The organism is Streptomyces sp. C10-9-1 (assembly GCF_024497955.1).
GTDB lineage: Bacteria > Actinomycetota > Actinomycetes > Streptomycetales > Streptomycetaceae > Streptomyces > Streptomyces sanyensis.
Window position 1 is genome coordinate 56780 of sequence record NZ_JANHKP010000021.1, and the last position, 57671, is coordinate 114450.

Annotated in this window: 47 protein-coding genes (2 of these 47 running past the window's edge); 17 read left to right on the plus strand and 30 right to left on the minus strand. The window is 74.0% G+C overall.

Annotation, left to right across the window (positions count from 1 at the left end):
- From NPS70_RS25765 to hemL, 3 genes are all read right to left on the minus strand, one after another.
- Nucleotides 1-298, minus strand: the 5' end (the start) of a protein-coding gene (locus NPS70_RS25765) for a hypothetical protein (protein WP_256526816.1). 941 nt of this gene lie to the left of the window's left edge; only the first 298 of its 1239 coding nucleotides appear in the window; the start codon lies at nt 296-298; the stop codon falls past the left edge of the window.
- Between the two features lie 219 nt (nt 299-517).
- Complete coding sequence (locus NPS70_RS25770; protein WP_256526817.1) at nt 518-1198, minus strand: histidine phosphatase family protein; 681 nt, start codon at nt 1196-1198, stop codon at nt 518-520.
- Nucleotides 1195-2511, minus strand: coding sequence for a glutamate-1-semialdehyde 2,1-aminomutase (gene hemL, locus NPS70_RS25775; RefSeq protein ID WP_256526818.1), 1317 nt, complete (start codon nt 2509-2511; stop codon nt 1195-1197). Before hemL ends, NPS70_RS25770 begins: the two co-directional genes overlap by 4 nt.
- 116 nt (nt 2512-2627) lie before the next feature.
- Here hemL and NPS70_RS25780 point away from each other — a divergent pair, with 116 nt between their 5' ends.
- Both NPS70_RS25780 and NPS70_RS25785 read left to right on the plus strand, forming a co-directional pair.
- Entirely contained in the window at nt 2628-3182 is a 555-nt protein-coding gene (locus tag NPS70_RS25780) for a hypothetical protein (RefSeq protein WP_256526819.1), read from the plus strand.
- A gap of 213 nt (nt 3183-3395) precedes the next feature.
- Nucleotides 3396-3818, plus strand: coding sequence for a hypothetical protein (locus tag NPS70_RS25785; RefSeq protein WP_256526820.1), 423 nt, complete (start codon nt 3396-3398; stop codon nt 3816-3818).
- A 21-nt stretch (nt 3819-3839) separates the two neighbouring features.
- Here NPS70_RS25785 and NPS70_RS25790 read toward each other — a convergent pair whose 3' ends face one another.
- On the minus strand, nt 3840-4679 hold the full coding sequence (locus tag NPS70_RS25790; protein ID WP_305886372.1) for a glycosyltransferase family 2 protein: 840 nt from the start codon (nt 4677-4679) through the stop codon (nt 3840-3842).
- A gap of 250 nt (nt 4680-4929) precedes the next feature.
- Between NPS70_RS25790 and NPS70_RS25795 the strand changes: the two genes are divergently transcribed.
- Entirely contained in the window at nt 4930-5682 is a 753-nt protein-coding gene (locus NPS70_RS25795; RefSeq protein WP_256526822.1) for a Mut7-C ubiquitin/RNAse domain-containing protein, read from the plus strand.
- 37 nt (nt 5683-5719) lie between these two features.
- On the opposite strand, the gene NPS70_RS25800 is transcribed toward NPS70_RS25795, so the two are convergent.
- On the minus strand, nt 5720-6346 hold the full coding sequence (locus NPS70_RS25800) for a hypothetical protein (protein ID WP_256526823.1): 627 nt from the start codon (nt 6344-6346) through the stop codon (nt 5720-5722).
- Nucleotides 6347-6526: 180 nt separating this feature from the next.
- Between NPS70_RS25800 and NPS70_RS25805 the strand changes: the two genes are divergently transcribed.
- Both NPS70_RS25805 and NPS70_RS25810 read left to right on the plus strand, forming a co-directional pair.
- Nucleotides 6527-7294, plus strand: a complete 768-nt coding sequence (locus tag NPS70_RS25805) for an SDR family oxidoreductase (protein WP_256526824.1) — start codon at nt 6527-6529, stop codon at nt 7292-7294.
- Between the two features lie 137 nt (nt 7295-7431).
- Nucleotides 7432-7866: a GNAT family N-acetyltransferase gene (locus NPS70_RS25810; protein WP_308315048.1), complete on the plus strand. Its 435-nt coding sequence runs from the start codon at nt 7432-7434 to the stop codon at nt 7864-7866.
- Here NPS70_RS25810 and NPS70_RS25815 read toward each other — a convergent pair.
- Nucleotides 7856-9046: an RtcB family protein gene (locus NPS70_RS25815; RefSeq protein ID WP_256526825.1), complete on the minus strand. Its 1191-nt coding sequence runs from the start codon at nt 9044-9046 to the stop codon at nt 7856-7858. The two genes, NPS70_RS25810 and NPS70_RS25815, sit on opposite strands and share 11 nt — an antisense overlap.
- A 183-nt stretch (nt 9047-9229) precedes the next feature.
- Between NPS70_RS25815 and NPS70_RS25820 the strand changes: the two genes are divergently transcribed.
- From NPS70_RS25820 to NPS70_RS25835, 4 genes are all read left to right on the plus strand, one after another.
- Nucleotides 9230-10150 (plus strand): DUF3558 domain-containing protein, encoded by a 921-nt coding sequence (locus tag NPS70_RS25820; RefSeq protein WP_256526826.1) that lies wholly within the window; start codon nt 9230-9232, stop codon nt 10148-10150.
- Nucleotides 10151-10250: 100 nt separating this feature from the next.
- The gene (locus NPS70_RS25825) at nt 10251-11033 is read left to right on the plus strand and encodes a DUF3558 domain-containing protein (protein WP_256526827.1); all 783 of its coding nucleotides are present in this window, start codon (nt 10251-10253) and stop codon (nt 11031-11033) included.
- Nucleotides 11034-11163: 130 nt separating this feature from the next.
- Entirely contained in the window at nt 11164-11973 is an 810-nt protein-coding gene (nshR, locus tag NPS70_RS25830; protein ID WP_256526828.1) for an NshR/TsnR family 23S rRNA methyltransferase, read from the plus strand.
- Nucleotides 11974-12081: 108 nt separating this feature from the next.
- Nucleotides 12082-13689: a DUF2637 domain-containing protein gene (locus NPS70_RS25835; protein ID WP_256526829.1), complete on the plus strand. Its 1608-nt coding sequence runs from the start codon at nt 12082-12084 to the stop codon at nt 13687-13689.
- A gap of 114 nt (nt 13690-13803) precedes the next feature.
- Here NPS70_RS25835 and lysS read toward each other — a convergent pair whose 3' ends face one another.
- Nucleotides 13804-15531, minus strand: coding sequence for a lysine--tRNA ligase (gene lysS / locus NPS70_RS25840; protein WP_256526830.1), 1728 nt, complete (start codon nt 15529-15531; stop codon nt 13804-13806).
- 222 nt (nt 15532-15753) lie between these two features.
- Here lysS and argS point away from each other — a divergent pair, with 222 nt between their 5' ends.
- Complete coding sequence (gene argS, locus NPS70_RS25845; RefSeq protein ID WP_256526831.1) at nt 15754-17532, plus strand: arginine--tRNA ligase; 1779 nt, start codon at nt 15754-15756, stop codon at nt 17530-17532.
- Nucleotides 17533-17713: 181 nt separating this feature from the next.
- On the opposite strand, the gene NPS70_RS25850 is transcribed toward argS, so the two are convergent.
- Nucleotides 17714-17983, minus strand: a complete 270-nt coding sequence (locus NPS70_RS25850) for a DUF1876 domain-containing protein (RefSeq protein ID WP_256526832.1) — start codon at nt 17981-17983, stop codon at nt 17714-17716.
- 331 nt (nt 17984-18314) lie between these two features.
- On the opposite strand from NPS70_RS25850, the gene NPS70_RS25855 reads away from it, so the two are divergent.
- Both NPS70_RS25855 and NPS70_RS25860 read left to right on the plus strand, forming a co-directional pair.
- Nucleotides 18315-19187 (plus strand): glycoside hydrolase family 19 protein, encoded by an 873-nt coding sequence (locus NPS70_RS25855; protein ID WP_256526869.1) that lies wholly within the window; start codon nt 18315-18317, stop codon nt 19185-19187.
- A gap of 328 nt (nt 19188-19515) precedes the next feature.
- On the plus strand, nt 19516-22329 hold the full coding sequence (locus tag NPS70_RS25860) for a hypothetical protein (protein WP_256526833.1): 2814 nt from the start codon (nt 19516-19518) through the stop codon (nt 22327-22329).
- Nucleotides 22330-22428: 99 nt separating this feature from the next.
- Here the strand turns inward: NPS70_RS25860 and NPS70_RS25865 are convergent, their stop codons facing one another.
- Nucleotides 22429-23100, minus strand: coding sequence for a response regulator transcription factor (locus tag NPS70_RS25865; RefSeq protein ID WP_256526834.1), 672 nt, complete (start codon nt 23098-23100; stop codon nt 22429-22431).
- A complete protein-coding gene (locus NPS70_RS25870; RefSeq protein WP_256526835.1) occupies nt 23090-24358 on the minus strand; it encodes a histidine kinase in 1269 nt (422 codons plus the stop codon). Before NPS70_RS25870 ends, NPS70_RS25865 begins: the two co-directional genes overlap by 11 nt.
- A 234-nt stretch (nt 24359-24592) precedes the next feature.
- Between NPS70_RS25870 and NPS70_RS25875 the strand changes: the two genes are divergently transcribed.
- Nucleotides 24593-25813: a DUF418 domain-containing protein gene (locus tag NPS70_RS25875; protein ID WP_256526836.1), complete on the plus strand. Its 1221-nt coding sequence runs from the start codon at nt 24593-24595 to the stop codon at nt 25811-25813.
- 80 nt (nt 25814-25893) lie between these two features.
- On the opposite strand, the gene NPS70_RS25880 is transcribed toward NPS70_RS25875, so the two are convergent.
- From NPS70_RS25880 to NPS70_RS25930, 11 genes are all read right to left on the minus strand, one after another.
- Nucleotides 25894-28350, minus strand: coding sequence for a penicillin acylase family protein (locus NPS70_RS25880; protein ID WP_256526837.1), 2457 nt, complete (start codon nt 28348-28350; stop codon nt 25894-25896).
- Nucleotides 28351-28452: 102 nt separating this feature from the next.
- On the minus strand, nt 28453-30267 hold the full coding sequence (locus NPS70_RS25885) for an ABC transporter ATP-binding protein (protein WP_305886360.1): 1815 nt from the start codon (nt 30265-30267) through the stop codon (nt 28453-28455).
- A complete protein-coding gene (locus NPS70_RS25890) occupies nt 30264-32033 on the minus strand; it encodes a thiamine pyrophosphate-binding protein (RefSeq protein WP_256526838.1) in 1770 nt (589 codons plus the stop codon). Before NPS70_RS25890 ends, NPS70_RS25885 begins: the two co-directional genes overlap by 4 nt.
- Nucleotides 32030-32968 carry a hypothetical protein gene (locus NPS70_RS25895; protein WP_256526839.1) on the minus strand — a complete coding sequence of 313 codons (939 nt, stop codon included), beginning with the start codon at nt 32966-32968 and terminating at the stop codon, nt 32030-32032. The genes NPS70_RS25890 and NPS70_RS25895 overlap by 4 nt, the downstream gene beginning before the upstream one ends.
- The gene (gene idi / locus NPS70_RS25900) at nt 32969-33547 is read right to left on the minus strand and encodes an isopentenyl-diphosphate Delta-isomerase (RefSeq protein ID WP_256526840.1); all 579 of its coding nucleotides are present in this window, start codon (nt 33545-33547) and stop codon (nt 32969-32971) included.
- 93 nt (nt 33548-33640) lie between these two features.
- Nucleotides 33641-34441: an enoyl-ACP reductase FabI gene (fabI, locus tag NPS70_RS25905; RefSeq protein WP_256526871.1), complete on the minus strand. Its 801-nt coding sequence runs from the start codon at nt 34439-34441 to the stop codon at nt 33641-33643.
- 19 nt (nt 34442-34460) lie between these two features.
- Nucleotides 34461-35204, minus strand: coding sequence for an SDR family NAD(P)-dependent oxidoreductase (locus NPS70_RS25910; RefSeq protein WP_256526841.1), 744 nt, complete (start codon nt 35202-35204; stop codon nt 34461-34463).
- A complete protein-coding gene (locus NPS70_RS25915; RefSeq protein WP_256526842.1) occupies nt 35198-36427 on the minus strand; it encodes a beta-ketoacyl synthase in 1230 nt (409 codons plus the stop codon). Before NPS70_RS25915 ends, NPS70_RS25910 begins: the two co-directional genes overlap by 7 nt.
- A 50-nt stretch (nt 36428-36477) precedes the next feature.
- The gene (locus NPS70_RS25920) at nt 36478-39222 is read right to left on the minus strand and encodes an aldehyde dehydrogenase family protein (protein ID WP_308315050.1); all 2745 of its coding nucleotides are present in this window, start codon (nt 39220-39222) and stop codon (nt 36478-36480) included.
- A 449-nt stretch (nt 39223-39671) separates the two neighbouring features.
- A complete protein-coding gene (lanKC, locus tag NPS70_RS25925) occupies nt 39672-42230 on the minus strand; it encodes a class III lanthionine synthetase LanKC (RefSeq protein ID WP_256526844.1) in 2559 nt (852 codons plus the stop codon).
- Nucleotides 42223-42939 carry a GNAT family N-acetyltransferase gene (locus NPS70_RS25930; protein ID WP_256526845.1) on the minus strand — a complete coding sequence of 239 codons (717 nt, stop codon included), beginning with the start codon at nt 42937-42939 and terminating at the stop codon, nt 42223-42225. The genes lanKC and NPS70_RS25930 overlap by 8 nt, the downstream gene beginning before the upstream one ends.
- A 255-nt stretch (nt 42940-43194) precedes the next feature.
- Between NPS70_RS25930 and NPS70_RS25935 the strand changes: the two genes are divergently transcribed.
- Nucleotides 43195-45132: an FAD/NAD(P)-binding protein gene (locus tag NPS70_RS25935; protein ID WP_256526846.1), complete on the plus strand. Its 1938-nt coding sequence runs from the start codon at nt 43195-43197 to the stop codon at nt 45130-45132.
- Nucleotides 45133-45193: 61 nt separating this feature from the next.
- On the opposite strand, the gene NPS70_RS25940 is transcribed toward NPS70_RS25935, so the two are convergent.
- Complete coding sequence (locus NPS70_RS25940; RefSeq protein WP_256526847.1) at nt 45194-45379, minus strand: DUF5708 family protein; 186 nt, start codon at nt 45377-45379, stop codon at nt 45194-45196.
- 250 nt (nt 45380-45629) lie between these two features.
- On the opposite strand from NPS70_RS25940, the gene NPS70_RS25945 reads away from it, so the two are divergent.
- Nucleotides 45630-46154 (plus strand): MaoC family dehydratase, encoded by a 525-nt coding sequence (locus NPS70_RS25945; protein ID WP_256526848.1) that lies wholly within the window; start codon nt 45630-45632, stop codon nt 46152-46154.
- Nucleotides 46155-46213: 59 nt separating this feature from the next.
- On the opposite strand, the gene NPS70_RS25950 is transcribed toward NPS70_RS25945, so the two are convergent.
- From NPS70_RS25950 to NPS70_RS25985, 8 genes are all read right to left on the minus strand, one after another.
- Entirely contained in the window at nt 46214-47299 is a 1086-nt protein-coding gene (locus tag NPS70_RS25950; protein WP_256526849.1) for a ParB/RepB/Spo0J family partition protein, read from the minus strand.
- Nucleotides 47300-47579: 280 nt separating this feature from the next.
- Entirely contained in the window at nt 47580-48581 is a 1002-nt protein-coding gene (gene hemB, locus NPS70_RS25955) for a porphobilinogen synthase (protein ID WP_256526850.1), read from the minus strand.
- 88 nt (nt 48582-48669) lie between these two features.
- On the minus strand, nt 48670-49524 hold the full coding sequence (locus NPS70_RS25960; RefSeq protein WP_256526851.1) for a class I SAM-dependent methyltransferase: 855 nt from the start codon (nt 49522-49524) through the stop codon (nt 48670-48672).
- A 243-nt stretch (nt 49525-49767) separates the two neighbouring features.
- Nucleotides 49768-51429, minus strand: coding sequence for a uroporphyrinogen-III synthase (locus NPS70_RS25965; protein ID WP_256526852.1), 1662 nt, complete (start codon nt 51427-51429; stop codon nt 49768-49770).
- Nucleotides 51426-52385, minus strand: a complete 960-nt coding sequence (gene hemC / locus NPS70_RS25970; protein ID WP_256526854.1) for a hydroxymethylbilane synthase — start codon at nt 52383-52385, stop codon at nt 51426-51428. Before hemC ends, NPS70_RS25965 begins: the two co-directional genes overlap by 4 nt.
- Nucleotides 52382-54055 carry a glutamyl-tRNA reductase gene (locus tag NPS70_RS25975; protein ID WP_256526855.1) on the minus strand — a complete coding sequence of 558 codons (1674 nt, stop codon included), beginning with the start codon at nt 54053-54055 and terminating at the stop codon, nt 52382-52384. Before NPS70_RS25975 ends, hemC begins: the two co-directional genes overlap by 4 nt.
- Nucleotides 54052-54777 (minus strand): redox-sensing transcriptional repressor Rex, encoded by a 726-nt coding sequence (locus NPS70_RS25980; protein ID WP_256526856.1) that lies wholly within the window; start codon nt 54775-54777, stop codon nt 54052-54054. The genes NPS70_RS25975 and NPS70_RS25980 overlap by 4 nt, the downstream gene beginning before the upstream one ends.
- Nucleotides 54778-55135: 358 nt before the next feature.
- Entirely contained in the window at nt 55136-55411 is a 276-nt protein-coding gene (locus NPS70_RS25985) for a glutaredoxin family protein (RefSeq protein ID WP_256526857.1), read from the minus strand.
- A gap of 124 nt (nt 55412-55535) precedes the next feature.
- On the opposite strand from NPS70_RS25985, the gene NPS70_RS25990 reads away from it, so the two are divergent.
- Together NPS70_RS25990 and NPS70_RS25995 are read left to right on the plus strand one after the other, a co-directional pair.
- Nucleotides 55536-56477, plus strand: coding sequence for an HAD family phosphatase (locus NPS70_RS25990; RefSeq protein ID WP_256526858.1), 942 nt, complete (start codon nt 55536-55538; stop codon nt 56475-56477).
- A gap of 399 nt (nt 56478-56876) precedes the next feature.
- Nucleotides 56877-57671, plus strand: partial view of an ECF subfamily RNA polymerase sigma factor, BldN family gene (locus NPS70_RS25995; protein WP_256526859.1) — the 5' portion only. The gene runs 48 nt beyond the window's last position; only the first 795 of its 843 coding nucleotides appear in the window; it begins with the start codon at nt 56877-56879; the stop codon falls past the right edge of the window.

Genomic DNA, 57671 nt, shown 5'->3' on the forward strand with positions numbered 1-57671 from the left:
TCCCGACCTCGCCCGCCCCGTCCCAGGAGAAGACCACGAACTGCGGGGGCGTCTGCCCCGGTTCGAGGGGCACCGGGCGCCCGGGCTGGTGCGGCTGCCTGCCCGTGTCGGCCGTGGAGCCGTCGCCGATGAGCCGGGCCGCGGGCTTCGAGGGCGAGGCCCCGCCGCCTTCCGGTCCCCGTCCGCCCTTCCCGCCGCTGCCGCCCGCCGCCCCGCCGGCACCGCAGCCGGCCAGCGCGGCGGCGGCTGCGGCTCCGATCCCCGCTCCGAGCAGTCCCCTTCGAGTGATGTCCCGCATGACGCCCCCTCACCGCACCCCTCCCGGTCCAGGAGGGGCAGATCCGAACCAGCACAGGGGAAGATGCGCGCCGGAACAGTAAGGTTCCTGCCAGAGTGACCGTTTTTCCCGGCGATCTTCCGACCGCCGGGAAGCCGGGGGCGCACGCCGGGAGTGCCCCGGGGCGCGGGGCGCTCCCCGGGAAGCCCGGAGCGTCCGGGGAGGGCGGGGCGGCCCGCGTCAGGCGCCGAAGGCCTTCGCCTTGCCCTTCACCGGCTTCGCCCCGGCGAGCAGGTGCGGGGGCACCAGGTCCCGGGCGGGCTCGGTGTAGCCGACCGAGACGATCCGGTCGCCCTCGTAGGTGAAGGTGGTCAGCGAGGCGAGCGTGCACTGGCGGCGCCGCGGGTCGTGCCACAGCCTGCGCTTCTCCACGAAGCTGCGCACCACCCAGATCGGGAGCTGGTGGCTCACGCACACCGCCTCGTGCCCGCGGGCCGCGTCGCGGGCCGCGTCCAGCGCGCCCATCATGCGCACCACCTGGTCGACGTAGGGCTCACCCCAGGACGGGCGGAACGGGTTGGTCAGGTGCTTCCAGTTCCCCGGCCTGCGCAGTGCCCCGTCGCCGACGCCGAAGGTCTTGCCCTCGAAGACGTTCCCCGCCTCGATCAGGCGGCCGTCGGTCCCCAGCGCCAGCCCGTGGGCCTCGGCGATGGGCTGCGCCGTCTCCCGGGCCCGCTCCAGCGGCGAGGAGACGACATGGGTGACGTCCCGGTCCGCGAGGTGCCCGGCGACCCGGTCGGCCATCCGCCGGCCGAGTTCGGAGAGGTGGTACCCGGGGCGGCGGCCGTAGAGCACGCCGTCGGGGTTGTGCACCTCGCCGTGGCGCATCAGGTGGACGACGGTGATCTCCTTCGCGCTCATGCGGTGGCCTCCGCGGCGGCGCGGGCGGCGGCGGGCAGGGCCGCGGCGATCCGCTCCACGGCCCGCTCGTCGTGCGCGGTGGAGACGAACCAGGACTCGAAGGCCGAGGGCGGCAGGTAGACGCCGTCGGCGAGCATCGAGTGGAAGAAGGCGTTGAAGCGGAACGCCTCCTGCTTCCGGGCGTCCTCGTAGTTCCGCACCTCGCCGGTGGTGAAGAAGACCGAGAACATGTTGCTCGCCGTCTGGACCCGGTGGGCGACGCCCTCCTTGGCGAGGGCGCCCGCCACCAGCTCCCGGATCTCCCGGGACACCGCGTCGACGGCCGCGTAGGCGGCGTCGTCCAGCAGCCGCAGCTGCGCCAGGCCCGCGGCGGTGGCCACCGGGTTCCCGGAGAGCGTGCCGGCCTGGTAGACGGGCCCGGCCGGGGCCAGGTGGGCCATCACGTCGGCCCGCCCGCCGAAGGCCGCGGCGGGGAAGCCGCCGCCCATCACCTTGCCGAAGGTCATCAGGTCCGGGACCACCCCGTCGACGCCGAACCAGCCCGCCCGCGAGGTGCGGAAGCCGGTCATCACCTCGTCCGAGACGAACAGGGCGCCGTCGGCGGCGCAGAGGTCCTTCAGCCCCTGGTTGAAGCCGGGCAGCGGCGGCACGACGCCCATGTTGCCGGGGGACGCCTCGGTGATCACGCAGGCGATCTCCCCGGGGTGCGCGGCGAACGCGGCCCGCACGGCGTCGAGGTCGTTGTAGGGGAGCACGATCGTGTCGCCCGCCTGCGCTCCGGTGACACCGGGCGTGTCGGGCAGCGCGAAGGTCGCCAGACCGGATCCGGCGGCGGCGAGCAGGGCGTCGACGTGCCCGTGGTAGCAGCCGGCGAACTTCACCACCTTGGCGCGGCCGGTGAAGCCGCGGGCGAGGCGGATCGCGGACATGGTCGCCTCGGTGCCGCTGGAGACCAGGCGCACCTGCTCCACCGGGGCCACCCGGGCCACGATCTCCTCGGCGAGGGCCACCTCGCCCTCGCCCGGCGTGCCGAAGGAGGTGCCGCGGGCCACTGCCGCCTGCACCGCCTCGACCACCTCGGGGTGTGCGTGCCCGAGGATCATCGGCCCCCAGGAGCACACCAGGTCGACGTACTCGCGGCCGTCGGCGTCGGTCAGGTACGGGCCGCTGCCGGAGACCATGAACCGGGGGGTACCGCCCACGGCGCGGAAGGCGCGGACGGGAGAGTTCACGCCGCCGGGCGTCACGATGGCCGCGCGGTCGAAAAGCGTCTGCGAAACTGGGGCGTCATAGGGAAAGCTCACGGAAACCATGGTCTCAGAGCCTTCGGCGATCTTGCGGACAGGTGTTTCACCGCACGTTCGTGGGGGAGGTCACTGTCACGATGATCTGGTTGCGCGGCGGGGGCTGCGAGTGGTCGGGTGGAGATATGCATCGCGGTGGCGGACTGGGCGAGGGGACCGACGACCTGGGTCCCGAGCCCGCCCGGCGTGGTAAGCACCGCCGAGGTGAAGCGGAAGAGCCCGTGGGAGGCAGGAGCGGCCGGTTGGGGGTGACGTACAAGTACTTCGGTGCGCCCGACGGGGCCACGGCCGCGCGCGTGCCCATCTCGATGCGCCCGGAGGAGCTCGGCGGCGACGAGCTCGGCATGGGCGGGATGTTCACCAAGATCAAGCCCGAGACCATAGCCGCGATGGTCCTCACCGGTATCCAGGGGATGCCGCTGCACCGGGTCCCCCCTCTGGAGCTGGTGGTGCTGCACCCCGACTACGCGGTCGTGAAGCTGCCGATGACGGCGGTGGACCCGCTGCGGGACATCGGCGAGGAGTCCGTGGGCGCGGCGGCGTTCATCTGGTCGACCGTCCCGGACCGGGGCGGCCCGAGGGACGCCTTCGACGTCTACCAACTGCTCCACGAATGGCAGGATTTCAGCCATCGTCTGCACGAGGCAGGGCACCAGCCGTACTGCCTCGTCTGGCCCTGACCCGGGGGCGACCGGCCTCGGGCCGGGCCCTCGTTCGTTCCGTCGGCCACGGACGGGAAGCCGGCTCCGGACGGCGCCGGCGCCCCCTCCCCCGCCGGCCGGGCGGCGCCCCCGGCCGGCGGGATCACCCGGTCGGACGTCCCCGCTCGCGGCCGCCGTGCCGGGTCCCGAATCCTGGGGGGCGGCGGAAGGCGCCCCGAAGGGACGGCGGGCATGGGACGGCACACTTCACCGGACGCGCACGGCGCACCGGAGAGCCACGCCCGGATGGTGGGCGGACTGCTCTTCGCGGGCGTGCTCATGCTGGGCACCGGCGTGCTCGCCGTGCTCCAGGGGGTCGCGGCGCTCGGCGGCGAGGTGTACACCCGCGTCGACGACGGCTACCTCTACGGCTTCTCGCCGGCCGGCTGGGGCTGGGTGCACATCGCCCTCGGGGCGCTGATCGCCCTGACGGGGTGGGGCGTCCTCGGGGACGCGGCCTGGGCACGGCTGCCCGGCCTGCTGTTCGCCTCGCTGGGCCTGGTCGCCCAGTTCGCCTACCTCCCCTACCAGCCGGTGTGGTCGGTGGTGCTGATGGCGGCGTACGCCCTCGTCCTGTGGGCGCTGGCCGTGCGGCGGGACGTGGCGCGCCGCTGAGGCCCGGCGCCGCCGGGCCCGTCAGACGACCGGCGGCCGCCCCAGGCGGGCCATCAGCCAGACGGTGCTCCAGCGCATCGGGCGGCGCGTGCCGCAGGGCGTGCGCACCCCCTCCGCGAAGCCCGCGAACCAGGCGCGCAGGCCGGGCGCCGAGCGGGTGCGGGCCAGGGTGAGCGCCGTCCAGGACCCGAGGTAGAGCGGGACCAGCAGCGCGGGCAGGTTCCGCTTGGCCAGCCAGACCCGGTTGCGTGCGGTCATCCGGTAGTAGACGCCGTGCCGGGTGGGCTCGGTGCGGGGATGCTGGAGCACCAGTTCGGGGGCGTAGAGGATGCGCCAGCCGTCGTCGAGTGCCCGCCAGGCGAGGTCGGTCTCCTCGTGGGTGAAGAAGAAGTCGTCCGGCCAGCCGCCGATCCGCTCCAGCATCCGCATCGACAGGGCGTGGCCGCCGCCGAGGAAGGTCGTCACCGGGCCGCCGCGCAGGGGGTCGGTGTTGCCGATGCGGGGCACGTGGCGCCGCTGGGTGAAGCCCGTCTCGTCGGCGATGCGGAAGCTGACGATGCCCAGGCCGGGGTCCTCGCCGTACAGGGCGGCCAGCCGGCCGAAGACGTCGGTGCCGACGAGCAGCCCGTCGTCGTCGAGGTCGACCAGCACGTCCACGTCGCCGAAGGCGCGCAGCCGCTCCATGGCGACGTTGCGCCCGCCCGACACCCCGAGGTTCTCGGGCAGTTCGACGCCGGTGACGTGCTCGGGGAGCTCGGGCAGCGGCGCGCCGTTGGAGACCACCACGATCCGGGTGGCCGGGTGGTCCTGGGCGTCCACCGAGTCGAGCAGCGCACGCAGCTCGGCCGGGCGGGTGCCCATCGTCAGTACGGCCACGCCGATGCGCGCTCGGGTCACGTCCACTCTCCCTCGATCACCGACCAGGTAACCGGTCGTGACCCGGGAGCTTAACGGGGACCGTCCGTCAGATGTACGAAGGACGTCCCCCGTACGGCGGGCGCGTCAGGCCCCCGGCCCGCTCCTCCCGCGCCCCTTCCCGGGTGGGGCCCACGGCGGGCCCCGCCCGGGAAAGCGCTGGCAGCGGTGTGCCGGACGGTGGCATCCTGGCGCCGTGAACGGACCGGAGATCACCCTCAGCGTCGCCCCCGAGCTGCGGCTCTTCGTCTCATCGGACCGGCGGCGGGGCCGGGCGGCCGTGACCACGGACGGCTCCTCGTCCCTCGGCCACGTCGTGGAGTCGCTGGGTGTCCCGCTCACCGAGGCGGGCGTGCTGCTGGCCGACGGGCTCCCGGTGGACGCCTCCCACGTCCCCCGCTCCGGGGAGTACATCGAGGTGCGGGGGGTGGAGCGGCCCCAGCGGGTGCCGGGTGCGCCGCTGCGCTTCCTGCTGGACGTGCACCTCGGGACGCTGGCCCGGCGCCTGCGGCTGCTGGGCGTGGACGCCGCGTACGAGAACGAGGACATCGGCGACCCGGCCCTGGCGGCGCTGTCCGCCGCGGAGCGGCGGGTGCTGCTCTCCCGCGACCGGGGGCTGCTGCGCCGCCGTGAGCTCTGGGCGGGCGCCTACGTGTACAGCGACCGGCCGGACGACCAGCTGACCGACGTGCTGGAGCGCTTCGCCCCCGTGCTCGCCCCCTGGACCCGCTGCACGGCGTGCAACGGGCCGCTGGCGGAGGCGGACAAGGACACCGTGCGGGAGCGGCTGGAGCGGGGCACCCAGCGCAGCTACGACGTCTTCGCCGAGTGCACCTCCTGCGGGCGCGTCTACTGGCGCGGGGCGCACCACGCCCGGCTGGAGGCCATCGTCGCCTCGGCGCTGCGCACGGCCGGGGGCCCGGGCCGGGACACGCCGCAGGCCGTGTGAGGGTGCCCGGCCCCGCGGACGGGGTGCGGCCGGTCCGTCAGAAGACGTACGGGTCACCCGTGGCGAGGACGAGCACCCGGTGCTCGTCGTTGCCGGGGTTGCGGTCCGTCGCGCCGCCGCTCCACGCCGTGGAGACCCGCACCGTCATCTCGGAGGAGGCACCGGGGGCGGTGGCCGAGAGCACCGTGGTGCGCCCGGTGCCGTCCGCGCGCAGCGGGCCGACGGCGCACAGCACGACGCGCTCCGCCTCGCGCAGGCACTGCTCGGGCATCCGCAGCTCCCCGGTCGGCGCCGTCGAGAGCTCCACGCGCAGGGTGACTCCGCGGAGCGAGGACGGGCCGTGGTTGCGGCTCACCACGACGAGGTCGAGCCGGCCGTCGTCCAGGGTGATGCGGCCGTGGTGGGCGATGTCGGCCTCCGGGGCGACCGCGTCCTCCGCCGGGGCACCGGGCTCCGGGTCGGCCGGTCCTGGGGTCGCCCCGGGTTCCCGGTCGGCCGCGGGCCGCAGCCACGGTCCGGCCGTGTCGGGCAGCGCCCCGGCCGTGTCGTCGAAGGGCCCCGCCGGAGCTGCCGCCCCCGAGGCGGAGCCCGCCGCCAGCGCCACCGCCGCGACCGCTGCCGCGAGTCCCCGGCGGACCGTCCTCGTCGCATACATCAGCGTCATGGGCGAAAGATACCGATCATCCGCCTATAGCCAGGATTGCCCGCGTCCTCTCGGCGCGTCCCGCACCGGGAACCGGCCGCCGCCGCACCCCGGGCAGCGGGCCGACGGTCGCACCGAAACATCCCGTACACACGGCCGACCTATCCTGGCGGCTGTTCGATCACACGCGCGAGGAGCCACATGACCACCGCCGGATCCCCCGTCGCCGTCGTCACCGGCGCGAGCAGCGGCATCGGGGCCGCCACCGCCCGGGCGCTCGCCGCCGCGGGCCACCACGTCGTCCTCACCGCCCGCCGGAAGGACCGCATCGAGGCACTCGCCGCCGAACTCGCCGGGGCCGGGCACCAGGCCACCGCCCGGGCCCTGGACGTCACCGACCGGGCCGCGGTGGACGCCTTCGCCGCCTCGCTCGACCGCTGCGACGTGCTCGTCAACAACGCCGGCGGCGCACTGGGGGCCGATCCCGTGGCCTCGGCCGACCCCGAGGACTGGCGCCGGATGTACGAGGTCAACGTGATCGGCACGCTCCACATCACCCAGGCGCTGCTGCCCGCGCTCACCGCGAGCGGCGACGGCACGGTGGTCGTCCTGTCCTCCACTGCGGGGCTCGCCACCTACGAGGGCGGGGGCGGCTACGTGGCGGCCAAGCACGGCGCCCACGTCCTCGCCGAGACCCTGCGGCTGGAGATCGTCGGCACACCGGTGCGGGTCGTCGAGATCGCCCCCGGGATGGTGCGGACCGAGGAGTTCGCGACGACCCGTTTCCGCGGTGACGCCGAGAAGGCGGCCGCCGTCTACGCGGGGGTGGCGGCGCCGCTCACGGCCGAGGACGTCGCCGACACGATCCGCTGGGCCGTCACCCGGCCGCCCCACGTCAACATCGACCTGCTGGTGGTCCGCCCGCGCGCCCAGGCCTCCAACACCAAGGTCCACCGGGAGTCGCGCTGACCCCCGCGGACGGCGCGGTCCGCGTCGACCGGCTGACCGCCGCGGAGCTGCCCGGGGCGGCGCCCGGCCTCGGAGCGGTCCTCGCGGACGCCGTCGAGGACGGCGCCTCGGTCGGCTTCCTCGCCCCGCTGGACGCGGTGGGGGCCGCCGCCTGGTGGTCCGGCCTCGGGCCGGACCTCGCCTCGGGCGCCCTCGTCCTGTGGTGCGCCCGCGACGGGGAGCGGATCGTCGGCACCGTGCAGCTGCGCTGCGAGACCGCCGCCAACGGCTCCCACCGGGGGGAGATCGCCAAGCTGATCGTCCACCGGGACGCGCGGGGCCGGGGCCTCGCCCGCCGCCTGCTCGGCGCGGCCGAGGAGCACGCCCGGGCGTCGGGGCGCCGCCTGCTGCTGCTCGACACGCAGACGGGCAGCGCGGCCGAGCGCCTCTACCGCTCCACGGGCTGGACGCCGCTGGGCACCGTCCCCGGCTATGCGGCCGACCCCTCCGGCGTGCTGCTGCCGACGACCTTCTTCCACAAGGACCTGGGCGCGGCGCCCGGGTCCTCGGGCGCCGCGCGCCTCAGCCCTTGACGCAGACGACCTGCTTCAGCTTGGCGACCACCTCGACGAGGTCCCGCTGCCGCTCGATGACCTGCTCGATCGGCTTGTACGCGGCCGGGATCTCGTCCACCACACCCGAGTCCTTGCGGCACTCCACCCCGCGGGTCTGCTCCTCCAGGTCCCGCGCGCTGTAGCGCCGCTTGGCCGCGTTGCGGCTCATCCGGCGGCCCGCCCCGTGCGAGGCGGAGTTGAACGAGGCCTCGTTCCCGAGCCCGCGCACGATGTAGGAGCCGGTCCCCATGGAGCCGGGGATGATGCCGTACTCGCCGGAGCCCGCGCGGATGGCGCCCTTGCGGGTCACCAGCAGGTCCATGCCCTCGTAGCGCTCCTCGGCCACGTAGTTGTGATGGCAGCTGATCTCCTGCTCGAAGGTCACCTTCGCCTTCCGGAACTCCCGGCGGACGACCTCCTTGTACAGCCCCATCATGATCGCCCGGTTGTGGCGGGCGTACTCCTGCGCCCAGAAGAGGTCGTTGCGGTAGGCGGCCATCTGGGGCGTGTCGGCGGTGAACACGGCGAGGTCGCGGTCGACCAGCCCCTGGTTGTGCGGCAGCTTCTGCGCCTGGCCGATGTGGTACTCCGCCAGCTCCTTGCCGATGTTGCGGGAGCCCGAGTGCAGCATCAGCCAGACCGCCCCGGCCTCGTCCAGGCAGAACTCGACGAAGTGGTTGCCCGAGCCGAGCGAGCCCATCTGGCGGGCGGCCCGGTCGCGGCGGAACTTCACCGCGTCGGCGACCGTGTCGAAGCGGTCCCAGAAGTCCCCCCAGGAGGTCGGGAGGCCGAACACACGGCCCGGGTCGACCGCCTCGTCGTGCATGCCGCGGCCCACGGGGATCGCCTGCTCGATCTTCGAGCGCAGCCGGGAGAGGTCACCCGGCAGGTCGTTCGCCGTCAGGGAGGTCCGCACCGCCGACATGCCGCAACCGATGTCCACGCCGACCGCGGCCGGGCAGACCGCCCCGTGCATGGCGATCACCGAGCCCACCGTGGCCCCCTTGCCGAAGTGCACGTCCGGCATCACGGCCAGGCCCTTGACCCACGGCAGGGTGGCGACGTTGTGCAGCTGGCGGAGTGCCACGTCCTCCACCGAGGCCGGGTCCGCCCACATCCGGATGGGGACGCGGGCGCCCGGCATCTCCACGTACGACATCGTTCCTCGATTCCCCCGAAAGTTCAGAAAGCGCACATACCCGGCAATTGTCCGCGAAAGACCTGGCGGACCGGCATCCTGGGCGGCGCGTGCGATAGACATTGTGTCCGTCGCCCCACCGGGGGCGGCAACAGGTTTTCGCCCCGGCGCGGGGCGGCGAACCCCAGGGAAGGAGTGCGGCAGGTGCTTCGGAAGGTGTACCTCCCCGGCGTGGCGGCGCTGCTCGTCGCGGCCGTCGCGGCCGGCACCGCGGGCTGCACGTCGGACGGGGGGCCGGACGGCTCGGCCACCGACGCCAAGGCGGCCGGCGGTGCGCTGCCCGCCGCCCAGCCGGGCCGCTACCGGACCCTGCTCGAACCCTGCGGTGCCGTCGACCGCGGCGTCCTGAGGGACATGCTGCCCGGGGTGGTGACCCTCCCCAAGGAGCAGCAGCGCCAGGCGCTCCAGGGGACGGCCCAGGTCACCTACGACACCGACCGCCGCGCCGCGTGCAGCTGGAAGGGGAACTCCCCGGGCGGTACGCACCAGCTGCGCGTCGACTTCGAGCGGGTGGTCTCCTACGACCCGGGGGTCAGCGACGAGGCCCGCGCCCAGGAGGTGTTCGCCCGCCGTCAGGCCGCGGCCTCGGTGCCGCTCACGGCCGCCCCCGGAGGGCGGACGGACGAGTCCCCGGGCGACGCCGGACCGTCCGCCACCCCCGCGCCCTCCGGCTCCGGCCCGGCGCTCGGCACCCAGGCGGGCCCGGCGGCGGTCACCGGCCCCGCCGGCGGCAGCCCGCCCGCCGGCTCCGGCACCGGCACCGCCCCCTCCGGGCAGCCGGGCGGCCCGGCGGGGGAGCCCTCGCCCAGCGGCTCCGCAGCGGCGCTCCAGCCCCGGGTGCTGGCGGGCCTCGGCGACGCCGCCTTCCTCGACGACGTGCTCGACCCGGCCGGTTCGGCGGCCCAGCGGCGGACCGTGAGCGTGGTCTTCCGCACATCCAACGTGATCGTGACCCTGGTCTACGCGCAGCGCCCGGCGGCGCCAGCGGCAGTGCCCGACAGCAAGGAACTGCAGGAAAAGACGCAGGCGATGGCCCGCCGCCTGGCGGAGCAGTTCGACGACTAGGCCGCCCGGGCCGGGGAGGCGGGTTCCGTCCGCCGGGCCCCCGTCCGGCGGGTCTCGGCGTACCGTGGCCTGGCCGACCGAACGACCGAGTGAAGGAACCATGCACCGTTCAGCCTCGCGACTCACCCGCATACTCGCCTGCGCAGCCGTCCCGGTGATGCTCGTCGTCGCCGGCTGCTCCTCGGACGGCTCCGGCGACTCCGGCGGGGCGCCGGACAAGGCGGGCAGCAGTTCCTCGGGGTCCCCCGAGGCGAAGAAGACGCCCACGGTGGCCCCGGCCCGGTTCGCCGCGCTGCCGGACCCGTGCGACGCGGTGGCGGCCAAGACGATCGGGGACCTCGTCCCCGAGGTGAAGTCGAAGAACGGCACGGCCGGCAAGTCCACGGACACCGCGAGCCGCGGCAGCTGCTCCTGGAACGGCCTTGAGGACAAGGGCGTCGACGGTTCGCAGTACCGCTGGCTCGACGTGTCCCTGCTGCGCTACGACTCGGACGCCACGCTGGCGGTCAGCGGGGAGCAGCGCGCCGAGGACAGCTACGCCAAGGAGGTCGCCAAGGCGAAGGCGACCGAGGGCGCCAAGAGCGTGAAGGCCGCGGCCGCGGCCGGTGTGGGCGACGAGGCGACCACGATCACCTACACGCTGAACAAGACCGACGAGGACTTCGTGTACGCCACGGTCGTGACCCGCACCGAGAACGGCGTGGTCACGCTCACCTACAACGGCACGGGCTACGCGGGAGCCAAGAACCCCTCCGTGACCGACATGGCCAAGGGCGCCGTGCGGGCGGCGAAGGAGGCGGTGGCGGCCGTCGCCGCGGCGAACGAGGAGCCCGCCGCGAAGGAGTCCCCCGAGGCGAGCGCCGAGGCGGCCGCCGGGGAGTAGCCGCGGCGGGGCGGGCGGCGCGCCGCCGGGCCACCGGGCACGCGCCGGGGCCGGTCCGGCCCCGTGCGCCCCGCCGCCGACGGCGCTGCGGGCCGGCAGCCCCTCCCCGGCCCCGCACTATGATCGGCGCATGACCGAGCTGGAGACCATCACCTCCCTTTCCGACCCGGCGATCCGGCGCATTGTCGATGTCACCAAGCCGTCCAGGACGAACATCAGGACGGCTCTGGTCGAGGACACCGAGCCGCTGGAGCAGTGCCTGCGCGCGGGGGTCGAGTTCATCGAGGTGTACGCCTCCGACGCCGCGCCGGTCGCCCCCGGGCTGCTGGAGCTGTGCGGGCAGCGCGGCGTCCCGGTCCGGCTCGTCGAGTCCTCGGTCGTCAACCAGCTCTTCAGGGGCGAGCGGAAGGCGAAGACCTTCGGCCTCGCCCGGGTCCCGCGCCCCGCGCGCCTGGGCGACCTGGCGGAGCGCGCGGGCGACGTGGTCGTCCTCGACGGCGTGAAGATCGTCGGCAACATCGGCGCGATCGTGCGCACCTCCCTCGCCCTGGGCGCCGCGGGGATCGTCCTGGTGGACAGCGACCTGGCGAGCATCGCCGACCGGCGCCTGCTGCGCGCCAGCCGCGGCTACGTCTTCTCGCTGCCCGTCGTCCTGGCCGACCGGCAGGAGGCGGTGGCCTTCGTCCGGGAGAGCGGGATGCGGCTGATGGCCCTGGAGGCCGACGGCGACCTGACCGTCAAGGACCTCGGCTCCCGTGAGGAGCGCCTGGCCCTGCTGTTCGGCAGCGAGAAGGGCGGCCCCTCCGACGCCTTCAAGGAGGCGTCGGCCCTGTCCGTGTCGATCCCCATGATCGACACCACGGAGTCGCTGAACGTCTCGGTCTCGGTCGGTATCGCACTGCACGAGCGCATCCAGAGGAACTTCGCGGCCCGCAGCTGAGCGCCCCGCCCCGCGCCCGTCCCGCCCCCGGGGCGGAGGGCGGAGGGACGTCCTCCGTCCCGGTGTGCCAGGCTGTGCCCGCACACGGAGCAGGGGAGGGAGAACGCGGTGGCCGCGATGCAGCTGACACGCACACACCGAATACTCATCGGTGTGGTCGTCGCGGGAGCGCTGGTCATCGCCGCGATCGGCTTCGCCGGGTCGTACGCCGCGGTCCGCGAACTGGCGGAGCGCAAGGGCTTCGGCGACTTCTCCCTGGTCTTCCCCATCGGCATCGACGCGGGCATCTGCGTGCTGCTGGCGCTGGACCTGCTGCTGACCTGGATGCGCATCCCCTTCCCGCTCCTGCGGCAGACGGCGTGGCTGCTGACGGCGGCGACGATCGCCTTCAACGGCGCCGCGGCCTGGCCGGACCCGCTGGGCGTCGGCATGCACGCCGTGATTCCCGTGCTCTTCGTGGTCGCGGTGGAGGCCGCGCGCCACGCGGTGGGCCGGATCGCCGACATCACCGCCGACAAGCACATGGAGGGGGTGCGGCTGACCCGCTGGCTGCTGTCCCCGGTGCCGACGTTCAAGCTGTGGCGGCGGATGAAGCTGTGGGAGCTGCGCAGCTACGAGCAGGTGATCAAGCTGGAGCAGGACCGGCTGATCTACCAGGCCCGTCTGCAGGCCCGGTTCGGCCGGGCGTGGCGCCGCAAGGCACCCGTGGAGTCGCTGATGCCGCTGCGGCTGGCCCGGTACGGCGTGCCGCTGGCCGAGACCGCCCCCGCGGGCCTGGCGGCGGCCGGGATCGAGCCGGTGCTCCTGCCGCCCGCCCCGGAGACCGAGGGCGGCGGGGCCGGGGAGCTGGCGTCCGGCGGGCAGCGCACCGCACGGGAACTGCCCTCCGGCGAGGGGCCGGACGGGACGCGCCGGGACGCCCCGCAGCGGGCCGGGGACGGCGCCCCGGCGTCCGGTTCCGCGGCGCGGAGCGATCCGCAGGACATGCCGGAGCCGGGACCCGGCTCGCACGAGAGCCCGTGGTTCGCGGCGCAGCACGCGTCCCCGGAGGTGTACGAGGGCGCCTACCGCGGTGGGTACGACCCCGGGCACACCGGGGGGACGGGGACGATCCCGGTGCCCGCCGGACCGGGCGGGCGGACCCGGCCGCTGGGCAACGGCCCCCAGGACCCGCAGGCCCAGGACCCGTACGCGCAGGACCCGTACGCGCGGGCCCCCCACGCCCAGGGCCCGAACGCCCAGGGCCCGTACGCGCAGGACCCCTACGCCGCACGCCCCTACGGCGAGGCAACCGGGGGCCCGGAGACGGCGCAGGTGTACGCGCAGCAGCGGCACCCCCGGCAGCACGAGGAGCAGGAACGTTACGTCGCCGAGGCTCCGGAGCCGCAGGCGGCTCAGGCCCGACAGCACCTCCCGGAGCAGCCCGGGCCCCCGGCGGCGGCCGACCGGCCGGAACCCGGGCCCGCCCCGGAGCAGGGCGAGGCCGCCGGCCCCGCGGACGACGCGGCGGAGCAGGAGTTCGCCGAGGCGGCCTACCCCGTCTTCGTCGCCTATGTGGACGAGCACCAGGACTACCCCAAACTGGACCTCTTCGACATCCTGCTCGCCGATCGCCACGGGGTGCGCCATCCGCGGAGCGCCGCGCTGCTGAAGCGGCTGCTGCCCGAGTTCCGGCGGCGCCTCCAGGCGAAGCTGGAGGCCGAGCACATCGCCTGACGGCCCGCCCGCGACGACGCGGCGGCCGCCGCGTCTGCACGGCACAGGGCCCCACCCCCGGCAGAAGGAGGGGGTGGGGCCCTGTGCGACGGCGTCCCGGTTCCGGGGCGGCTCTCAGGCCGCGAGCAGCGTGCGCACCCGGTCCGCGCCGACCGCCAGCAGCAGCGTCGGCAGGCGCGGGCCGGTCTCCCGGCCGACCAGCAGCCGGTAGAGGAGCGCGAAGAACGCCCGCTGGGCCACCTTGAGTTCCGGCGTGGGCTTGGCGTCCGGCTCCAGGCCCGCCATGACCTTGGGCACTCCGTACACGAGCGTGGTCAGGCCGTCGAGCGACCAGTGGGTGTCGAGGCCCTCCAGCAGCATCCGCAGCGACCGGCGGCCCTCCTCGTCCAGCGAGGCGAGCAGCTCGTGGTCCGGCTCGGTGCGCACGATGGTGCGCGCGTCCGCCGGGACATGGGTGGAGATCCAGTTCTCCGCGCGGTCCAGCCTCGGGCGGACCTCGTCCAGCGAGGCGACCGGGTTCTGCGGGTCCAGCTCGGCGAGGATCCGCAGCGTCTGCGCCTCGTGGCCACCGGTGATGTCCGCGACCGAGGCCAGCGTCCGGTACGGCAGCGGGCGGGGCGTGCGCGGCAGCTCCCCGGCGGCGGTGCGGGACGCGCGGGAGTGGGCGGCGGCGTCGGCGGGCAGCACCGAGCCGTCCGCCACCCGGCCCTCCAGCTTGTCCCACTCGTCGTAGAGCCGCTGGATCTCCTGGTCGAAGGCGACCTTGAACGCCTGGTTCGGCTTCCGGCGCGCGTAGAGCCAGCGCAGCAGCTGCGGCTCCATGATCCTGAGCGCGTCCGCGGGCGTGGGCACGCCGCCGCGCGAGGAGGACATCTTCGCCATGCCCGAGATGCCGACGAAGGCGTACATCGGGCCGATGGGCTGCTCGCCCCCGAAGATGCCGACGATCTGGCCGCCCACCTGGAAGGAGGAGCCCGGCGAGGAGTGGTCGACGCCGGAGGGCTCGAAGACCACGCCCTCGTAGGCCCAGCGCATCGGCCAGTCGACCTTCCACACCAGCTTGCCCCGGTTGAACTCGGACAGCCGCACGGTCTCGGAGAACCCGCACGCCGAGCAGGTGTAGGCCAGCTCGGTGGTGTCGTCGTCGTAGGCCGTGACCGTGGTCAGGTCCTTGTTGCAGCCGCCGCAGTAGGGCTTGTACGGGAAGTACCCGGCCGAGGTGGCGCCGTCGTCCTCGGCCGCGGCGCCCGAACCCTCGGCGGCCTCCAGCTCGGCCTCGTCGACCGGCTTCTGCGACTTCTTGGCGGGGGCCTTCCTGGTGCGGTACTGGGCCAGGATCGCGTCGATGTCGCCCCGGTGGCGCATCGCGTGCAGGACCTGGTCCCGGTAGGCGCCCGAGGTGTACTGCTCGGTCTGGCTGACCGCGTCGTACTCCACGCCCAGCTCCGCCAGCGAGGCGGCCATGGCGGCCTTGAAGTGCTCGGCCCAGTTCGGGTGCGCGGACCCCTTCGGCGCCGGGACCGAGGTGAGCGGCCGGCCGATGTACTCGGCCCAGGACTCGTCGATCCCCTCGATGCCGCCCGGCACCTTGCGGTAGCGGTCGTAGTCGTCCCACGAGATCAGGTGGCGCACCTCGTACCCGCGGCGCCGCACCTCGTCGGCGACCAGGTGCGGGGTCATGACCTCGCGGAGGTTGCCCAGGTGGATGGGCCCCGAGGGGGACAGCCCGGAGGCGACGACGACCGGTTTGCCAGGCGCACGTCGCTCCGACTCGGCGATGACCTCGTCCGCGAAACGGGAGACCCAGTCGGTCTCGGTGCTGCTCTGAGCCACGGTCGGCACGTCCTTGGTTCCTAGGGTCGGCAAGATCTTCCGCCGCCCATTCTCCCAGACGGCGCGTCGCCGCCGCACGCCTGGCACCTCGGGGCCGGGCGCCCTCCCGCCCGCCTGCGACGGAGCGGACGGGCCCGGCGCGGCCGACCGGAAACGGCGTTGCCGGGCCATGGGACACTTGACAACCGGAACATCCCGGAGAACCCGACCACCGAACAGGAACGGACACCCATGGCCTCGGTCCCTTCTCTCGCTTCGAACGTGCAGCAGCGCCTCGCGGACGCCCTGTCGGCAGCCCTGCCGCAGGCGGCCTCCGCGGACCCGCTGCTCCGACGCAGCGACCGGGCCGACTTCCAGGCCAACGGCATCCTGGCGCTGGCCAAGCGGCTGAAGGGCAACCCGCGCGAGCTGGCGGCGCAGGTCGTGGACGCCGTGGGCGACGACGACGTGCTCGCGGACATCGAGGTGTCCGGCCCCGGCTTCCTGAACATCACGCTCGCCGACCGGGCGATCACCGAGACGCTGGCGGCGCGCGCCGCCGACGACCGGCTCGGCGTGCCGCTCGCGGACGAGCCCGGCCGGACGGTGATCGACTACGCCCAGCCGAACGTCGCGAAGGAGATGCACGTCGGCCATCTCCGGTCCGCGGTGATCGGCGACGCCATGGTGCGCATCCTGGAGTTCACCGGCGAGCAGGTGGTGCGGCGCCACCACATCGGCGACTGGGGCACCCAGTTCGGCATGCTCATCCAGTACCTGACCGAGCACCCGCACGAGCTGGACCACAAGGAGTCCGCCGGCGCGGGCGAGGCGGCCGGTGCCGAGGCGATGTCCAACCTGGACCGGCTCTACAAGGCGTCCCGGGCGCTCTTCGACTCCGACGAGGAGTTCAAGGCGCGGGCGCGGGACCGGGTGGTGGCGCTCCAGGCGGGCGACGAGGAGACCCTCGCCCTGTGGCAGCGCTTCGTGGACGAGTCGAAGATCTACTTCTACTCGGTCTTCGAGAAGCTCGACATGGAGATCCGCGACCCGGACATCGTCGGCGAGTCCGGCTACAACGACATGCTCGACGAGACCTGCCGGATCCTGGAGGAGTCGGGTGTCGCGGTGCGCTCCGAGGGTGCGCTCTGCGTCTTCTTCGACGACGTCAAGGGCCCCGACGGCAACCCGGTCCCGCTGATCGTCCGGAAGTCCAACGGCGGCTACGGCTACGCGGCCACCGACCTGTCGGCCATCCGCGACCGGGTGCAGAACCTGGATGCGACGAGCCTGCTCTACGTGGTGGACGCCCGGCAGTCGCTGCACTTCAAGATGGTCTTCGAGACCGCGAGGCGGGCCGGCTGGCTCAACGACAAGGTCAGGGCCCACCAGCTCGCCTTCGGCACGGTCCTCGGCAAGGACGGCAAGCCCTTCAAGACCCGTGAGGGCGAGACCGTCCGGCTGGTCGACCTGCTCGACGAGGCGATCGACCGGGCCACGGCGGTGGTGCGCGAGAAGGCCGGGAAGGTGGGGCTGAGCGAGCAGGAGATCACCGGGAACGGCCGCCACGTGGGCATCGGCGCGGTGAAGTACGCGGACCTCTCGACGTCCGCCGTGCGCGACTACAAGTTCGACCTCGACCAGATGGTCTCGCTCAACGGCGACACCTCGGTGTACCTCCAGTACGCCTACGCCCGGATCCAGTCGATCAAGCGCAAGGCGGGCGGGCGGAGCCCGGTGGCCCACCCCGAGCTCGAACTCGCCCCGGCAGAGCGGGCGCTGGGGCTGCACCTGGACCAGTTCGGCGAGGTGCTGGCCGAGGTCGCGGCCGGGTACGAGCCGCACAAGCTCGCCGCCTACCTGTACCAGCTGGCCTCGCACCTGACGACCTTCTACGACCAGTGCCACGTGCTCAGCGAGGACAACCCGGCCGAGGTCGTGGAGAACCGGCTGTTCCTGGTCGACCTGACCGGACGCACCCTCCACCAGGGCATGGCACTGCTGGGCATCCGGACGCCCGAACGCCTCTGAGGCCCCGCCGCAGGGGTGCGCGTCCGCGCGCACCCCTGCGGCCCGTACGCGGCGCACGGCGGGCGCCGCCCCTCCACCAGGGGCGGCGCCCGCCCTCACGTCCGGGCACGGGCGACCGGCACTGCGCCGGGGCCGGACGTCCGCCCGCTGCCCGGGGGCCGTTGGCTCGGCGTGGAGCGACTCAGCGGATCGGGCGCGAGGTCCTGCCGGACGCCTCGTCGATCTGCGTGTGGGCCCGCTCCAGCAGCTGGGACGCGAGGTCCATCAGCGCCCGGGCCCCAGCGATCTCCTCGCCCACCATGAGCTGCGGCTGATCACTGTGGTGGCGGTTGGCGTTGCCGTGGCCGCGGATCTCCGAGCCGTCCCCGAGGCGCACCATGGCGGCGGCCCTGGTCCGGTCGCCGTCCTCGCGGAACTCCATCTCCACGTGCCATCCGACGAGTGTCTGCATGGGGACCACCTCCGCAATCGACCCTTCCAGGGTGCTCCCGCCCGGCCCTGATCGCGACCCGCGCTCCCCGGCTCCTCCCCTGCCGGCCCCCGGGCGCTCGGCGGCGGACCCTTCCCGCCGGGACGCGGGGCGCCGGGTTCGCAGGGCCAAGGGGGCACCGACCGCCGAGCGGAGCTTACTCCGAAGTCATATTGGTCTATACCTTGACTCGATCACGTCAATCACGCTTGAGTGTGGGAACTGCCCCCCACTCAGTCGGCCCGGCCCAACTTCCCCGCCGGGCACGGCTGTTGCGCCTCGAAGGAGTGATCGAGTGCTGCGCACACGCCTCATGGCCCTGCTGACGGCGGTCCTGATGGCCGCCGGTCTCGCCGTGGCCCTGACCCCCTCAGCGTCCGCCGCCTCCCCCTGCGACACCGCCCCCGAATGGCGGCAGGGCACCTGGTACACCGCTGGCAACGTTGTCAGGTACAACGGCTCCTACTACATCGCCGAACACGACAACCCGGGCTACTCGCCGACGATCAGCACCTGGTACTGGGACCCGTACGACTGCGGTGGCGGCGGCGGGAACCCGGACCCGTCCGGCTTCGTGGTCAGCGAGGCCCAGTTCAACCGGATGTTCCCGAACAGGAACTCCTTCTACACCTACAGCGGCCTGACCGCCGCCCTCGCCGCATACCCGGGCTTCGCCAACACCGGCGGCGACACGGTCAGGAAGCAGGAGGCCGCGGCCTTCCTCGCCAACGTCAGCCACGAGACGGGCGGGCTCGTCCACATCGTCGAGCAGAACACGGCCAACTACCCGCACTACTGCGACTGGGGCCAGCCGTACGGCTGCCCGGCCGGCCAGGCCGCCTACTACGGCCGCGGGCCGATCCAGCTCAGCTGGAACTTCAACTACAAGGCGGCCGGCGACGCCCTCGGCATCGACCTGCTGAACAACCCCTGGCGCGTCCAGAACGAGTCGGCCGTCGCCTGGAAGACCGGCCTGTGGTACTGGAACACCCAGTCCGGGCCCGGCACGATGAGCGGCCACACGGCCATGGTGACCGGGGCGGGCTTCGGCCAGACGATCCGCTCCATCAACGGCGCCCTGGAGTGCGACGGCGGGAACCCGGCGCAGGTCCAGAGCCGGGTGACCACGTACCAGCAGTTCACGCAGGTCCTCGGCGTCCCGGCGGGCGGCAACCTCTACTGCTGACACCGCCGGGCGTCCCCTCGCGGACCACGCCGTCACGGGCCGCGGGTCCGGGGCTCCCCGCCCCGGGCCCGCGGCCCGGCCGCACCCCTCCCACCACGTCGGGGACGCCGCGGGAGGGGAGCGCCCGACGCCCGCAGCCTCCTCCCCGGCGTCCGCCCCGCCGCCCCCGGCGTCCTCCCGGTACGGCACCTTCACGCCACGCCGGCAGGGCGCGCACCGGCCGATCACCGGCGGCCGGGCAACCCCCGCGCCCCGCGCCCCGTCCTCCGGGATCGAGAGGGCGCGCGGGATCAACCGGGCGCCCGTGAAACGGGGTTGAGGAGAAACGTTGATACGCGCCCGAAGGACATGGGCCACCGCGGTAGCGGTGCTCGCCGTGGCGGCGGGGGTGGCACCGGCCGCGCACGCCGCACCGCAGCCGCCAGGCACCCGGTCCGCCCCCACCGCGCCGGAGTCCGGCACCACCGGCACGGAGGAGCTTCCGCCCGGCTGGCGGATCACCACCGCCGACAACGGCGACAGCGCCCTGGAGTGGCGCTCCCCGCGACCGGTCCCGGCCGGGGACGCCCGCGTCGAGTTCCACGCGAACGGCGCGCTCGTCGGCGTGCCGGAGCCGGGGCAGGACGGACTGACCTTCCGCCTGCCCCTGGCCGAGGCCGCGACCACCGCGCCCGCCGATCTCGCCGACCTCCGGGTGGTGGCCTCGGGTCGGCGGCTGGACGCCGCGGGGGAGCCGGAGGCCCGCGACCGGCGGTCCGCCGGGCCGGCCGCCCCCGCCCTGCCCGCCCGCCTCCCCGCCGGGACGGTGGACCCCGGCAGGCCGGGCCGCTACGCCACGACCACCGGCGAGTACGCCCTCGCCCCGCTCCGCCTGCCCGGCCTCGACGCACCGGTGGAGATGCGCGGCGTGGTCGTCGCCCCGAAGGGGGCGCCCGGCAGGCGGCCGCTCGCCCTCTTCCTGCACGGCCGCCACGCCACCTGCTACGTGCCCGGCAAGGGCGAGGAGGAGGTGACCGTCGACTGGCCCTGCGCCAAGGGCGCCCGGCCGATCCCCAGCCACCGCGGCTACCTCCGCGACCAGAAGCTGCTCGCCTCCCAGGGCTACGTCACGGTCTCCGTCGCCGCGAACGGCATCAACAGCCAGGACTGGGCCGCCGAGGACGGCGGCGCCCAGGCGCGCTCCTCCCTGGTCCGTTCCCACCTCGCGCGCTGGGCCGCCTGGGCCGCCGCGCCCGCCACCGCGCCCGCGGCCGTGCGCAAGGGCCCGCGGGCCGATCTGTCGAAGGTCCTCCTCGTCGGGCACTCGCGCGGCGGCGAGGGAGTCAACCGGGCAGCCATGGACACCCTCTACCCGCCGCCGCGGGCCGAGGACGGCGCCCGCGGCAGGGCCCGCTGGACGATCCGCGGCACCGTCCTGATCGGGCCCACCCTCTTCGGCCAGAACCCGGTGCCCGACGTGCCGTCGCTGACCCTCCTGCCGGGCTGCGACGGCGACGTCGCCGACCTCCAGGGCCAGGTGTACGCCGACGGCACCCGCGGTGTGAGCCGCGGCAAGGCCCTGCACAGCGCGGTCCACATCACCGGCGCCAACCACAACTTCTTCAACACCGAATGGACCCCGGGCCAGGCCAAGGCCCCGGCCGTGGACGACTTCTGGGACGATCCCGAGCAGCGCGACCCCGTCTGCTCGCCGGGTGCGCCCACCCGCCTCACCGCCGGCCAGCAGCACCGCGCGGGCGCCACCTACATCGCCGCCGCGGCCCGGCTGTTCGTGGCCGGTGACGACCGGGTGCGCGAACTGGTCGACGGCACCGGCCGCCGTGCCCCCTCCGCCGACCCGGCGCGGGTGCTCACCCACGCCGTCGGCGGAAACCGCGGCGCGGCCCTCCTGCCCGACGGGCGGCTCACGGTGACCGGCGCCCGGCTCTGCGACGCCGTCTCCCCCGGGCGCGGCGCCTGTCTGGGCGGGAACGCGGTGGGCTCCTCCCCGCACTTCGCCTTCTGGCGGCCGGAGCAAGAGGCCGGACGCCGGGCCGTGGCGCTCAGCTGGTCCAAGCCCGGGGCACCCGCCCGGATGACCCCCGGCACGCCGGTCTCCCTGCGGGGCGCGCGAAGCCTCGCCCTGCGCCTGTTCGTGCCGCCGAACACCACCGGGACGCGGTTCGACGTGGTCCTCAGGGACGCGGCGGGCGGGCGGGCGGACCTCGGGCGGATCCGCGTCGACGGGCTGCCCGGCAGCGACCGCACCGCCTCCTACTGGGCGCAGGAGCTGCGGGTCCCGCTCGCGAAGGCCGCGAAGGCCCGGCTGGACCTGCGGCGCGTCGCCTCCCTGGAGCTGGTGCCGCGCAGCCGCTCCGGGAAGGCGTGGCTGATGGACGCCTGGGCCTGGAGCCCGGGCACCCCGGCGGTGCGGCCCGCGCCGCTGACCCGCGTCGACCTCGGCCGCCTCACCGTCAAGGAGGGCGACTCCGGGGTCCGCACCTACCGGGTGCCGGTACGCACCACCGGCAAGGGGGCCGGCACGGTCCGGCTGTACGTGGTCGACCCGGACACCGGGAGGACGAGGGCCCGCCTGGTCCGGGTGGGCCCGGGCACCGCGGGGATCGACGTCTCGGTGCCGGTGCGCGGCAACCGGCGCTACGGCTGGGACACGACGCACGACATCCTGGTCAAGGCGGTGCGGGGCACCGTCGTCGGGGCCGACTCCGGCGGTGTGACGGCCGAGAACGACGACCCGATGCCGACGGTGAGCGTCGCGCCGGTGGCCGCCGACGTGGCCGAGGGCCAGCCGCTGACCTGGCGCGTCTCCCTCTCCGAGCCCGCGGACATCGAGATCCCCGCCCCGGCCGAGCTGGTCCCGGTGCCGGAGGGGCGGCCCGAGCTGTCCACGGCGGACGTCGGCAAGGAGTGGCTGCTGAACTTCGTGGACGAGCTCCCCGACCCGGCGGTCCCGCTCTCACGGCTGGACTACCGGACGCTGTGGACGTGGGTCCCGGCGGGTGAGCGCTCCGTGGACCTGACCGTCCCGACCGTCCGCGACCCGTTGAAGGAGCCGGCCGAGTACGTCCGGATCCAGCCGGTGGACGAGGAGGGCGGCCCGATCGGCCCGCCGCTGGAGGGCACGGTCCGCGACGCTTCCTGAGGTGCGGTGCGGTGCGCCGCCGCCATGCCGGGCGGCCGCGCACCGCACCACCCTGCCGGGTCCGGGCTCACCGGGCCCGGGCCTCGGCGGGCCGCGGCACTAGGGTGCGGGACGGCCGCCGCCGTGGCCGCGCTCCTGGACGAGGATGGCGGCCTGGACGCGGGAGCGCAGGCCCAGCTTGGCCAGGATGTGCGAGACGTGGGACTTCACGGTGGTCTCGCTGATGTAGAGCCGTTTGGCGATCTGCTGGTTGGACAGGCCCTCGCCCAGGCAGTCGAAGACGTCCCGCTCGCGCTCGGTGAGCTGCTCCAGCCCCTTGGGCGGGACCTGCGGCCGGGGCTCCACGGCGGTGGGGGTACCGGCGAACTGCGAGATCACCCGCCGGGTCACCTGGGGCGCGAGGACACCGTCCCCCTGCGCCACCAGCCGGACCGCCTCCACCAGCTGCAGCGCCTCGACGGACTTGATCAGGAAGCCCGCGGCCCCGGCGCGCAGGGCGGCGTAGACGTACTCGTCCAGGTCGAAGGTCGTCAGGATGAGGACCTGGCAGACGCCCTCCTCGGCGAGGACCCGGGTGGCCTCGATGCCGCCGCCGGGCATGCGGATGTCCATCAGCACCACGTCGGGCCGGAGCCGCCGCGCCAGTCTCACCGCGCTGCCGCCGTCCGTGGCCTCGCCGACCACCTCGATGTCCTCCGCCCGGTCCAGTACGAGCACCAGCCCGGCCCGCACCGCGGCGTGGTCGTCGGCGACGAGAACCCTAATACTCATGCTCCCTCTCCTCTCCCAGCGGGAGTACCGCGTGGACCCGCCAGCGGTTGCCGACCGGTCGTGCCGAGACCGTCCCCCCGATGGCGGCCGCCCGCTCGCGCATGTTGAGCAGGCCGATACCGGCGCCGGGCAGGGCGGATGCCTGGCCTCCGGTCAGCTCGTTGAGGACCTCGACGTGGAGGTCGCCGCCCTCGGGGCACACCGTGACCCAGGCGCGCCCTCCGGTGGCGTGCTTGACGGCGTTGGTCAGCGCCTCCTGGACGATCCGGTAGGCCGCCAGGTCGACGGAGGCCGGCAGCCCGGCGGGCAGGCGGACGGTCACGGGGGCGCCGTCCTCGGCCCCGGTGCCGGGGCGCGGGGGGTCCTCACTCCCGTCGGCGGCTCCGGGACGGCCCGGCCCCGCGGTCTCCGCGGCTCCCGGGGCGCCCCCGGTCACGGCGACGTCCAGCCCGGCGGCGCGTGCCGAGTCGAGCAGGAGGTCGAGTTCGGCCAGCCGGGCGGGGGCGGTGTAGGAGACCTGCTCGCCGTCCCCGTTCTGGCCGCGGAGCAGTTCGATCATGGCGCGCATCTCCCTGAGGGCGTCGACGCTGATCTGCCTGATGGTGCGCAGGACGTCGTCGACGGCCGCCCGGTCCTCGCGCAGGGAACCCGCCGCGCCCGACTGGATGGCTATGGCGGACAGGTGACCGGCGATCACGTCGTGCAGCTCCCTGGCCATCCGGGCCCGCTCCTCGGCCACGGCCGTGCGGCGGTCGAGTTCGGCGATCCGGGCCTGCTGCTCGGCACGCAACCGCTCCGCCTCCGCCGTGTCCCGCTCCTGGCGCACGGTCATGGCCCACCACACCGGCACGAACAGGATGGTGATCATCAGCATGATCAGCAGGACGGCGACCTGCCAGTCGCCCGTGACCGTGAAGAGCACCGTCGTGATCGCGACCATCAGCGCGATGACGGTGTAGATCAGCAGGCGGCTGGCACGCCGGGAGGCGTGGAGGGTGGCACTGTAGAGCAGCTCCGACACCACCAGGAGCATGGAGATGCTGAAGCCCATCAGCACGTCGATCGTGGCGAAGAACAGGCCGGCGCCCAGGGCGTACATCGGCAGGGTCCTGCGCACCAGAACGGCGAGGCAGGCACCGGAGAGCGGGATCAGCCGCCAGGCGAGGGGGACCTGCCAGGGCGCGAGCGTGTGCACCTCTCGGAAGAAGGGGTACCACCCGGCCGCGTAGAGCACCGAGCCCAGCACGAACAGCCCCACGGCCGGCAGGACGTCCTTCCGGTGGAAGCGAAAGGATCGCTTCCGTAAACCCCCGAGTTCCAGCATCTGGTCATGAAAGCACAGGTGGTGGGGACATTCGGGACGGAAGCGACCGCCCCGAAAGCATCTCCTCCGAAGGTCGGAGGACGCGGTCGTGCGCCTCCTCGAAGTGATGACGTGCGCCCCTTCCAACCGACGACGACACCGCGGCCTGCCTCCGGCGACGCTGTGGCCATGAACCCGACCAGCAGGCACGCCCCCGCCCCGCCCGCGCAGGAGACGGGCCCGCCCGCGCCGCAGTCCGGGGCCGCGGGCCGGCGCATCGACGTCCTGGACATCCTCCGGGGCGTCGCGATCATCGGCACGCTCGGCACCAACATCTGGCTGTTCACCCACCCGCTGGGCCCGCCGAGCATCTTCTTCCGGTTACCCGAGGCCGACAGCGCGGGCGGTGCCGTGGAGGTCGTGCTGCGCTGGCTGGCCAACGGCAAGTTCCTGGCGCTGCTCACCATCCTGTTCGGTGTCGGGCTGGAGTTGCAGTACCGGTCCGCCCGGCGCCGGGGAAGGCCCTGGCCCGGCTGGTACCTGTGGCGGACGGCGCTGCTGTTCCTCGAAGGGGCACTCCACTTCGTGCTCGTCTTCGAGTTCGACGCCCTCATCGGCTATGCGTTCACCTCCCTGATCGTCGTCTGGCTGGTCGGCCGCAGCGACCGCTGCGTGCGCGCCTGGATCATCGCCATGGGCGCGCTCCACCTGGTCCTGGTCGGCGCCCTCACGGCCGCCCTGGTCGCCACGGGGACCGGGTCCGACGCCACGCTCGGGCATCCGGACGTCTACGCGGTGGGCTCCTACGCGGACCAGGTGGGGCTGCGGCTGAGCCGCTTCCTCCTCTACCGCATCGAAGCGGTCTTCGTGATCCCGATGGGCGTCGTGCTCTTCCTCCTCGGCTCACGCCTCCTGCGGGCCGGCGTCTTCGAGAAGAGCGAGCGCGGGGCCCGGATCCGGGGCCGGCTGATGGTCGTCGGGCTGGGTGTCGGGGCGCCGCTGAACCTGGTGACCGCCTTCGCCGGCCCGGGCTGGTTCCTCGTGGACCGCTATCTGCTGCCGCCGCTGGTCGCCTTCGGCCTGCTGGGGCTGGTCACCACGCTGGCGCACCGGGCGACCGGCGAGCACGGCCTGCTCAGGCGCGGGGTGACGGCGGTCGGCCGCAGCGCCCTGTCCTGCTACGTGTTCCAGAACCTGGCGGCCTCGGCGCTCTGCTACGGCTGGGGGCTGGGGCTGGCCGCGGAGCTGGACTGGGCGCGGCCGTGGTGGCCGGTGCTCGCCTGGGCGGCGATCGTCTCCTCGTTCCTGGTGCTGGCGCCGCTGTGGTTGCGGAGGTTCAGCAGGGGACCGGTCGAACTCGTGTGGAACTGGGCCTACCTGGCGCCGCAGCGCCTGGGCCGCGGATCGTGACGGCGGTCGCCCGGACGCCCGGGGGTGCCGCCCCCGGGCGCATCGGTGGGGCCCGCCGAGGCGGACCCCACCGACCGGGGTCAGGGCATCCGCAGCTCCACGGTGCGCAGTTGCGGGGACGCCTCGATCTCGCTCTCGCAGAACCGGCCCTTGACCATGCGCCCCTCGGCGTACAGCTCGGTCTGGTCCGCGTAGTACGGCGAGGTCCGGTCGCCGGACTGCGAAGAGGCGAGCAGCCGCACGACGTCGGGGCATGCGCCGTCGGTGAAGGAGACGACCTGCACGAAGCTGGGACCGTACACGACCTTCCCGTAGCCCTTGGCCGCGTCCCAGGCGTGGATCTGGACGTTGATCGGGCCGAGCAGCGACGGTCCGCCGTGGGTCGGCAGCTTCCTGCCGCCCCGGACCACGTACTGGTGCTCGCCAAGGGGCGCGTCCGGGGCGATGCCGAGCCGGTTCAGCTCCTCGACGGCATCGCCGAAGGCCGTGGGCACGTCGGGGTCGCCGGTGTCCAGGTCCCGCGGGGTGTTCACCGGGTCGGCCGGGTCGAACGGGGTGCGCCAGGACGGTCCGCCGCGCTCCGCCAGCTTCGTCCAGAACCGGGTGAACAGGAGTGCTCCCCGGCTGGTCGTCAGGAAGCGCTCGTCCCAGTTCGACAGCGCACGGCAGGCGGGCCCGGCGTCGACGGGGTCTCCGCCGGACGTCGGAGCCCGGCCGCCGGGCAGGGCGGCGCACATCCGCGCGGTGTCGTCCGCGGCAAGTTCCGCGATCTTGCTCCGGTTGGCGAAGAGGAGGTCCTGCATGGTCTGCCGGCTGAAGCCGCGCCCGGGCAGCCCGTCCGTCCCGGCCATCCGCTCCCGGAGCGCGGTGAGGCTCATCCGGGTACGCGGGGTGCGCTCCGTGCCGGTGCTGCCGACGATCCGCGGGAAGCCGGTCAGCGGCCGGTCGGGGTGGGTCAGCCACGCGCTGTCGTTGGAGTTCGCCACGTAGTCCCCGCGGCGCAGCACGGGCAGCTCACCCGGTCCGAGCAGTCCCGGCACCACCGCGTCGGCGCTGCTGCCCCAGGCGCAGTCGGTCCTGGAACCGTCCAGGACCGCGAGCCCGGTGCCCGGGAAGATCGATGCGCCGAGCGGGGTGCTGCAGCGCTCCGCCAGTTCGTCGGTGATGTGCGGGACCGCATGGACGCCCGAGAACAGCGTCCGGCCGGCCCTGTCGGCCGCCACCGTGTTCACCCAGGGCATGCCCTGGGTGCGGACGAGGGCGTCCTGGACGTCCTCGGTGCTCTGCGCGCGGTTCAGGTCGAACCAGGTGTTCAGTCCGCGCAGATTGCCCTCGTTGGCGTCCCGCAGGGCGTACGCCGTCTTCGCGGTCCACTCCGTGGGCAGCCCGAACGCGGCGCCCAGTACCGGGCCGTACCGGCTGGAGTACAGGGTCCGCTGCACGGTGGTGGCGGCACCACCGGCACCGCGCACCGGGACCCGCACCGTGCGCCGCGTCATCCGTTCCGGCACGCCGTCGACGAGGTAGGTCCCCGGGTCGCCGGAGGCGAGGTCGAGCTCGTAGAGGCCCAGCGGGACGGCGGCGGAGACGGTGTGGCCCCAGGCCGCGTTCCGGGTGTGGCCGGAGCGGATCAGGGGGATGCCCAGCGGTGCCGCGCCGGAGACGTCCATCCGCCCCGGTACCGTCAGTTGGGCCTCCCACAGCCGCATGGCGCCGGTCCACGGGAAGTGCGGGTTGTTCAGCAGCAGCCCGCGCCCGTTCCGCGACTGCTCGGCCCCCACCGCGAACGCGTTGCTGCCCATGCCCTCCGTCTCGTGCAGGGCCTTCTTCACCGATGCCACGGCCGCCTTCGCGTCCCCGCGCGGCGCGTCCCGCTCCGTTCGCCCCGCCTGTCCGGGTGCGGGCGGCCGGGCGTTCACGATCGCGTCGATCGCCCGGCCGCTGCCGCCGGAGATGCCGAGCGCGTGGAACTGGCGGTACACGTCCATCTCGGTGATGGGCCGCAGCCAGGCCGCGCCCCGGCACTCCGGGTCGGTGACGCCGTCGTCCCCGGTCTGCCGCAGGTAGCGGTTGTAGCCGGTGACGTACCCGCGCACGATGTCCCTGACCTCGGCCCGCGGGCCGATCGGGGCGGGCTCGGCCAGGGCGTGCTCCACCACCTGGGAGTCGATGACCTGCTGGTGGAAGAGATCGCTGTCGAGGTTCGAGCCCGCGGGGCCGTAGGCGCCCGCGGGACCGTCGGGCCCCAGGTACAGCGAGCGCCGGGCGCCCACCGTGAGGTAGATGTCCGCCAGCAGGCACAGGTTGTCCTGTGCCGCCGCGTAGCCGATGCCGTGGCCGAGCCCGGTGTAGTCGTCCGCCTTGATGTGCGGGACTCCGTGCTCGGTGTAGCGGATCGTCACCGACGGCCCCCCGGAGGACGTCGCTTCCGCGGTCCGGGCCTCCGCCGTGGCGGGCAGTGCGCTCGCCACGAGCCCCCATACGGTCGCCAGGACCGCCGTTCGGCCGAGTCGGCGCCGCCACGTCGTCCGTTTCATCGCTTCCCCCATGTTCGTGCGACACGGCTCGCCCCGCGTCGAGTGGCGGAGCAGGCCCGGTCGCGTGCGTGTGCGTGTGCGTGTGCCGCGCGGTGCGGCTTCCTATCCGGTGAGGCCCGGTGTGGCCAGGTCCTCGACGTCCACGAGTCCCTGATGGGCGGCGAGCCCGCGGTAGAGCGGGCTGTCGCGCAGCAGCGACGCGTGGGTGCCTTCGGCCGTCACCCTCCCGTCGGCCAGGACGATGATCCGGTCGCAGTCCACGAGGGGCGCGAGACGGTGCGCGACCATGACCGTGGTGTGTCCGGCGGCCCGGCGGGACCGCAGGAGCCGCAGGAGCCTGGACTCGGTCTCCGAGTCGAGGCTCGACGTGGGTTCGTCGAGCAGCAGCAGCTCGTGGTCGTGGAGCAGGGCCCTGGCCCAGGCCAGACGCTGCCGCTGCCCGCCGGACAGCACGATGCCCGCGTCGCCCAGGTCCCGGTCCAGGCCGTCCGGGTGGTCGAGCAGTTCGCCCAGCTCCACGTCCCCGAGCACGGAGCGCAGTTCCTCGTCGGAGGCGCCGGGCGCCCCGAGCCGCAGGTTCTCCCGCAGGGACCCGGCGAACACCGGGGCGCCCTGCTCGACCATCGACAGACGCGACCGCACCGCTTCGTGCGACAGCTCCCCGACGTCCCTGCCGTCCACCCGGATCGTGCCGGACCCGTGCTCGTAGAAGCGCGCGATGAGCGCCAGGACCGTCGACTTGCCGCCTCCGGAGGGGCCCACGACGGCCGTGCAGGACCCCCGGGCCACCGTGAACGTCGCTCCGCCGAGCACGGGCGGACCCCCCTCGTACCGGAAGCCGACGTCACGGAACTCGACCATGCACGGGGTGACCGCGGGCTCGCCCCCGCCGTCGGCCGGCACCCGAACGCCGGCCTCCCGGCCCGCACCCGCGCGCTCCTGCTCCGTCGGGATCTCCAGCACCTCACCCGCGCGGTCGGCCGCCGCCAGCCCGACCTGGACCGTGGTGAGCGCCCGGGTCGCCTGGTTGAGGGGGAGCACGATGCTGAACAGGTAGAGCAGGAAGGCGACCAGGTCGCCGAGGGCCATGCTGCCCGAGGAGACCCGGTACCCGCCGACGAGGAGCACCATGAACACGGCGATCTGGATGGCGGTGGTGACGGCGGGCTGTACGACGGCCTCCCGGCGCGACAGCCTCAGCCCGGCCCGGTAGGCGTCACCGGCCCGGCGCGCGACCCGCTCGTACTCCCGCTCGGTGGCGTCGAACACACGGATGGTGCGCACCCCTTGGAGGGCCCGCTCGAACTCGGCCGTCATCCGCCCGACGTGCTCCTGGGCGGTGCGGCTGATCCCCCGCAGCGAGGCCATGAGCGTCCACAGGGCGACGGCCGCGAGCAGCACCGAGGACAGCGTGATGGCCAGGAGCAGCGGGTCGATCAGCGCCAGCACGGTGATCGAGCCGATGCCCAGCAGCACGGCGGAGACGATGTCGAAGACTCCGTTGCTGATCACGGAGCGCAGCAGCGAGGTGTCGGTGCTGAGCCGGGAGATCAGATCGCCGAGGCGGCGCCGGTCGTACTCGACGATGGGCAGCCGCAGCAGCCGGCGCACGAGGGCCAGCCGGGTGTCGACGACGACGCCTTCGGCCAGCCGCTTGAGCAGGTACACCTGCGCCCCGGTGAGCACGGCCTCGGCGAGGGTGACGGCGGCGAGCAGGACCACGGGCGCGAGGAGCGCCCGCTGCTGCTCGGCGCCGGAGACGATGTCCCGCACGATCAGGGGCTGGAGCAGCGGGACCACCGGGGCGAGCAGGGAGGCCGCGCAGCCCAGGAGGACCAGGTGCCGGCGGCCGTTGTCGCGGTCCCAGGCCAGTCGCCGGAGGGTGCGCAGCCCGGAGGCGGGCCGCTCGCGCCTCATGTGTGCTCCCCGGGTCCCGCTCCGGTACCGCTGCCCCCCGCGTTCGCGGCGGGAGCCTGCCGCAGACTGGCGTGGATCTCGGGTTCCGAGGCCGCTCCGGCGACCGGCGGCCAGTCGTCGGCCGCGCACGGCACGCGCACCACCGCCACCCGGCCCTCCCGGGCCGCCGCCAGCGCGGCGGCGAGCGACCCGGCCGTATCCGCGGGCTCGTTGACCACCCAGGCGGCCACGCCGTGCTCCGGCTCAGGCCGCACGGGGGCACCGGCCGCGAACAGGTGCGGCCGGCCGCCGAGGTTGTCCACCATCCGTTGCAGCCACCCGTAGCCGCCGTTGTCCAGCACCACGTAGGTGACGGCGATCCCCTCCCGGACCAGGGTCGGCAGTTCGACCCGCAGGAGGTCGAAGGCGCCGTCTCCGACGATCGCCACGACGGGTGCGCCGGGAGCCGCGAGCTTGGCCCCGGCAGCCGCGGCGGCTCCGTAGCCGAGCGTGGTCTGCTCGGAGGGGACCACGCTGCGTGCGCCCTCGGGAAGGGTCAGGACCGGGTACAGGTACGACCAGATGTCCATGAGCCCGTTCTCGTGCACGACCACGCTGCCGGGCTGGAGGAGGCGGGAGAGTTCACGCACGACGGACTTCACCCGGACCCGGTCCGCGGGCAGTTCGGGGTGGGCGGGTGAGGCGGCCCAGGACCTCAGGCGCTCGCGGGAGGCCGTGATCCGGGACAGCCAGCCGGCGTCGGCCTCCCGGTGCGCGAGGGCTGCCGCCCACTGCTCCGCCGCGGCCGCGGCCTCGCCGAGGACGAGCGGTCCGGGCCGGTCGTAGGAGAACTCCCCCGCCTCGACGTTGACCTGGCAGACCGGCACGCCGTCGGGCAGTCCCTCGGTGGCGGTCTCCTCCAGCCGGGACCCCAGCGCCACCACGACGTCGCAGTCGCCGAGGAGCTCCCGCACCGGCGGCAGGGCGTACAAGCCGGCGAGTCCGCAGTACAGCGGATGGGACTCGGCCACGCCGCCCCGGCCGCTCGCCGTGACCAGCAGGGCGGCGCCCAGCGCCTCGGCGAGGCGCTCGGCCGCGCCCTCCGCGCGCAGCCCGCCGCCCGCGACGACCACGGGCCGCCGGGCCCGCGCCACCTCGGCCGGGAGGTCCGGTGCCGTGTACCGGCCGGGCACCGGCGGCCCGGCGTCCAGCAGGGCCCGCTCCACGGAGACCGGCTCCGCAGCGAAGCCGTCGGGTATCTCCAGGAAGACCGGCCCCCGGGGCGCCTGCGCGACGAGCGCGGCGGCTCTGCGCAGCGCGGGCAGCAGCCGGCCGGTGTGGGTGACCCGTCCCGCCCACTTGGTCACCGGCGCGGCGAGCGCGAGCTGGGGCGCCTCCTGGAAGGCGCGGGCGCCGTCGGACTCGATCGCGGTGCCGCCCGCCAGCAGCAGCACGGGGCTGCATCCGCTGGCCGCCTCCAGCAGCCCCCCGACCGCGTTCGCGACAGCGGGCCCCTTGCCCACCACGCAGACGCCGATGCGCCCCGAGGTCAGGGCGTACCCGGACGCCATGTGCACGGCCATGCGCTGGTCCCGGCACCACACCAGCCGGATGCCCGCGCGTTCGAAGGCGCCCACGACGAGCACGTCGTCTCCGGGGAGCCCGAACACGGTGTCCACACCGCGGCAGGCGAGGAAGGCGGCCACGAGGTCCCAGGCCCCGTCGAAGGCGGCGGGGGCGGGCGTGCCGGAGGAGGCGGGGCGGTCGGTCGGTCGCTGCTCGTTCATGTGGTGTCGCCAGGGGTGTCGAGGAGCCGCCAGTACGGCTCGAACGGAGTGGGGGTGCCGTGCAGCAGCCTGCTGCGCAGGTTGCCGAGGAGGGTGCGGCGGGGCCGGTGCGCCACCAGCTTCAGGCGGCGTGCCTCGGTGTCCGAGGCGGGCCGCCCGAGGAGCACCCGTGCGGCCCGGAGGGTGCGCGGGGACACGCGGGAGAGCCCGGCCGCCGTCTCGTGCAGCAGCTCGCTGCCCATCCGGTCGAGCCGGCGCCTCCCCTCGGTTTCGCCCCAGCGCCGCACGGCCAGGCCGTAGGTGTTGAAGGTGCCCGCGGCGGCGTCCTCCCGGATGCTCCCGAGGTCGTCCTCCAGGTCGACGAACGCCATCAGCGGGCCGGTGAGCGCGCCGAGTTCACGCGCCCACGGCCTGCCCGTGAGTGCGGCCGCCACGGTGACGAAGGCCCTGATGTCGGAGCACCGGAGCCTCACCGCCCGGGCCAGGTCCTCCTCGTCGAAGGAGTCGGCCGAGGCGAGCAGTCGGGTTTCGAGCGCGAAGTACTCCTCCAGGCGCACCAGATGCCCCTCGACGGTCGCGTCGAGCAGGCCCATGGTCTTGAGGACCGTCCGGAAGTGCGCCGACCACCACGGGTCGGGCCGCTCGGCGCCGGAGAGCTGGTGGGCCTCGTAGGCCCAGTCCGCTTCGTAGACCACGGCCCAGAGGTGGTGGAACAGCGGTGACACGAGGGCCCGGTCGGCGTCGCCGTAGCCCAGTGCGCGGAACACCGGGGCGAGCGAGCGGTAGACCTTGGCGCCCTTGACGTCGGCTGCCAGCGTGGTGCGCGGTGTCAGCCAGGCGGGACCGGTGGCCTCCTCGGAGGTGCCGTGCACGAGATGGGCCAGTGCGGGCACCCGGGCGGGTGCGGGCAGCCCGCCGAGCAGTCGGGGCGGCATCTAGGCGCTTCCCTTCCGCAGCCGGCAGGTCGCGTCCACGACCTGCCGCAGCCACGGCGTGTACGAGGCCGCGCGCGGCCCGTCGAGGTCCCGCAGGATCTCGGCCGGCGCTCGCCAGGCGACCTCCGATGCCTCGTCGGGGTCGACGGCCGGGGCGTCGCCCTCGAAGCGGCCCACGAGCACGTGGTCGTACTCGTGCTCGACGTAGCCGCTGCCCGGGTCCTCGGCGCGGTAGACGAAGGTGCCCGCCGGGGACAGGGCACCCGCCCTGATGCCGAGTTCCTCGGCCAGCCGGACCCGGGCGGCGTCGGCCGGAGCCTCACCCGGGGCGGGGTGTCCGCAGCAGGTGTTGGACCACAGGCCGGGGAACCGCCGCTTTGTGCCGGCCCGCCGCTGGAGCAGCGCCTCGCCGCGGCCGTTGACGAGCATGACGGAGAACGCGCGGTGCAGGAGCCCGCCGGCCCGGGTGTGCGCCTCGTGCACCGTCGCCGTGAGGCCGGTCGCCCGGCCCTGCGTGTCGACGCGTTCGACCCGGAGCCCCTCCCGGCTCTCCTGGCTGTTGCTGGCTGAGCTGAGCATGCGCGCTCCTCGTGTCGTGCGTGTCCGTGCGGCCCGGGCGGGGTGCCCGGGCGGGGTGCCGGCGCTCGGCGCCGGCGGTGTCGTGCGCCGGTGTCAGGGCCCGGCGATGTGGTAGCCGCCGTCCGCCCACACGACGGAGCCGCTGGTCACCGGCATCCAGTCCGACAGGACGGCGCAGCAGGTCCTGGCGACGGCGGCCACGTCCCGGTCGTCCCAGCCCAGCGGCGCGTGCTCGGCCCAGTGGGCCGAGTCGAAGCCCGGGACGGAGGTGGCGGCGACCGTCCGCAGCGGCCCGGCGGCGACCAGGTTCACCCGGATCCGCTCCGGCCCCAGCTGCCGGGCGAGATAGCGCGCGACCGACTCCAGCGCCGCCTTCGACACGCCCATCCAGTTGTAGCCCTCCCAGGCGCGCTGCCCGTCGAAGTCGAGGCCGACGATCGAGGCGCCCCCGGCGAGCAGGCCCCGGCAGGCGTGGGTCAGCGACGCCAGCGAGTACGCCGACACCTCCAGCGAACGCGCCACGTCCGGCCAGGGCGCGGCCGCGAAGTCCTCGTCGAAGCAGGCGGGTGAGCCGTGGGCGACGGAGTGCACGATGCCGTCCAGGCCGTCCGTGTGCTCCCCCACCGCGGCGGCGAGCCGGTCCCGGTGGGCCGTGTCGGTGACGTCCAGCTCGATCACGGGTACGGGCTCGGGCAGCCGGGCGCAGACGCGCTCGACCAGCGAGAGGCGCCCGAAGGCGGTGGCGATCACCTGGGCACCGGCGCGCTGGGCCTGCTCCGCGACGTGGTAGGCGATCGAGTTGGGGGTGAGGATCCCCGTGACCAGCAGCCGCTTTCCGGCCAGGAGACCCGGACCGCTCGCGGTCGCGTCCACCGGGTGCTTCACCTCGGGCATGTCGTTCACCTCGGACATCTCAGACACCCATGCTCACCCCGCCGTCGACGGGAATGACGGCCCCGGTGATGTACCGGGCTTCGTCGCTGGCCAGATACGTGATCAGGGAGGCGACCTCCGCCACCGTCCCCGCACGCCGCAGCGGCACGGACGCGAGGAACTCCTGCCGCACCTTCTCGGGGAAGTCGCGGCCCATCTCGGTGTCGATGAGCCCGGGCATGATGACGTTCACCGTCGTCTTCCCGCGTGCGAGTTCACGCGCGAGCGTCCGGGCCAGGCCGATCAGTCCCGACTTGCTCGCCGCGTAGTTGCCCTGGCCGACGCCGCCCAGCAGCGCGGCGGTGCTGGAGCAGAAGACGACCCGGCCGCGGGTGGAGCGCAGCAGGGGGCGGATGCCCGCCCGTACCGGGTAGAAGGCGCCCATGAGGTTCGCCTGGACGACCGTGGTGAACTCCTCGGCGGTCATCCGTGCCATCAGGTTGTCGCGGACGATCCCGGCGTTCACCACCAGGACGTCCAGTCCGCCCAGTTCCTCGACGGCCTGCGCCATCGCCTCCTCGACCGCCGTGTGCTCACCGACGTCGCAGGCCAGCGAGAGGGCGCCCGCGACGGGTGCCCCGGACCTGCTCAGCGAGACCACCGAGTCGCCCGCGGCGGCGAACCGGTCCACGACCTCACGTCCGATGCCCCGCGTCCCTCCGGTGACGACCACCTTCCGTGCGGGGCCCGCTTCCGGCGCGCGGGTGCCGCCGGGACTCAGCATGCCGCCACCACCAGCACGGCGTTGTGGCCTCCGAAGCCGAACGAGTTGGACATGGCCACCCGCAGCGGATGCTCCTGGGCCGTGTGCGCGACGTAGTTCATCTCCGGGAACTCCGGGTCGTCGCAGTTGACGGTCGGCGGCGCCAGGCCGGTCTCCAGCGCCTTGACGCAGGCGATCAGCTCGACGGCGCCTGCGGCGCCGATCATGTGGCCGGTGGTCGACTTGGTCGAGCTGACCGGGATCCCCCGGGCCCGCTCGCCCAGCTCGGCCCGGATCGCCAGCGTCTCGGTGCGGTCGTTGAGCTGTGTGCTCGTGCCGTGCGCGTTGACGTAGTCGATCCCGCTCGGGTCCGTCCGCGCCGCGGCCAGTGCCCGCCGCATGGCGAACCGGGCCCCCAGCCCCTCGGGATGCGGTGCCGTGATGTGGTGGGCGTCGCTCGCCGCTCCGTAGCCGAGGATGCGGGCCAGCGGTGTGCTCCCGCGCCGGCGGACGCTGTCCTCGGACTCGAGCACCACCGCTCCCGCGCCCGAGGAGAGCACGAAGCCGTCCCGGGCCCGGTCGAAGGGGCGGCTGGCCGCCGCGGGGTCGTCGTTGTGCGTGCTGGTCAGTGCCCGGGTGGCGGCGGTGAGCGCCAGGTCCTTGCCGCTCATCGAGTCCTCGGCGCCGATCGCCACGACGATGTCCGCGTCACCCCGCTCGATGAGGCGGTGCGCCTCGCCGATGACGACCGTCCCCGACGCGCAGGCGGCCGACACCGCGAAGGACTCGCCCATCGCGCCGAGTTCCATCGACAGGTAGGCGGTCACGATGTCGATCGCGGCGTAGGCCGACAGATAGGGCCTCACCGCCCGTGCGCCCTTGGCGTCGAAGACGCGGACGGCGTCGGCGTCGAGCTTCGTGGTGCCGTACCCCGAGCCCACGAGGACGGAGATGCGCTCCGGCGGGCAGACCCCCGGGGTGACGCCCGCCTGCCGGAGGGCCTCGTGGGCGGCGGCGACCGCGTACCGGGCGTAGGGGTCCATCCTGCGCACCTCGGTCCGGGGCATGTGCGCGGCGGGCTCGAACCCCCGTATCTCGCCGCCGATCGTGACGGGGCAGTCGCCGGTGTCGAAGCTCGTGATGGCGCTGATCCCGCTGCGGCCGGCCACCATGGCCTCCCAGGTCTCGGCCACCGAGTTGCCCAGCGGGGTCAGCGCCCCGAGACCGGTCACGTACGAACCCATTACTCACTCCCAACAACCCGACGGCGGCGGAGCCGCCTTGAACGTCTGTGCTACTTCGCGGCCGCTGCGACCGGTCGCCCCCCGGCGCGGGCGCCGGGGCACAGTCGGCTCCAGTACTCGGCCACGGCCTTCGAGATGAGCAGGGGCTGCGGGTGGCGCTGTCCGCGCAGGGCCGCGTAGCCCGCCCTGACACCGCGGCCGCCGAAGGGCTTGTTGCCGTTCTCGATCTCGATGAGCGTCTCGTCGACGCTCACCATGTGCCGCTCGCGCAGGAAGTCCACGAGATCGTCGTCGGCTCCGTAGACCGAGGCGCCGAACGCCCGCTCCGTGAAGGGAAGGGTGTCGAGCACCCGCCTGAGCGTGCTCTCGTCGTCGTAGACGACCAGGTTGAAGACGGGTGCGAACTGCTCGGACACGTCGAGGGGCTCGGACGCGTCCCAGGCGAGCACGGTGGGCAGCACGTGGGACTCGGCGACGTCGACCGCTCCTCCGTGGCGGATGCGGTGCCGGTTCGCGATCAGGTACCGCGTGACCTGCTGGAGCACGGCCGGGTCCTGGATGCTGCCGTAGTCCCGCGTGGGGTCGGCGGCCGGTCCGAAGGCCAGCGCCCCGACATGCCGGGACAGCTGCTCGCGGAACTCCTCCGCCACCGGGCGGTGGACGAAGTAGATGTCCGGGGCGAGGCAGTCCTGACCGGAGTTGAGCATCCTGATCCGGACGCCGTCGGCGGCCGCCCTCGGGATGTCGGCGCGTCCGGTGATGATGAACGGGTTGACGCCCTGGCCGAAGAACAGGAGGAGCTGCTCGCTGCCCAGGGCGACCCTGAGTTCCTCGGCGTTCTCGTAGCGGCCGGTGAAGACGACCGTACCCGGGTTGCCGCGGATGGAGTCGGTGTAGGCGCCCTGGGTGCCGGTGAACGCCGTGATGTCCAGCCCGTGCACCGGCGCCAGCAGTTCGTGCAGCCGCAGGGTGACCTCACGGATCCGCGAGGAGGGCCGGAAGCTGATGCGGGTGGTGAAGCACGCCGGGACGAGCAGGTACAGGGCGTACGAGTAGAGCACCATGTTGGACGGCATGAAGACCCAGGAGCCGGGCACCGTCGGCGGCTGGTGGAGCGCGTACTCCGCGGCCGCCCCGCGCAGCGTGGCGACGAACCCGTCGATCTCGACCTCTGCGGCCTTGCGGTCGGTGATCTGCGTGAGGACCTCGACGAAGCGGTCCCGCTCGCCCTGCACGTGGTCGGCGGTACGGGAGAGCGCGGCGAGGGTGTCCGCCAGCCGGGCATCGGCGCGGAAACGTTCCGCCCGGACCGTGGCCGTCCCGAGCCGCTGCGCGGTGGCCGCCTCCGCGAAGGCCTCGACACGGGCGAGGTCCACCTTGCCGAACGCGTTCTGCGGCAGCTCGTCCACGACGAACACGTGGTCGGGTGCCTCGTAGGACGCCAGATGTGCGCTGATCTCCCGCCTCCAGTGGGCGTGCGACCGCCTGCCGGGGTCCGCGACGACGGTGACCAGCCGCTCGCCGCGCTCGGTGTCCCCGACCACCGCGCAGGCCGTCACGACACCGGCTTCGGCCAGTCGGCGCTGCACCTCGGCCGGGTACACGGTGAATCCGCTCCGGGAGAGTGCCGAGCGCCGGCCCAGCACGGTCAGGTGCCCGTCGGGCGCGACCGAGGCGATGTCGCCGGTGTTCTGCCAGCCCCGCTCCACGGGAACCGTCCGGCCGTCCTCGCCGAGCTGCCCCCGGTACTGGTCGGGCGACCTGACGAGGAGTTCGCCGACCCGTCCGGCGGGCACCTCGGCGCCGGCGGCGTCCACGACCTTCAGGTCCACGCCCGTCAGGGCCCTGACCAGGCCGGGGGCCTCCGGCAGGGCGTGCGCCACGTTGCCCAGCTCGGTCGAGCCGTAGCCGTCGAGCAGGCGGTGGCCGGTGGCGTGGTGGAAGCGCTCGGCCAGGCGGCCGTCGAGCGGGCCGCCGCCCACGCACCACAGCCGTACCGAGGACAGGTCCTCGAGGAGCCCGGGGTTGCGCGCGGCGAGGTTCAGCACGGCCCGGTAGGTGCGCGGCGGCGCGTCGACGACCGTGGCACGGTGCCGCTTGCCCAGGCGCAGGGCCTCGGACAGGTGGGCGGGAGGCACGACGACCAGCCCCGTGCCGGTCATCCAGGCCAGCAGGGCGACCGAGAGTCCGTACTGGTGCGTCATCGGCAGCAGCGGCAGCAGGACGTCGTCCGGCCGGTAGCGGACCCTCTCCGCGGTGCGCAGGCAGTTGTCGAGGAAGGAGCCGCCGGACTTCACGACGGCGTGCGGCTCACCGGTCGTGCCGGACGACCGCAGGATCAGCCCGTCCTCGCGGCGCCGCCAGGCGACGGTGCCGGGGTCGGGCAGCTCGGCCGCGCCGCCGACGTCCGCCGCGCGCACCTCCCCCGCACCGTAGTCCCACAGGTCGCGCAGGGCGACGGAGCCGGGCGTCCTTCTCGCCCTGTCCCCCGGCAGGACCGCGTGCTGCGCCCGGACCTCCGCCCTGGGGTCCGGCATGCGCGTCAGCTGCTCCTCGTCGAGGACCACGATGGACACGTCCGAGGCGATGAGGCTCAGCAGGGCCGCGTAGAACTCGATGGTGTTGTCGCCGCTCAGGACGACCCGGTCCCCTGCCCGCACCCCGCGCTCGTGCAGTGCGCGCCTCATGGTCTCGACCCCGTGGCCGAGGGCGGGTCGGCTCACGGACGCCCTTCTGGCGACCACGGCCGGTTTCTCCTCCGGAACGGAGGGCATGCTGATCTCCCCGTTGTACATCAGACGTGCGGTCTACATTGGTGAATCGAGTGAGGGGCGCGACGCACGGCCCGCGCCGCGCCCCTCCTTCCGGAGCCTCACCGAGGCCCCTGTGGCACCGTCAGCGCCTTCAGCAGCTGTTGCTGATGGTGCTGCCCAGCGCCTCGGCGGTCTCCGCCGGGACCTCAAGGCCCTGCAGCTCGATGATCGACATGGTGTGCACCTCCTTCCGTTGCGGCTCGGGGAGGGGCGCCGTCCGCGCCCCCTGTGTGTCGGGTCGGCGGCGGGCTCTGCCGCCGCGTCGGGTCAGCGCCTTCAGCAGCTGTTGCTGATGGTGCTGCCCAGCGCCTCGGCGGTCTCCGCCGGGACCTCAAGGCCCTGCAGCTCGATGATCGACATGGTGTGTACCTCCCCTCGGGGTGTCGGGCCGTCGTGTGCGGCCGTCCGTTCTGCGCCGTCCCCTGCGAGCCTCAGAACGGCTCGGTACCCAGGAACGGCAGGCTTTCGAGGCTGCGGTCGCGGACCGCGGCCAGGGCGAGGAGCACGCCTGCGGCACCGGTCGCGAGGTCCGCGGAGAACCGCACCCCGCCGCTTCCCGGAATCCGCAGCAGGCCGTCCCGCTCCACCACGTGCAGTGACAGGTCGCGGGCGTGCTGGGCGACCGACTCTCCCGCGTCGTCGAGGCGGTGCTCCAGGGCCACCATGGCCAGCAGGGCACCGGACCGTCCGGAGAAGACCCCGGCGTCGGCCATGAACCGCACCCGGGCCCCGGCCACCAGGCCCGGCACCGCCGCACGCAGTGCCGCGTCGTCCCGGTGCCGCAGCACGGCGTCCGCGGCGAGGGCCACGCCCAGACCGCCCGTGGCGAGATACGGCAGACGCCGCTTCCCGTCCACCGCCTGCAGGGTTCCCGAGGTGTCCCCGGTGCAGCGGGCGAGGTCGCGGTGGACCGCCCGCGCCGCCAGGTCGAGCCAGGCGGACTCGCCGGTGGCCTCGTACAGCCTCGTCAGGAACACGGCGGGACCGCTCCAGCCGCGCATCAGTCCCGCGGGCAGGATCTCCGTGTGCGGACTCGGGAGGAGTTCCTCCCGGATCCGGCGCGCCGCGCGGTGCGCCAGGCCGTCGAGGCGCTCGTCGCCGAGCACGGGGCCGAGCGCCAGCGCGGCCAGGCCCATTCCGGCGATACCGGAGAACAGGGAGGGATCGGTGGTCACACCGATGTCCCTGACCAGCGGCGCCAGTTGGGCACGGGCGGCCTCGTGGTGCCCGCGCAGCGCCCAGTACCAGGCGAGTCCGGTCAGCCCGTCCCACAGGCCCGGTGACGCGAGGGCCGTGTCCCCGCGGCGGGAGAAGTCCAGCAGCCAGTGCTCGCAGGCGGCGGGCGGCTCGTGCCCGGCCGCGCGGAGCGCCCACAGGACCCCGGAGGCGCCGTGGGCGAGACCGGCCGGGCCCGCGGTGTTCAGGTACTGGTCCGGGTCGCCGGGGAACAGCCGGTCGCCGCGGGCGGGGTCCGCCATGGCGGCGAGCGAGCCGGCCAGCGGTGCGATCAGGCCGAGCGGGCCGGGCCCGTCCGCCGCGCCGGGCGCGGCACCCGTGCTCCGGGCGGGCCCGGGACACGGGCCCTCCGAGGAACCCGTCCCCATGGTCCGCAAGGTGTCGTCGAAGTAGCCCTCGGGCAGGCCGAACCAGTCGGCCGCGGTGGCCGCGTGCACCGCGGCCTTGCCCGGGTCCAGTACGTACATGGGCGCCAGTGGGAGGAACAGCCAGAGCTTCAGCACCGCGAGGGCGTGGCGGTCCCGCGCCTCGGCGGTTCCCGCCCGCGGCGCGAATCCCGGGTAGGCCAGCGGCGGAGGCTCCTCCTCCGCCAGGGCCACCGACATCTCGAAGTCCAGCAGCCGCACCGTGAGGTCGTCGTCCACCACGATGTTCCCGGGGTGCAGGTCGCGGTGGGCGAGCCCGTGGGCGTGCACGTCCGCCACGGCGGAGGCGACCCGGGCCAGGACCCGCTCGGCCTGCTCGCGGTAGCCCTCGACCTCCTCGGGAGCGGGGGCGCGGCGGATGAACGGATGGCGGGCCGCCACCCAGTTCTGCAGGTTCACTCCCTCGGCCTTCTCCAGCGCCAGGTAGTGGTGCTCCCAGTACCGGAAGGAATCGACGAGGTCCGGTACGGCCGCCACGCCGGCCAGTCGCCTGAGGACTCCGTCCTCGTGGCGTGCGCGGTCGACCGCGTCGCGGCCGTCCCGGTCCACACCGGCGTGCAACCGGGCCTCCTTGAGGACGACCTCGCGTCCGGTCTCCTTCCGGCGGGCGGCGTACACGCCTCCGCCGTTGGAGAACTGCAACGCACGCTCCACGGCGAACGGGAAGGGCTCGTCCGGCTCGGGGGTGCGCAGAGCGTCCTGGATCTCGACGGGGGGCGAGATCCAGTCCGGCAGCCGGAAGGGAACCGACCGCGGATCATGGACCAGTCCACCCTCCGGGCCGCGCATCGCGAGGACGCGACTGCCTGCCGGGGTGTAGGTGTACCGGCTGGTGAAGGCGCCGTAGCGCAGGTAGACGGGACTGCCCTCGCGCCAGCGCCGGTCGCTGAGGACGTACGGGCCCTGACGGCCGGCCAGCAGGCCGTGCAGTGCGTCCAGCACCGGGACGAGATCCCCGTCCGAGGGGTAGAGGGCGATGAACTTGCCGCTCGCGGCCCGCGGGGCGAACTTCAGGCCGTAGGCCCGCAGGATCGCGCTGCGGGAGAGGAACTTGAAGGCGAGCCCGCGGTCCAGGCAGAACGCGGCGACGTCGCACAGGACGTCGGCGGCGTCCTCGGGCCGGGCGGACACGTGGATCTTCCAGCCCTGGTCCGGCAGCTGCGCCCCGGTGCGCCGCAGGTGGCACCACGGCCCCCTGAGCGTCCTGGTCCAGCCCTCCCGCCCGGGCACCAGGGCCGTGTAGTCCAGGTCCCCCTCCGGGCGCCACCGCTCCGGTGGTTCGAAGTAGTCGGGGTCGGCGACGGAGAACAGCTCGCCCGCCTCACGCATCCCTGTCCCCTCCCCCGGCCCCGGCGGCGGACCCGGCGGTGGCCGCGGTGCCGCGCCCGGTACGGGAGCGGTCGGCGTCCAGCGAGGTGGGACCGCCCCCGGCCAGGTAGTCGTGCAGCATGCGGCGCGCCCGCTCCTTGTCGGCCTCCGGCACCGAGGGCACGTACTTCAGGCCGTCCAGGTGCTCGCTCCTCTTCAGCTCGGCCTCGTACTCGGAACGGAGCATCGACCAGACGGTCGCGTCGTGGTACCGGCCGTCGACGTAGTAGAAGTCGCGCAGGACGCCTTCGAGGACGAAGCCCCCGCGCACGAGGGCGGGAAGCGTGTAGGCGTTGAAGGCGCCCGTGGTCAGCTGGACCCGGCGGGCGTCGTACGTCATGAAGAGGATGTCCACGAGCCGAATCACCGCCTCGCCGCCGAAGGCGCTGCGCCAGCGGTCGGGCTCACCGACGATGACGGCGATCTCGAAGGACTGGTGGCTTCCGCGCCGGCGCCAGTTGACGAAACCGAGAGCGTCCCCGGTGTTGTCGTATATCACGCGAAAGGAAAGGCTGCCGGAGTAGTGCGCGGCACGAATTTCCTCGGGGCTTGCCATTTCCCGCGCGTCACCGCTGAGGGCGGTTCCCGGAGAGTCGGGCGCCAACCATGCGGCGATCAGGTCGAAGTCGTCCGTGGTCGGCGGACGTAAACTGATGAATCGCCCCTGCACTAGTTCCCACTCCCCCGTCGTCCCGAATGCCAGAGACTCGGCTCCGAGTCACTTGAGTCACTTGAGTCACTCTGCGAGCCGATGAAGAACCTAGATCGCCGCGTTCTTCTCCGTCAACCGCGAACCACGAAAGTCGAACACGGCCGGGACGCCGACTCGAAATGGCATTGACAGTCGGCATTGCCGCTGGTGACGTTGAGAGCAGTAGCCTGCGGGGCCATGACGGAAACAGGGCAGTTCCCGGGGACCCCCTCATTGGCATTCGTCGGTGCCGGTCCCCGGACGACGGGCATTCTGGAGCGCATCGCCGCCAACTTCGACTCCCTCTGGCCCGGGGGGCCCCTGCGGATCGATGTCGTGGACCCGTTCCCGCCCGGGGGCGGACGCATCTGGCGGCCGGACCAGCCGGTGTGGATGCTGATGAACTCCCGGGCGCGGGACGTGACGATGTTCACCGACGAAAGCGTCGCGTGCGCAGGGCCGGTGACCCCCGGTCCGACGCTGTTCGCATGGGCGGCCCGGCACGGCGCGGCGGCCGCGGAGCAGGAGGCGGTCGCCGCGGTGGAGACGGCCACCGGGCAAAGGCCCGCCGCCCCTTCCCTCGCGGCCGAGGCCCGCTCGCTCGCACCGGACTCCTTCCCCAGCCGGCGGCTCGCCGGCGCGTATCTCGCATGGTGCTTCCGCCGGGCGCGGGAGGCGCTTCCCGCGGACGTCGAGGTCCACGACCACCGTGCCGCGGCGGTGCGCCTGTCGGACGAGCCCGACGGACGGCAGCGCATCAGCCTCTCCGACGGAGGGTCCCTCCTCGCCGACGTCGTGGTCCTCGCGCAGGGCAACCTGGACGGCAGCATGGACACCGCGCAGCGGGGCCACGCCGCGTTCGCGGCCCGGTACGGCGGGGCCCACCTGCCGCCGGGCTGTACCGCGGACGTCGACCTGACCGCGTTCCCGCCCGGCGCGGACGTGCTCGTCTCGGGCCTGGGACTGGCGTTCGTCGACCTCATGTCGCTGATGAGCGAGGGCCGAGGGGGGAGGTTCACCCGGGACGGCGGGGGCACCATGCGCTACCAGCCGTCGGGCGCCGAGCCGGTCCTGTGGGTCGGCTCCCGCCGGGGCGTGCCGTACCTGCCCAAGACCGGGGTCCGGCTGCGCGGCGAGGATCCCGGTCCGGCCCGGTTCGCCACCGTGGAGGCCTTCAAGGCGGCACTGTCCCGCGACGCGGACGAAGGCCCGGCCTCCGGCACCTCGGCACCCGGGACGGCCCCGGGCCTGTGGGCACTGACCGCCAAGGAGATCGGCTGGGGCTACTACCGGGAGCTGTTCACCGGGCACCCCGAGCGCACCGGGACGTCGTGGGCGGCGTTCGCACGGGTCTACGCGGAACTCGACTGGGACAGCCCCGAGCTGCACTCCCTGATCCACGGCTCGGTCCGGGCGGCGGACCGGCTGGCCCTCGACACGCTCCGGGCGCCGCTGTCGGGCAGGAGCTTCCCGGCGGGGCGGGAGCTGGACGCATGGATGCGCCGCCATGTCGGGGCGACGGTCGACAGGGCGACGCTTCCCGCCCACAGTGCCTGGGCGGGGGCGGCACGCTCCCTGTTCGAGGCGGGCAACCAGCTCGCCGAAGTGCTGGTGTCGGACGGCGACGGACTCACTCCGGGCGCGGAGCGGGCCCTCGGCCGGATATCCGAGTTCAACAGCTTCTTCTCGTCCGGACCGCCGCCGTTCCGCCTGGAGCAGCTCCTGGCGCTGTCCCGGGCCGGACTGGTCCGGTTCCTCGGGGCCGGCCTGCGGGTGCGCGCCGACGCTTCGGCGGGCACCTTCACGGCCACGTCCGACTCGCTTTCGACCGAGCGCCGCGGCACCTGCTTCGTCGAGGCGCGGCTGGCCGCGCCGGACGTGCTCCACGGCGGGGACCGGCTCCTTCGGACGATGATCGCCGAGGGCCGGGCGACGGCACGACGGTCACCGGGCGCGAGGAACGCCTCGCGGCTGGTGGCGGGGGAAGGCGACTACCGGGTGACCGAAGCGTCCGGGCGACCGCATCCGCGCCGCTACGCGCTCGGCGCGTTCGCCACGGGAGGCAGCCTCGGTTCCTTCTCGGTCCCGGGTACCAACTCGCCGTTCTTCCGGCAGAACGACGCCCTGGGGCGGCGCCTGATCAGGCAGCTCCACGCGGCGGCCCGCTCGTGAAGCGCCCGCCCCGGCCGCGTGGCGCCGACGGCCGGGGCGGGCGGTCCGCCCTCGCTCACCGCTATTTCCGGGCGACGCCCTTGTAGAGGCCGTACACGACCTCCAGCGCGCCCAGCGCCATCAGTACGACGCCGAGCTTGGTCAAGGTGACCACCGGCGTCTCGATGTCCCCGGTGAACTGCCAGAGGACCAGGCCGATGACGAAGGTTATGCCTCCACCGGCCAGTGCTTTGGAAGAAGAATTCATCTCACGCCCTCCTACCCCGTTTATCGGATCGATGTCTCTGTTTCTGCGGGCACCGCGGACACTCTGTCACGGGCCGTCAAAATTCGCCTACTTGACCTTCACCGCGGGCGGCGGCGAAAATCCGGAGGCCAAGGAATGCGATCGTTTTCCCCTCGCGGGGCGCGGAAGAACCCGACCTCTTTCCTTGCGCACCGCCCCGCTTCTTTCTGCGGCGCACGTCTTTCCCCGGGAATGTCACAGGAGGCCGTTCATGGCGACACAGCAGGAGATTGCCGCATGGTTCCAGGAACGGGCAGGCGTCCACTGCGGGTACAGCGGCTGGTTCGAGATCACGCAGCGGGACGTGGATTCCTTCGCCGACCTCACACGGGACTGGCAGGGGATCCACGTGGACCCCGACCGCGCCGCCGCCGGTCCGTTCGGAGCCCCGGTCGCCCATGGATTCCTGGTCCTGTCGCTGATCACGTATCTGACCGACAGCCTGCTGGACCTCGACTGGTCCGAGTCGGGGCTGAACCACCGTCTGGACCGGGTGCGGTTCCGCGCCCCGGCCGTCGTCGGGGCCAGGGTGCGCGCGGGGGTGACCGTCCTCGGCGCCCGTATGCGGCCGCGCGACTACCTGGAACTGGTGCTGGCCGTCACGGTGGAGGCGGAGGACGGCGGCGCGGTGTGCACCGCGGAGCAGACCCGCCTCTACCGGACCAGGGCGGATGCCTCGCTGCCCCGCTTCCCGGTCCTCGGGCCCGCTTCCTCCCGCCCGGACGCCCGCGTCTGACGGGCGCTCGGGCACCGGGGCCTGACAGCGTTGTCCCCCGCATCGGCGGTCCCCGTGGCTCATCCGCCGTGGTCCCGCTCCTCGTCGAGGGGCCGTCGCGCGCCGACCTGGTCGGCGAACTGCCGCCACAGCTCGGCGTTCTTCCGGGCCGTCTCGGCTACGGCGCCCACCTGGTGCAGGGGCACCCTGTCGACGAAGTCCCGCCACTCCTGGGGGGAGATGAGCCGGGACTCGAACCACCGCAGGAAGTCCCGCCCCGTCGTGCTCAACCGCAGCGAGGGATCCTTGCGCAAGCGCTCCAGAGTGTCGGCGCCGGGCTTCCGCGCCGAAGCGGCGGCGGGGATCCTGGGAGCACCGCGAGGGCTCCGGGGCGCGGCCCCGGTGCCTCCGGCCGGGGGTCGGCCGCCGGCGGCGGCCATCGCCTTGCGCTGCCGCGGCGGGACCGGGTCCTCCCCGCGCTGCATCCGCGCACGCACGTCCCAGGCAGTGGAGATGGAGATCCCGGCACGCTGCGCGATCACCCGCAGGGGCGTGTCGGGGCCGGTCCTGAGGAGCTCCTGGGCCCGTAACCGGCCCGAGGCGCCGTCCAGCGGCCGCAGGCGGCCGTCCTTCCCGAGCCGGGCTTTCGACTGCGGATTCTCCCCGGTCGAACTTCTGCGCTCGGCGGCCACGGTCTTGGCGGCGAGCCCGACGGCCTCCGCCACCGCCCGGTCCGACCACTGCGGGTGGGTGTCCATGATGCGACGCGCGGCCGCGGCGCGCTCGCCGACGGACAGCGGGAGCCCGTGGGCGATGTTCGCCCGGACCGCCAGCACGAACGCGTCCTCCGCGTCGCCGTCGAAGAACCGGACCGCGATCTCCTCCTCACCGCGCAGCTCCGCGGCGTGGAGCCGGTGGGTACCGTCGATCACCCGCATCGTCTGCCGGTGCACGAGGATGGGCGGCAGCGCCGCGCCCGATGCGGCCAGGACGCGCACGTGCTCCTCGGACTTCCGCGCGAGCCTCGGTGAGTCCGCCGGCCTCAGGGACCGGATCCGGACCTTCGCCGTGGCGCTCCGGTCGAGTTCGCTGATCACCCGTGGTCCGGCCCCCGCCGGACCGTCCTGCGCGGGCATGGTGGATCCGTCATGTGCCAGGCCTGCCATCGTCTTCTCCCCCGTCGTACTCGCATGACCCTTCAGATCCTCGCATCAGTAGGTGTAGAGGACACCCTCCGAAAGTAGGAAAGCGGACCATGCCCTCCGACTCCGGGCCGGGCGGCGAGCGTCCGCGGGTCCTGCCTGGTCAGACGGCCCATGCCCCGGTGGGCGCTCCCCGCCTCCCCGGGCCGGGGAGCCTCGCCCGGGGAGCCGGCGGGGCACCCTCTCCGGGCGTGGGGCACACCGGGCGCGGAGAGCGGGAGAGCGGGGAGCGGGCGCCGGCCGGTCAGCGGCCGGCGCTCAGGCGCCGGGCTGCCTCCGTCGCCCAGTAGGTGAGGATCATGCGCGCACCCGCGCGCCGGATACCGAGCAGGGTCTCGGCGATGGCCGCCTCACGGTCGATCCAGCCCTTCTCGGCGGCCGCCTCGACCATCGCGTACTCGCCGCTGATCTGGTACGCCGCCACGGGCACGTCCACCGACGCGGCGACCTCGGCCAGGATGTCCAGGTAGGGGCCCGCGGGCTTCACCATGACCATGTCGGCGCCCTCCTCCAGGTCGAGGGCGAGCTCCCGCAGGGACTCGCGGGCGTTGGCGGGGTCCTGCTGGTAGGTCTTGCGGTCGCCCCGCAGCGAGGAGCCCACGGCCTCCCGGAAGGGACCGTAGAAGGCGGAGGAGTACTTCGCGGTGTACGCGAGGACGGACACGTCCTCCTTGCCGATGGTGTCCAGCGCGTCGCGGACGACGCCGATCTGCCCGTCCATCATGCCGCTCGGGCCGACGACGTGGACGCCCGCGTCGGCCTGGACCTGGGCCATCTCCGCGTAGCGCTCCAGGGTGGCGTCGTTGTCGACACGCCCGTCGGCGGCCAGGACGCCGCAGTGGCCGTGGTCGGTGTACTCGTCCAGGCAGAGGTCCGACATGACCACCAGGTCGTCGCCCACCTCGGCGCGCACGTCGCGGATCGCCACCTGGAGGATGCCCTCCGGGTCGGTGCCCGCGGTGCCCAGGGCGTCCTTCTTCGCGTCCTCCGGCACACCGAAGAGCATGATCCCGGCAACGCCCGCCTCGCAGGCCTCGACCGCGGCCTTGCGCAGGGTGTCGCGGGTGTGCTGGACGACGCCCGGCATGGCCTGGATCGGCACCGGCTCGGCGATCCCCTCGCGGACGAAGGCGGGCAGGATCAGGTCGGAGGGGTGCAGCCGGGTCTCGGCGACCATGCGCCGCATGGCGGGGGTGGTCCGGAGCCGCCGGGGGCGGGCACCGGGGAAGGATCCGTACGCAGTCATACCGCCACGCTACGCCCGCCGGGGGACGGCGATTACCGACACCCCGTCGGCGCGGAGGGGACCGCCGGGGCTGCCGCGGCCCGCGCGGCTACGGACGGACGGCGCGGACGATCCAGGCCGCCGACTCGTAGAGCACCCCGGCGCCGGTGGCATGGGCGGAGATGTCCGTGCGCAGGTCGCCCAGCGCCCGCGCCCGGGTCCTCTCGTCGAGGTCCTCGACCATCCAGGCCAGCAGCCCGCTGACGAAGGCGTACGCCTGGTCGGCGGTCCGCCCGAAGGTCATCGGCAGCTCCACCCCGGTGAGCTCCGGCTCGGCGAAGCCCGCGGCCGTCAGCACCTCCCGCACGACCCGGGGGTCGGCGAGCGAGAACGGCCCCGGTGCCCCGGGCTCCGGTGCGGGCAGGTCCCGTCCCGCGGCGAGGGCGGTGGCGAAGGAACGGAACCACTCGTTGCGGGACACGTCCTGCCAGACCATGAGCACCAGGCGCCCGCCGGGGCGCAGCGCCCCGGCGATGTTGCGGAAGGCGGCCACCGGGTCGGCGAAGAACATGCAGCCGGTGCGGCTCAGCGCCACGTCGAAGGCGCCCTCGGGGAAGGGGTGGGTCTGCGCGTCGGCCTGCTCGTGGCGGACGGTGTCCAGTCCCTCGCGCGCCGCCTCCTCGCGGGCGGCCTCCAGCATGGCGCGGGACAGGTCGACACCGAGGATCTCGCCGCCGGCGGTGAGCCGGGCGGCGGCCCGGGAGACCAGGCCGGTGCCGCAGCCGATGTCGAGCACCCGTTCGCCCCGGTGGAGGGCGGCGGCGTCCAGGAAGGGGCCCTGGTAGGCGTGGACGCCCCGGTCGAACTCCTCGGCGTGCGCCGCCCAGTAGGCGCCCTCGGGGCCGTCCCAGGAACGGGCCTGGTCGGCGTTGGACGGGTCGACGTGCAGGATCCTGCCGGTCATCTCGGTCACCCACCTGCGGATGTGAGCGGCGGTTGCGGCGCACGGGCGCGCGCCCTCCCCTCCGGTGTACGCCGCGGACCGGCCGGGATCAAGCACCGGCGGCGGACGGCGGCGGTCCGGGCGGGGACGGGTCGGACGGCAACCGGTCCGGGTCTTCGCGGACGGGGCCCCCGGGACGCGGACGGGGCCGGTGCCGGCGGGTCCCCCCGCCGGCACCGGCCCCGTGCGTCGCGCTTCCCGGGCTCAGGTGGTGGTGCGCCGTCTGCGCCCGCCCGGCCGCCGCTCGGACGGCCGCGTCACGTGCTCGCCGGCCTCCAGCGCGGCCGCCCGGCGCGCCGCGCCGAACTCGGCCAGGGCCTCGGCCAGCCGGGTCACGGACGGCTCCGGCGAGAGCACGTCCACCCGCAGCCCGTGCTCCTCCGCCGTCTTGGCGGTCGCGGGGCCGATACAGGCGATCACGGTCACGTTGTGCGGCTTGCCCGCGATACCCACCAGGTTCCGCACGGTGGAGGACGAGGTGAAGAGCACCGCGTCGAAGCCGCCGCCCTTGATCGCCTCACGGGTCTCCGCGGGGGGAGGCGAGGCGCGCACGGTGCGGTAGGCGGTGACGTCGTCGACCTCCCAGCCGAGCTCGATCAGCCCGGCCACCAGCGTCTCGGTGGCGATGTCGGCCCGCGGCAGGAAGACGCGGTCGATCGGGTCGAAGACCGGGTCGTAGGGCGGCCAGTCCTCCAGGAGGCCAGCGGCCGACTGCTCGCCGCTCGGCACCAGGTCCGGCTTGACGCCGAAGTCGATCAGCGCGCGGGCCGTCTGCTCCCCCACGGCGGCGACCTTGATCCCGGCGAAGGCGCGGGCGTCGAGCCCGTACTCCTCGAACTTCTCGCGGACGGCCTTGACCGCGTTGACCGAGGTGAAGGCGATCCACTCGTAGCGGCCGGTGACCAGACCCTTGACCGCACGCTCCATCTGCTGCGGTGTGCGCGGCGGCTCGACGGCGATGGTCGGCACCTCGTGCGGCACCGCGCCGTAGGAGCGGAGCTGGTCGGAGAGGGAGGCCGCCTGTTCCTTGGTGCGGGGCACCAGGACCTTCCAGCCGAACAGCGGCTTGGACTCGAACCAGGCGAGCCGGTCGCGCTGCGCCGCGGCGCTGCGCTCGCCGACCACGGCTATGACCGGCTGGTGGCCCTCGGGCGAGGGGAGGACCTTCGCCTGCTTGAGGGTTCCCGCGATGGTGCCGAGCGTGGCGGTCCAGGTGCGCTGCCGGGTGGTGGTGCCGGCGATGGTCACGGTGAGCGGGGTGTCGGGCTTGCGCCCGGCGGACACCAGCTCGGCCGCGGCCGCGGCGACGGTCTCCAGGGTGGCGGAGACGACGGCGGTGGCGTCGCTGGCGCCGACCTCGGTCCAGCAGCGGTCGCTGGCGGTCACCGCGTCGATGAAGCGGACGTCCGCGCCCTCGGCGTCCCGGAGCGGGACACCGGCGTAGGCGGGCACGCCGACGGCGGCGGCGATGCCGGGGACGACCTCGAAGGGGATGCCCTCGGAGGCGCAGGCGAGCATCTCGCGGCCCGCGTCCGTGTCCAGGCCCGGGTCGCCCGTCACCGCACGGACGACCCGCTTGCCGCCCCGCGCGGCCTCCATGACAAGATTGGCCGCATCCCGCAGTACGGGGATGGAGGCGGTTGCCGACGCGTCGTCAACAACCGTCAGCTCGGGCGTGCTTACGCCTGCCCGTGCGTGGCCGCGGACGACGTCCAGCACGGCGGGCTCGGCGATCAGCACGTCCGCGTCGGCGAGGGCCTCCACGGCGCGCAGGGTCAGCAGGCCCGGGTCGCCGGGGCCGGCCCCCAGGAAGGTGACGTGCCCGTGTGCCGGAAGGGCCTGGTGGTTCGAGGTGGTGGGGCTCAAAGTGCTCGCTCCCCCATAAGACCGGCCGCACCCTTGGCGAGCATCTCGGACGCGAGTTCGCGACCGAGCGCGATGGCGTCGCCGTGCGACGTGGGTACGGGACCGGTGATGGACAGCTGCACCAGCGCGGAGCCGTCGGTCGTGCCGACGACGCCCCGCAGGCGCATTTCGGTGAGTTCCCGACCGTCGCCCAGCAGGTCGGCCAGCGCACCCACGGGTGCGGAGCAGCCGGCCTCCAGGGCGGCGAGCAGGGAGCGCTCGGCGCTCACGGCGGCCCGCGTGTGCGGGTCGTCGAGTACGGAGAGCGCGGCGACGAGCACGGCGTCGTCCGCCGGGCACTCGATCGCCAGGGCCCCCTGGCCGGGGGCGGGCAGGACGGAGTCGACGGGCAGCAGCTCGGTCGCCTCCCCGGACCTGCCGATGCGGCGGAGTCCGGCGGCGGCGAGCACGACGGCGTCGAGCTCCCCGCTCCGCACGTAGCCGATCCGGGTGTCGACGTTGCCCCGGATGGGGACCGTCTCGATCCTCAGCCCGTGGGAGCGGGCGTAGGCGTTGAGCTGCGCCATGCGGCGCGGCGAACCGGTGCCGACGCGCGCGCCGTCCGGGAGCCGGTCGAGGGTCAGCCCGTCGCGGGCGACGAGCGCGTCGCGCGGGTCCTCCCGGCGGGGCACGGCGGCCAGCGCCAGTCCCTCGTGGGGTGCGGTCGGCAGGTCCTTGAGCGAGTGGACCGCGAAGTCCACCTCGCCGCGCAGCAGCGCCTCCCGCAGCGCCGCGACGAACACGCCGGTGCCGCCGATCTGCGCGAGGTGCTCGCGGGAGGTGTCGCCGTACGTGGTGATCTCGACGAGCTCGACCTCCCGGCCGGTCGCCCGGCGCACGGCGTCCGCCACCTGCCCGGACTGGGCCATGGCGAGCTTGCTGCGCCTGGTCCCGAGCCTCAGTGCCCTCTCGGTCATACCCGCCCTCGGTTCTTGACGTCTGCGTCATTCAGGTCGGCCCGGCTGACGGAGGCGACCGTCTCCGGGTCGAGGTCGAACAGGGTCCGCAGCGCGTCCGCGTACCCGGCGCCGCCGGGCTCGCTGGCCAGCTGCTTGACCCTCACGGTGGGCGCGTGCAGGAGCTTGTCCACCACACGGCGCACGGTCTGGGTGACCTCGGCGCGCTGCCGCTCGTCGAGGCCGGTCAGACGGCCGTCGAGGCGGGCCATCTCGCTCTCCACCACGTCGGCGGCCATGGTGCGCAGCGCGACCACGGTCGGGGTGATGCGGGCGGCCCGCTGCGCCGCGCCGAAGGCGGCGACCTCGTCGGAGACCAGGGTGCGCACCTGGTCCACGTCGGCGGCCATGGGCGCGTCGGCGGAGGCCTCCGCGAGCGACTCGATGTCCACCAGCCGCACGCCCGCGAGGCGGTGCACGGCGGCGTCGATGTCGCGGGGCATGGCGAGGTCGAGCAGAGCCAGGCGGACCGGCCCGGCGGACAGCGGCCGTACGCGGGAGGGGGACGCGGGACCCCGGTCGGTGTACTCGGCGTTCTCGGCCCAGACGCCGTGCAGGGCGAGGTCGTGGGCGGCACCGCCGGCGGCGTCGACGCCCTCGGGTCCGTGGTCGGCGCCGAGGCCCACCGGGCACTCCGTGCCCTCGGCCGCGGTGCCGGGCGCGGTGAAGCCGGCCGCCTCGGCGGCGCCGGGCAGCTCGGCCACCCGTCCGTCCCGGGCGGCGACGGCCGCCAGGCGGGCCACCAGGCTGCCTTCGGGCGCGCGCAGGTTCACGGCGGGGGCGCTCTCGGGGACCACGTGCTCGGCCAGCGCGGCGGCGACGGCCTCGGCCGTGAGCACCAGCCCGGTCGCCCCGGTGCAGGAGACGGCGATGTCGGCACGTGTCAGCTCGTCGGCGACCGCGGACATGGCGACCGCCTGGGCGCGCACCCCGCCCGCCGCGGAGAGTGCGGCGGCGAGCCGCTCGGCCCGCTCGGGCGTGCGGTTGGCGATGACCAGCTCGCGCACGCCGAGCCGGGCGAGGGTGGTCGCGGCCAGCGCGGACATGGAGCCGGCGCCGATGACCAGGGCGCGCCTGCCCGCGGCCCACCGCTCCACGGGCTCGCCGACGGCGAGCTGCTCGAGGCCGAAGGTCACGAGGGACTGGCCCGCACGGTCGATCCCGGTCTCGCTGTGCGCCCGCTTGCCGACCCGCAGGGCCTGCTGGAACAGGTCGTTGATCAGCCGTCCGGCGGTGTGCTGCTCCTGGCCCCGGGCGAGGGCGTCCTTGATCTGGCCGAGGATCTGGCCCTCGCCGACGACCATCGAGTCCAGTCCGCACGCCACCGAGAAGAGGTGGTGGACGGCGCGGTCCTCGTAGTGGACGTAGAGGTAGGGGGTGAGCTCCTCCAGCCCGACACCGCTGTGCCGGGCCAGCAGGGTGGACAGCTCGGCGACACCGGCGTGGAACTTGTCCACGTCCGCGTAGAGCTCGATGCGGTTGCAGGTGGCGAGCACGGCGGCCTCGGCCGCCGGCTCGGCGGCCAGGGTGTCGTGCAGCAGCTTGGTCTGCGCGTCCACGGGGAGCGAGGCGCGCTCCAGGACGCTGACGGGGGCGCTGCGGTGGCTGAGGCCGACGACCAGGAGGCTCATGCCGGCATCACGGCGGGCATGTCCCCGTCAGGCCCCTTCCGGGCCGTGCCCTCGGAGTCCTCGCCGGACTTGCGCTGCTCGTGGAAGGCGAGGATCTGGAGTTCGATCGAGAGGTCGACCTTGCGGACGTCCACGCCGTCCGGGACGTTCAGCACGGTGGGCGCGAAGTTGAGGATCGAGGTGACACCGGCGGCGATCAGGCGCTCGCAGACCTGCTGGGCGGCGCCGGCCGGGGTCGAGATCACGCCGATCGACACGCCGTTGTCGGTGATGATCTTCTCCAGCTCGTCCGTGTGCTGGACGGGGATGCCCGCGACGGGCCTGCCGGCCATCGCGGGGTCGGCGTCGATCAGCGCGGCGACCCGGAAGCCGCGGGAGGCGAACCCGCCGTAGTTGGCGAGGGCCGCACCGAGGTTTCCGATCCCGACGATCACGACCGGCCAGTCCTGGGTCAGCCCCAGTTCACGGGAGATCTGGTAGACGAGGTACTCGACGTCGTACCCGACACCGCGGGTCCCGTAGGAGCCGAGGTAGGAGAAGTCCTTGCGCAGCTTCGCGGAGTTGACGCCCGCGGCGGCCGCGAGCTCCTCGGAGGAGACCGTGGGCACGGAGCGCTCCGACAGCGCCGTCAGCGCGCGGAGGTACAGCGGAAGCCGGGCGACGGTGGCCTCGGGGATTCCTCGGCTACGGGTCGCCGGTCGGTGATTTCGGCCAGTTGCCACGGTGCTCCTGCGGGATGAGCGGGGCTACAGGCGGCCGTGGTTCCCCAGACCGCCCCGTCGACAGCAGGCTATGTCTTTGTGAACGCGTGCACAAAGATAGTGTCCGCTTTGTCCGTGCAAAGTGACCGGGGTCACGCGTTCCGGCAGGCGAATTCCGGAACCGCGCACCGCCCGTGAGCGACCGACTCCCAAAAGGCGCGAAACCGTACACACGCCCCTCGGCCGCCGCGCCTCGCGCGCCACGGGACGACAGCACCGTCCCACTGTGCACCGGGAGACCCTCCCCGCGACACCCCCCGGCGCCCGCGAAACGGGGCCCGGACGCGACCGCGGCCGCCGGCTGCGCGGCCGGCCGGGGTCAGCCCTCCAGCGCCCGCCGCAGCCGCCCCGGGTCCACCTTCCAGAAGGTGTGCTGCTCGCCGTCGACGAGCACCACCGGGATCTGCTCCCAGTAGGCGCGGTGCAGCTCCTCGTCCCGGGTGATGTCCTTCTCCTCCCAGGCCGCGCCAGCCTCGGCGCAGACCCTCGCGACGACCTCCCGGGCGTCGTCGCACAGATGGCACCCGGGCTTGCCGATGAGCGTGACCACGCGCTCACCGGCCTTCTTCCTCGCACGTCGCAGCAGGGGACTCATGCCCCCATTCTCACCGGCCCGGGCACCGCGCGGAGGCGGACCCCGGCAGTGCCGACGCCGACTGTTCACGCCACTGCATCCCCGCAGTTCGGGCGGGCGCGGACGGACTGGCTATGCTCACCGCATGGCCGCACTGGGATGGCTCACCCCCCGTAGGCGCTCCGCCACGGCACGCAGCGTGCTGGCCGGAGAGGCCGCCGCCGAGGCCGCGCGCAAGTCCTCCCTGGCGCTGGAGGCGGAGCGCGGACCCGAGGGTCCGGAGCCGGAAGCCGAACCCGAGTTCCCGGTCGCGGGCGACGTGCGCGCCGCGGCCTTCTTCGACCTGGACAACACCGTGATGCAGGGCGCGGCGCTCTTCCACTTCGGCCGCGGCCTGTACAAGAGGAAGTTCTTCCAGCGCCGCGAACTGGCCCGCTTCGCCTGGCAGCAGGCATGGTTCCGGCTGGCGGGCGTCGAGGACCCGGAGCACATGCAGGACGCCCGCGACAGCGCCCTGTCCATCGTCAAGGGCCACCGCGTCTCCGAGCTGATGAGCATCGGCGAGGAGATCTACGACGAGTACATGGCCGACCGGATCTGGCCCGGCACCCGGGCGCTGGCCCAGGCACACCTGGACGCCGGGCAGAAGGTGTGGCTGGTCACCGCGGCGCCGGTCGAGACGGCCACCATCATCGCCCGGCGCCTCGGGCTGACCGGGGCGCTCGGCACCGTGGCCGAGTCCGTGGACGGCGTCTACACCGGCAAGCTCGTCGGCGAGCCCCTGCACGGACCGGCGAAGGCCGAGGCCGTGCGGGCGCTGGCGACCGCGGAGGGCCTGGAGCTGACGCGCTGCGCCGCGTACAGCGACAGCCACAACGACATCCCGATGCTCTCGCTCGTCGGCCACCCCTACGCGATCAACCCGGACAGCGCGCTGCGACGGCACGCCCGGGAGCGCGACTGGCGGCTGCGGGACTACCGGACCGGGCGCAAGGCCGCGAAGGTCGGCATCCCGGCCGCGGCGGGCGTGGGCGCGCTCGCGGGGGGCACGGCGGCCGCCGTGGCCCTGCACCGCCGCCGCCGCTGAGCCCCGCCCCCGAGCCGTGCGGGAGCGCACCCGGCACGGCCGGTCAAGCCCGTACCTCCGCGATCAGCCCCGCGGTCACGACCCGCACGTGTGCCGACACGATCCTGCAACCCTGCGCACACACGGCCGCAGCCAGTACCGATGGCACGGCGCGGGCACAACCGACCCCGCAGCGCGACAGAACACGATGCAGATCGATCAACAACTGGTCACTATCCGCGAGCCAACCCGTCACCAAGACATAACAGAAGGGTCGGAAACGGCGATTTGAGCAACTGGGTGTAGCGCTGCCTGTACGAAGCGTTATTCTCCTCAGACGCATGACGGACCCGGCCGGTCATCACGACGGGTGAAAGGTCCCGCACTGCTCGTGATGGAAGCTCTGCCTCTGGGAGTCCCGTGTACCCACACGTCGGGGTTGACGCCTCGGGCCTGGCTACGCTGCGCGCAGCGGTCCTCGACCACTTGCGCGGCCTCGTCCCCACCGCGTTCGCCGTCCCCGCCCTCGCCATGGCCGGTCCCGCCCCCGGACCAGCCGCCCCCTGCTACGCCCTCGCCGACGGCATCGAGGCCGGTCCCGCCCGATCCGCCGTGGCCGACGGGCGCAGGGCGGGTGACGGGCGCACCGTCGCCCGGAGAGGCGGCCGGGGCGGCGGCGCCTCGGCGACCGCCCGCCGCCCCGCGGCCGACAGCGACAGCGCCCGGATGATGGACCTGGTCGAACGGGCCCAGGCCGGTGAGGCCGAGGCCTTCGGGCGCCTGTACGACCAGTACAGCGACACCGTCTACCGGTACATCTACTACCGGGTGGGCGGCAAGGCGACGGCGGAGGACCTGACGAGCGAGACGTTCCTTCGCGCGCTCCGGCGGATCTCCACCTTCACCTGGCAGGGGCGCGACTTCGGCGCCTGGCTGGTGACGATCGCCCGCAACCTGGTCGCCGACCACTTCAAGTCGAGCCGCTTCCGCCTGGAGGTCACCACCGGCGAGATGCTCGACGCCAACGAGGTCGAGCGCAGCCCGGAGGACTCCGTGCTGGAGTCCCTGTCCAACGCCGCGCTGCTCGAAGCCGTCCGCAAGCTCAACCCCCAGCAGCAGGAGTGCGTCACCCTCCGCTTCCTCCAGGGCCTCTCCGTCGCCGAGACGGCGAGGGCCATGGGCAAGAACGAGGGGGCCATCAAGACCCTCCAGTAC

Coding starts and splice junctions, on each gene's coding strand:
- NPS70_RS25770 (WP_256526817.1), bottom strand. CDS start 1,198: ATGAGCGCGAAGGAGATCACCGTCGTCCACCTGATGCGCCACGGCGAG.
- hemL (WP_256526818.1), bottom strand. CDS start 2,511: ATGGTTTCCGTGAGCTTTCCCTATGACGCCCCAGTTTCGCAGACGCTT.
- NPS70_RS25780 (WP_256526819.1), top strand. CDS start 2,628: ATGCATCGCGGTGGCGGACTGGGCGAGGGGACCGACGACCTGGGTCCC.
- NPS70_RS25785 (WP_256526820.1), top strand. CDS start 3,396: ATGGGACGGCACACTTCACCGGACGCGCACGGCGCACCGGAGAGCCAC.
- NPS70_RS25790 (WP_305886372.1), bottom strand. CDS start 4,679: ATGGGCACCCGCCCGGCCGAGCTGCGTGCGCTGCTCGACTCGGTGGAC.
- NPS70_RS25800 (WP_256526823.1), bottom strand. CDS start 6,346: ATGACGCTGATGTATGCGACGAGGACGGTCCGCCGGGGACTCGCGGCA.
- NPS70_RS25805 (WP_256526824.1), top strand. CDS start 6,527: ATGACCACCGCCGGATCCCCCGTCGCCGTCGTCACCGGCGCGAGCAGC.
- NPS70_RS25815 (WP_256526825.1), bottom strand. CDS start 9,046: ATGTCGTACGTGGAGATGCCGGGCGCCCGCGTCCCCATCCGGATGTGG.
- NPS70_RS25825 (WP_256526827.1), top strand. CDS start 10,251: ATGCACCGTTCAGCCTCGCGACTCACCCGCATACTCGCCTGCGCAGCC.
- nshR (WP_256526828.1), top strand. CDS start 11,164: ATGACCGAGCTGGAGACCATCACCTCCCTTTCCGACCCGGCGATCCGG.
- argS (WP_256526831.1), top strand. CDS start 15,754: ATGGCCTCGGTCCCTTCTCTCGCTTCGAACGTGCAGCAGCGCCTCGCG.
- NPS70_RS25850 (WP_256526832.1), bottom strand. CDS start 17,983: ATGCAGACACTCGTCGGATGGCACGTGGAGATGGAGTTCCGCGAGGAC.
- NPS70_RS25855 (WP_256526869.1), top strand. CDS start 18,315: ATGGCCCTGCTGACGGCGGTCCTGATGGCCGCCGGTCTCGCCGTGGCC.
- NPS70_RS25865 (WP_256526834.1), bottom strand. CDS start 23,100: ATGAGTATTAGGGTTCTCGTCGCCGACGACCACGCCGCGGTGCGGGCC.
- NPS70_RS25875 (WP_256526836.1), top strand. CDS start 24,593: ATGAACCCGACCAGCAGGCACGCCCCCGCCCCGCCCGCGCAGGAGACG.
- NPS70_RS25880 (WP_256526837.1), bottom strand. CDS start 28,350: ATGAAACGGACGACGTGGCGGCGCCGACTCGGCCGAACGGCGGTCCTG.
- NPS70_RS25885 (WP_305886360.1), bottom strand. CDS start 30,267: ATGAGGCGCGAGCGGCCCGCCTCCGGGCTGCGCACCCTCCGGCGACTG.
- NPS70_RS25890 (WP_256526838.1), bottom strand. CDS start 32,033: ATGAACGAGCAGCGACCGACCGACCGCCCCGCCTCCTCCGGCACGCCC.
- NPS70_RS25895 (WP_256526839.1), bottom strand. CDS start 32,968: ATGCCGCCCCGACTGCTCGGCGGGCTGCCCGCACCCGCCCGGGTGCCC.
- idi (WP_256526840.1), bottom strand. CDS start 33,547: ATGCTCAGCTCAGCCAGCAACAGCCAGGAGAGCCGGGAGGGGCTCCGG.
- fabI (WP_256526871.1), bottom strand. CDS start 34,441: ATGCCCGAGGTGAAGCACCCGGTGGACGCGACCGCGAGCGGTCCGGGT.
- NPS70_RS25910 (WP_256526841.1), bottom strand. CDS start 35,204: ATGCTGAGTCCCGGCGGCACCCGCGCGCCGGAAGCGGGCCCCGCACGG.
- NPS70_RS25915 (WP_256526842.1), bottom strand. CDS start 36,427: ATGGGTTCGTACGTGACCGGTCTCGGGGCGCTGACCCCGCTGGGCAAC.
- NPS70_RS25920 (WP_308315050.1), bottom strand. CDS start 39,222: ATGTACAACGGGGAGATCAGCATGCCCTCCGTTCCGGAGGAGAAACCG.
- lanKC (WP_256526844.1), bottom strand. CDS start 42,230: ATGCGTGAGGCGGGCGAGCTGTTCTCCGTCGCCGACCCCGACTACTTC.
- NPS70_RS25940 (WP_256526847.1), bottom strand. CDS start 45,379: ATGAATTCTTCTTCCAAAGCACTGGCCGGTGGAGGCATAACCTTCGTC.
- NPS70_RS25945 (WP_256526848.1), top strand. CDS start 45,630: ATGGCGACACAGCAGGAGATTGCCGCATGGTTCCAGGAACGGGCAGGC.
- NPS70_RS25950 (WP_256526849.1), bottom strand. CDS start 47,299: ATGGCAGGCCTGGCACATGACGGATCCACCATGCCCGCGCAGGACGGT.
- hemB (WP_256526850.1), bottom strand. CDS start 48,581: ATGACTGCGTACGGATCCTTCCCCGGTGCCCGCCCCCGGCGGCTCCGG.
- NPS70_RS25960 (WP_256526851.1), bottom strand. CDS start 49,524: ATGACCGGCAGGATCCTGCACGTCGACCCGTCCAACGCCGACCAGGCC.
- hemC (WP_256526854.1), bottom strand. CDS start 52,385: ATGACCGAGAGGGCACTGAGGCTCGGGACCAGGCGCAGCAAGCTCGCC.
- NPS70_RS25975 (WP_256526855.1), bottom strand. CDS start 54,055: ATGAGCCTCCTGGTCGTCGGCCTCAGCCACCGCAGCGCCCCCGTCAGC.
- NPS70_RS25985 (WP_256526857.1), bottom strand. CDS start 55,411: ATGAGTCCCCTGCTGCGACGTGCGAGGAAGAAGGCCGGTGAGCGCGTG.
- NPS70_RS25990 (WP_256526858.1), top strand. CDS start 55,536: ATGGCCGCACTGGGATGGCTCACCCCCCGTAGGCGCTCCGCCACGGCA.